This window comes from Colwellia sp. BRX8-5 (genome assembly GCF_014077325.1).
GTDB lineage: Bacteria > Pseudomonadota > Gammaproteobacteria > Enterobacterales > Alteromonadaceae > Colwellia_A.
This window is the reverse complement of record NZ_JACGVR010000034.1, coordinates 1-47080: the sequence shown is the minus strand read 5'-3', so window position 1 is coordinate 47080 and position 47080 is coordinate 1. Positions and strand designations below refer to the sequence as shown.

Genomic DNA, 47080 nt, shown 5'->3' with positions numbered 1-47080 from the left:
AACCTGTTGCTTGGTTATGGGTTTTCCAGACATATCTTTCTCTATTGAATTTGATATATCTAAAGTGTACCAAAACCGGTCAACCTAATTGTCGCGACCCGGCCAAGCTAATTGTCGCCTAATAGTGTATTTAATAATAAGTGTGTTTAGATAGTTACTGCTGATTTTTATTATAAAATTAACTGGCTAATAAAGGACAAAATTAGCTAGTAGCTACCAATATGGAAGTAAGTATTAAATGGATTTAACAATTTACCTCAACATGATGATCAGTGCCGCTTGGTATCTAATACCGATCTTCATATTTGCTATCGTCATAAAGTCTGCATGGTTTAAAGGTGTATTGGGTGAGTGGCAAGTTAACTTGCTCATTAAGTTTTTCTTAGACAAAAATGATTATCACCTTATTAAAAACGTGACACTTCCTACTGAGGATGGCACTACCCAGATTGACCACATCATAGTTTCAAAATATGGCATATTCGTGGTTGAAACTAAGAATATGAAAGGTTGGATTTTTGGTGGTGCTAATCAAAAGCAATGGACTCAACAAATCTTTAAACACAAATCAAAATTTCAGAACCCACTTCATCAAAACTATAAACACATAAAGACGTTAGAAGATCTTCTCTTAGTAGGGAGTAACGCAAAAAATGATTATATATTCTCAGTCATTATCTTTATTGGTGATAGTACCTTTAAAACTAAAATGCCAGAGAATGTAAGGTTTGCTCGTGGTGGTATTGAATATATCAAAAGTAAAACTGATATTATTTTCAATGTTGATGAAGTGACTACCATTATCGAGCAAATTGAAAGTGGACGATTGGAACGAAGTTTTAAAACAAATCGCCAACACATTAAGCACGTTCGAGGTATTGTAGAAGAGAAATCTGATATTAAGTATTGTTCAAAATGTGGTGCTGATATGGTCTTACGTAAAGCCAATAAAGCCAATAAAGGTAATAATGTAGATAATGAGTTTTGGGGATGTAGTTCATTTCCCAAATGTAGGAATGTACTTAAAAATGAGTCGGAGTTAAGTGTAAGTATTGATCTCTAACGTTTACCCATGCTTTCTAATGCACATTTGGGTATAGCAACAGAATCTAGTTTGGTGATTAATTTTTGGTATGTTTTCAACAGAGCAAGCGTGATAACAGCACACGTTTATCAAAAGTTCGTTAATTAATGTTAATCAATGTTTGATATAATTTTAATATAAAGGTAACTTTTATTTTAAAAAAAAGACAGACGGATAATTGCCTTGATAAAAATAGGTCTTTGCCTGTTTAATAAGCTATTAGTCGTTAAATCAACAAGGAGTGTTACTAGATATGAAAAAAATCACAATATTATTTTTATTATTACTTTCTGGATGTTCTGCAAACTATACAACTGAATCATTTGTATACCAAGATGAGCATCCTGAAAAGCAACTCAACATTACAAAAATTCAAGCTGAACTGACTGAATCTAATATATCGGCTGTTGTCTCAGCGGTTAGCTTAACCGCTGAGGATGGTATTACACTTAGAGGCGTTAAGTTAATAAACAAAGATGCTTTAGTTAATATTGTCTTTTTCAGTGCGAATGGCATGAAAATTAGCCTTTCATCGAGAATATTGAATAAATTTTCTATGTTACCTGCGAACGTTATTTGGTTTGACTATCGAGGCATGGGAGTAAGTGATAAAAAAGATATATTGTCTCTTAATAATTTACGAACAGATGCATTAAGAATCTTTGACTTTTCTAAGGGTGAATTTCCAACTAACTTACCTACAGCCATCCATGGATTATCGATGGGGTCTTTAATCGCAAGTTATGTTGCAAATAATAAAGATATAGACGCATTAATTCTAGATGGTGCTATCAATACAGTGCCAGAGTTAGTCGATAATCTAACTCCTGCTTGGTCAAAACCATTTTATTCAATATATTTATCACCTGAATTGACAAAAATAAATAATGTTGATTTTATTAAAGAATATGAGAAACCATTGCTTTTCTTAATTGGTGAAGACGATTCAACTACGCCAGTGCATAACTCGAAAGAGCTTTATGACATATCTCCAAGCTCGGTTAAAGTATTAGCGATCATTCCGGATACAGAGCATGCAGAAACAATGAAAAAAGATAAGGCAATAAAAGTATATCAGGATTTTATTAATAAATTAATTTGCTGTAAAAACGGCTAACAAGGCTTTAAAACCAACAAATAATAGCTGGCTGTTGTTCTTGCCTCACACATTCAGCCAACTATTGTTTGCCGCTTAACAAAGCGTTAGCTGCCTCAGGATATTCATGCTCAATACTAATAGAGTTAAATCGGACAATGACACATCTGCGTTCAAGGGAATGGTAAAGTGGAAACCAATTAAATCAATTTGGTTCTTAACTCATGTTGCCGCAACAGTTTTTGTTGCTCCATTTGTCCTGTCAATATCAGCCTTCTCAGTATTCGTCGTACTCACAATAATAACATTGTGTTTTGGACACTCACTTGGAATGCACCGTTTATTAATCCATCGTTCTTACGAGTGTCCTAAATGGATGGAATATTTGTTCGTATACTTAGGGGTGCTAGTTGGTATGTCAGGTCCTATAGGAATGATTATTCAACACGACCTCCGCGATTGGGCTCAAAGACAACCACAGTGCCACGATTATTTATTGCATGGCTCCAAAATATTAAAAGATGGTTGGTGGCAATTAAATTGCGATCTTGAACTTAATAATCCACCTGAGTTCATCATAGAAAAAGAAGTTTCTCTCAATAGGTTTTATCTATTTGTTGAAAAAACATGGATATTCCAACAATTAATTTTAGCTATCCCTCTGTTTCTCATTGGTGGTATTTCTTGGTTAGTTTGGGGAATATCTGTAAGGATTGTAATATCTGTAGGTGGTCATTGGTTAATAGGTTATTTTGCTCACAATAAAGGTGAACGCACATGGAAAGTAGAAGGCGCAGCAGTTCAAGGTCACAATGTTAGAATTGCAGGTTTTCTTTCTATGGGCGAAGCGTGGCACAACAATCATCATGCTTATCCTGGGTCTGCAATGCTAGGTTTGTACAGTGATGAACCTGACCTTGGATGGTGGGTTTTAAATATATTACACAACTTAGGTATTGTAAAAAACATTAAACTGCCTAAGGAGCTTCCGTTTCGTTCAGAGCTTGTCGCTGAGGCTGAAAATCTAGATAGTCGTGTAGAACGAGTTCCAGAAGATTGTAAAATAGCAAAGTTCATTCGAAACGGCACTTAGTTTGTATTTATGCGCTAACGAGTAATCATTATCTCGTGGTGTTGTTTATTGATAAAGAAAAGCTGGAGCAATGCAGAATGACTCATGTACTTGTGCGTTGTCATCGTACACAAAAGGCACGTTAACTTTTTTGGGTTCATCGTGTAAATAGAACCTTTTGTATTTAATATTAGCTGTTATTTAACCAATTATTCTTGTTATACCATAATATTTTTAACATAATATGAAGCATGGAGTTTTAACAGGTTATAAGAATATTCTAAATTTTATATATCGCTATCAAAATTATATTCGCATCCTTAAATACGTTATTACAAAATATACCGCATGTTTTGCTCTTCTAATTTTTTCACTCACCGCCATTTCAATAAGTGCACAACCTTATGTAAAATTAGATAATCTCAATAAAATCAAACTAAATGAACATAATCTCTGGTACCAAACTCAATCGATAGGGATAAATCCTACTTTTGCGGAGTTAAGTCAATTATATCAAGATGCTAAACAAGTCACTTCGACATTAGGAGGTCGCGGCGCTTATATTACTAAGATTAAGTTAATTAATACAAAAGGGCATGAAGATACTTGGTTTGTTAAGCTTCATACTAATTATCTCGATTTAGGTACCGCTTATTGGCAGCGCGACAGCGGTGAAGTTATAACGTTAGCAAACTTTGGGCAGATTGGTGGTACGAACCCGAAATTAGCTCACTCGCAAGCATTTTCCCTTTCATTAAATCAACAGGAAACGGGCACGCTGTGGATTTATATTGAAGCTAAAATGTTTGCAACACCTGTTACAGTAAAATTTTATAATAAGGCAGCATTTTACAACAAGCAATTTTTTGTCAATAGCATCACCTCTATTTCATTTGCAGTAATGCTTACGTTAGCCTTAATCGCTTTCTTTATATGCCTCAGAACCAAGTATTTGGTTACGTTGGCCTGTACTGGTTATATAGGCATACAAGGCTTAGGTTGGTTTTTAGCCTCAGGAAGTTTTGGTCATTTATTTGCGGTGTCAACATTTAACCCCGTTTACATCGCTATATGGATATTCCCTTTTGCTATTGCTTCAGCCTGTCAATTCACAAAGTTATTATTTAATTGCCAACAAGATCATCCTAAATTAGCTAAAACATTTAACTTACTGTCGATAGTTTGCTTAAGTTTAGGTTTGTTCATGCCTTTTAGTTCTTTTGCGCAGAGCTACTTAATATCACATGTTATCGCAACGCTGTGGATCCCACTCTGTATTGGTACTGGGATATTTATGCTCGCGCAAAAAGATTTTAGGGCTAAGTATTATCTAATTGGCAATCTTTTATATGGACTGACGTTAATGGGTTATGTCTTATCTCACCTTTATAAGATTGACTGGGATATTTCTCTTGAACTGATTGTGCAAATAGCGCTAACCATCGATTGTATTTGTATTCTTCTTTCTTTAGCTGAATGGTTGCAAATACAACAGAAAGAATTTCATCGCACTTATGCTATTTCACGTATTGATCCATTAACTCAAATTGGTAACCGCTTTGCTCAAAATGAAAAATTAGCCAGCTTAAAAGGGCATTACTGTATTACTTTTATTGATCTAGATGGTTTTAAAAAAATCAATGACAAACTCGGCCATGACGAAGGTGATAAAGTGCTGATTGCAACAGCTGATATCATGCAAAAAAAACTTCAAGGCCTTGGTAGCATTTTTCGCTGTGGTGGTGATGAGTTTATTTGGGTTGTTAGTATTAAAAGCTCACAACAGGTTAAGCCACTTTTGCTGAAATTGTCTGATCTACTAATAGAAACGGCAAAAGAGTTACAAGAAAAAGGGTGGAAAGATGCGGGGCTAAGTTTTGGTATTGCAACGAGTTTTGAAACCCTAAATCAATCTGAATGTTTATCACTAGCCGATAAACGTATGTATAAATACAAACAAGATAAGCAATAGCACATTTTAGCAATGTCATTTTTCGGCCTTAAAGTCGCGGATTTGCTAAAATTAATTGCTTTACAATCTTAGGTTTCACGTTTTTTCATAAGTTAACAACAACGGGTAACCCAGTTCACCTTATAAGGTTTAATAATGAAATTTTTAGTTATTATATTCTCGGTATTATTATTAAGCGCTTGCGCTTCAACAATAGATACTTACAACCCAAATAATATCTCTAGTCAAACCCTGTCTAGTGTCTCTGTAGATGACGTAGGTTTATGGGTTGGCGATTATGAACTAGTCACTGATATTACTTCAGCATTTGATACCAATGGCGCCAAAGTTATTTCTGTTAATGTTTGGGATACAGTTCCCGCAGTAGTTTATCTAAAAGAAGGTGAGTATCAATTTGTTATTCGATGTGAATCAAGGGGACTTTATAACTTTCATAATATTGATATCACACTTGAAAAAGGTCAGAAATATAAGGCTTATTGCTTGGGTAAATATGAAGACGCTTTCCTTGGTGATAGATTGACAAAGATTTTTGGTTTTATCAGCGAAGAAGATGATTTGTTGGCAGAAAAAGTAACTAATCAAAAAATTATAGATAGTTTGTAGCTGAGCTTATAAATCGTAAGGCCAGGCAATAAACACTAGATTTTTGTCCATTAATATTTTAGCAAAAAAAATCGACTTCAATAATTACGCTGAGCTCGTAAGTATCAGTCTCATGCTAAGTGTAAATTAAAATAGCTAAGTAAGTTGCTTTATCGATAAGCTTAAGGGCAAAATAAAAGAAAAACGTCACAAGGAGATATAAGTGAAAAATACAAAATTGACCTACAGTGTTTTTTCTTGCCTACTATTATTAATGTCGTGCTCACTTTTTGCAAAAGACACTATCCCGGAGCCTTTAACACCATGGGTGTCTTGGGTAATGAAAGGCCACGAAAATCTATCTTGTCCTTTCATCAATAATACTAACTTTGCTGAAAAGCAGAATCATATTTGTGCTTGGCCAAGTACGCTGGTAATAAATGTAACAGACAGTTCAGCAACGTTTAAACAATCATGGCAGGTATTAACGAAAAGTATCATCCCTTTACCCGGAAATGATAATAACTGGCCACTTGCTGTGAAGGTTAATAACAAAGACTTTCCTGTATTTAGTTATAAAGGTAAGCCATCTATTGAATTAGTCAAAGGCACTTATGTTATAGCAGGCCAATTTGAATGGTCAAAAATACCGCAAAGTATCGCTATCCCTGAACAATACGCATTCGTTAAAATGACAATTAATAACCAACTCATCGCCTTTCCTAAAATAGAAAATAATGAGCTATGGTTACAAAAGTTTGAAACGAGCCAAGAGAAACAAGACTCTCTTGATATAACGGTTGCAAGACGAATTGCAGACGGCGCTTATATAAAGCTTGAAACCTTCATTAGTATCAATGTGTCAGGTCAAATGAGAGAAGTAAAACTCGGCAAGGTACTGCCTGAAGGGTTTGAACTGATTGGCATTGAATCACCTGTTTCCTCATTTTTAGATGGTGACGGTATCTTGCACGCTAAATTGAAACCCGGCAGTTGGGAAATAAAGGTGCTAGCTTATGCACCCGCTACTTTATTAACGTGGCAAAAACCTGAACAATCTCATCATTGGCCAAAAGAAGAAATTTGGGTTTTTGAAGGGCATGAAAACTTGCGACTGGGTAAAGTTGAAGGTGCAAAAATGGTTGATAGTAGTCAAGCAAATATGCCCAATGCTTGGTATGAGCTACCGAGTTATTTAGTTAATAACGACGATTCACTGCGTTATGATATTCAACATAGAGGAAAGCCCTTACATTTAGAAAATCAACTTAACTTGAAACGCACCTTATGGCTTTCATTTGATCATTCAACTTACACCTTTAATGATGATATTAATGGCGCAATGATCAATGATTGGCGTTTAAGTATGAAATCTCCTTATTTATTAGAGTCTGCAGAAGACCAAGATGGCTCAGTATTAATTACCACCAAAGAGCCCAATGAAAGGGGCATCGAAAACCGTTATCCACAGGTAAAAATTGAAGCAAGAGGTATTATCAACTCAGCCAAACAACTACCTGTTAGCGGTTGGAACAACGATTTTGAGCGGGTATCATTGAAGCTAAATCTGCCTCCAGGCAATAAATTGTTTGCCGTATTTGGAGCCGATACCGTGTCAAACAGTTGGTGGTCAAGTTGGTCAATTTGGGCAAGTTTTATTGTTTTATTATCTTCTTTAATGGCGAGTCGATTGATTAATGTCACCGCAGGTATTGCCACTGCGGTAATGCTGCTTTTTATATATCAAGAAATAAACGCGCCTGTGATCGCCATTCTTAATTTACTTTTAGCAATCGTTATTAAAAAGCATCAACCCTTTGAACGCATGAAAGTCCTAGTTAAGGCTTATTGGGGGATCAGTATAACGGTTGCTATTGGCGCGATATTATTATTTTCTGCAACCCAATTACGAACCGTGATACACCCTCAGCTGGAGTCACGCGAATCAAGTGCAGACAGTTATAGAGAACGAGTAGTTGTAAAAAACAAAGAAGCACAGATGAGCAGAAAACGCAGTGATGTTATCTCCTCAGCAGATCTAATGAGTGCACCTGTTGAAAGAATCATAGTGTCAGGTAGTCAAGTGAAAATGGCTGAATTAATGATGGAGCGTTATCAAGCTGATGCGTTAATGCAAGCTGGCTCTGGTATTCCAAGTTGGCAGTGGAATAGCTATCAAATTAATTGGAATAGTCCTGTTGCTAAAGATCAAACGTTCGAGGTGATTGTTTTATCAAAAACCATCTATAGGTTCATTAAGATACTGGGTATATTGTTGACTTTGATTTGGCTGTTTTTAATATTAAAAGAAGTCATTAGCGAGGCATACACTAAAATTAAACCTCAGGCAGTCGCGAGTGTGTTGGTATTATTGTTCTTAATGCCGAGTTATATACCTAATGTTGAAGCCGCCGACTTCCCCAGTCAAAAACTCTTAGATGAGCTTAAGGTAAGGCTGACAGAAGCGCCATCTTGCGTGCCTGATTGTGTTGCTATCAATAGATTACACGTTAGCATTGGTGAGAAAGAATTAACCTTGGTGTTATCTGTTCATGCTAATACAGCTACTGCGTTAGCTTTACCCAAGTCTGAATTTTGGCGACCAGAAAAATTATTACTAGGTGAGACTTCAGTTGAAAATAAAATTGAAAGCTTAGTTAACTATAAAGGTTGGATATATATTCCTATTGCCCAAGGATTATCTACCATCACCTTGCGGGGGCAGGTTGCTCCCGTTGATGAATTCCAACTTGAATTTAAAGATAAGCCTAAGCATGTTAATACATCCTCTTCAGCCGCTTGGCAAATTGTTGGTCGTCAAGCTGACCGGTTAACTGGCAATACCTTGGCCTTTTTAGCTACCGATACCGATAAAAAGGAAAATGAAAATCAGCAAATTTCAACTCGTTATAGTACACAGCCCTTTGTTAAAGTGACCAGAGAACTGACTGTTGACCAATTATGGACGATACGCACTAAGGTTGAACGAATAGCGCCGAATAGCGGTTCAATAAATATTAAGGTTCCTTTAATAGCAGGTGAAAATATTACCAGCGCAGAGGTTATTGTTGAAGATAATCAAGTGGCAGTTACTTTACCCGCTGGAGTTAACTTTTTTACCTGGACTTCTATCGTTGCTCAACAACAAGACCTTCGTTTGCACGCTAAGCCTGAACAGCCATTAATTGAGCTATGGCGAGTGATTGTTAGTCCTGCGTGGCATGCAAATCTTTCTGGATTACCAATAATTCTAGAAGACCAAGACAATAATGATTATTATCGTTACTCTTTCTATCCATATCCCGGAGAAAGCCTAGATCTCACCATTACCCGACCTGTTCCAGTAAAAGGTGACGTGTTAGCCATAGATTCAGTGAATTACACTATTGAGCAAGGCACCCGTACTTCAACCTTAAGTTTATCTTTTGATTATCGAAGTACACGTGGTGGCGAGCATATTATTGAATTGCCACTAAGTTATCAGTTAAAAGAAATTAGAACGGATAACAAACTGATTAACCTTCAATTAGAAGACGATAAACTGGCAATTCCAGTACTGCCTGGTAAACATAATGTCCAGATACTGATGCGTGCCAGTGTTGAAGAAGAATTGTTGTTCTCTGCGCCAAAAATAAACTTAAATGCGCCAATAAGTAATATTACTAGTATTATTAATTTGAGTAGTCAGCGCTGGATACTTTCTGCTAAAGGTCCTCTACTGGGGCCAGCGGTACTTTATTGGGGGGAGTTGTTAGCTTTTATTTTATTAGCTTTACTCGTCTCAAGAGTGAATTTTTCACCCTTAAATACCGTGAGCTGGATAATCTTAGGCTTTGGCTTAAGTTTAAGTAATTGGGGAGTGTTAATGCTAATGGCGCTGTGGTTTGCTGCTATCACTGCTAGTACTTATCGACCAAAAAATATTAATCGACTTTCATATAATGCATCGCAGGTTTTATTATATCTGTTATCAATTGTCGCCATCGTGTCGCTTTTACTTGTGGTTCCGGCCAGCCTGTTGAGTTCGCCTAGTATGGGTATTGAAGGTAATTATTCATACGGTAACCACCTGCAATGGTTTTCAGATAAATCGAGTGGTTTGTTACCCCAAGTATCTGTGGTGAGTATCTCAACCATTTTTTATAAAGGTATTATGTTGGTTTGGGTTATTTGGCTGAGTTTTGCTTTTTTAAGTTGGATAAAATGGGCTTGGAAAGCGCTTGGTCAACAAGGCTATTGGCGAAGTGAACTCAGTAAGCAACTAGACGAAAAATAATAGCTCGTTGCAACAAAACTAGATCTATTTGAAATATTAAATGAAAATTTGATTAGATCTAGTGCTTTCATTGGTAACGGCAATAGGAAGTGTTTATTATGTAACATTTGGCATTTGCCACCCATTATTGATTATTTAACGCGGAACTTACATGAATTTAGAACAAGCTTTATTGGTAATCGCTACTGCACATGGCAACGAACTACCTGTTGAAGCGCTAGAAGCAGTTAAAATGAATTGGTCAGTGTTTTATCCTGATTTAGAGCGACTCATCGATCAATTTATTACCGATGATACTTCGCTTACCGATGAGCAACAGGCGATTTTATTTTTCGGCACCTTATTACTAGCAGAATTAAAATATGTTCCCGCGTTGTCAAAATGTCTGCAGTTATTCTCGCGCAGTGATTCCTTTTTAACTCCCCTTGAAGGGGTTTTTGGAGATGCTCTTACTGAATTAACGCCAACCTTATTTTATAATGTGGCAGATGGTAATACACAAGTATTGTCTGATTACATTGTTGATGGTCATCAAGCGATGTACTGCAAAGCTTCTGCTATTGAAGCGGTGTTTGCTCAATACGAAGTGGGTGTCATTGATAAGACCGAATTAAGTGAACATGTAACTCGCTGGCTAGCAGCCTTTTTGGCTTTACCTAATCCAATCAGTAGTTTTTTAATGAGTGCATTAGCCGATTCTTGTATTGAATATCAACTTGATAATTTCAAACATCAGTTTGTAGAATTATGTGATAAAGACTTATTTGATGAAGACCGCTTTAAAAAATCTGAGGTAAAGGCCTGGCACAGGGGAGATGCACCTAAGCTTATAGAGTCTGGTATTATTCAGGCAGAGTTTAGTGTCGTTGATACGTTAAAGGCATGGATTGATGATGACTCTGAAGATGAGCTAATCGATACACTTCCAAGTGAAGACCATGATATATTTGAGTCGTTAATGGCTGAAGGTGGTTTATTAGCTAATATCCTTTATGACGAAAAAACAATTTTAGAGAACAGCGTACCGGTGAGTTCATTAGCTATGGCTGGACGCAACGATCCATGTCCTTGTGGTAGTGGCAAAAAATATAAAAAGTGTTGCTTACAGTAAAATACAGCGCAATTAAATCCGTACCTACATTAACTCGTCAAACTAGAAAAACCGCTCATTGAAAGATTAGCGGTTTTTTACTTTCTTAAGGGAATTTTTCATTAAAATTAATCGCTATATCAGTTATCTTTTTGATGCTTAATTTTATCAGTAAATGACATCAATCTGTCATCATCAATGTAAAAATCAACATTTTATTAACAAATTTCGTTTGACGCGTCTTTGTTGCTTGCACATTTATTTTTTCTCAATACAATCAACGACAATTAAAGTTTATAGTGAAAATAACATGAAAAAATTAATCCTAGCACTTTGTTGTGCTTTGGTAAGCTTGTCTGCAAGTGCCTTAACTACGCTTGAAGATGTTAAGTCTTTTACCTTAGACAACGGTATGACCATCATCGTATTAGAAGACCATTCTATCCCTAATGCCAACATGTATTTATTCTGGAAAGTAGGCTCTAGAAATGAATATCCTGGCATAACGGGGCTTTCACATTTTTTTGAACACATGATGTTTAATGGTGCAAAAAAATACGGCCCTAAACAGTTTGACCGTGTAATGGAAGCTGCCGGCGGAGCTAATAACGCTTACACTTCGGAAAACATTACCGCTTATACTAATTGGTTCCCGGTTAGTGCAATAGAAACAATTTTCAGTTTAGAAGCCGATCGTATTGAAAACCTCGCTATTGATGAAGCTATGGTAGAAAGTGAACGTGGCGTAGTGACCTCTGAACGGTCAACTCGGTTAGAAAATTCAAATTTCAGTAAACTGCATGAAGAAGTAAAAGGCGTCGCTTTTCGAGCACATCCATACAGTTGGGGGGTTATCGGTCATCAGTCAGACATAGATAATTGGTCGATTGAAGATCTCAAGGCCTACCATAAAACGTATTATGCACCGAACAATGCTGTTGTGGTTATTAGTGGTGATGTCACCTTAGCGCAAGTAAAAAAACTCGCAAATAAACATTTTGCACCGATCAGCGCACAATCAAGCCCAAGAAAAGTACATACCGTTGAGCCTAAGCAACTCGGTGAGCGTCGAACATACGTGCAAAAGGAATCTTCAACCTCTGCCAATGTATTATTTGCTTTTCACGTACCAGAAACTCGCCATGCAGATTATTATCCATTGAAAATGCTTGCCTCTATTTTGGGTGATGGCCAAAGTTCTCGTTTGTCTAGAAGTCTGGTTGATGATAAACAAATAGCAACAAGCGTTTTTACTTATATGCCGGATTCATTTGATCCCAATCTATTCTATGTTTTCGCTACCGCTACCAGTACGGTAAAAGCGAGTGTGCTTGAGCAAGCGATGGTGGCAGAAATTAATAATATTATTGTTAATAGCGTTACTGAGCATGAGCTCACCAAAACCAAAAATATTGCTCAGGTAGATTTTTATCGCACGCTTTCCACAATCAATGGCAAAGCAAATACGTTAGGGACATATGCGTTATTTTTCGATGATTATTCGAAAATGTTTACGGCAATTTCAGACATGAACAAAGTGTCAGTCGAAGACATTAAGCGTGTCGCAAGTACCTATTTAATAAAGTCGAACCGCACGGTTGGCATTTTAGCTGCTGAACAAGACAGCAGCGAAGGAGATTTATAGATGAAACATTCCATTTTATTTATTTGCAGCTTTATCCTGACATTAAGTCATCCAGTATTCGCTGAATTTACTTTACCCGATTATCAAAAGCTGACATTGAAAAATGGCTTAACCGTTTATTTGATGGAACAACATGAAGTCCCTTTAGTCGATATTAGAGTGGTGACTAAAGCTGGCGCAGTTAATGACGGTGACAATTATGGCTTAGCGAACTTTACGGGTACTGCGCTTGGTTTTGGTAGTAATAAATTATCAAAAAAAGAAATTGAAGATTTATTTGATTTTCATGGGGCTAACTTTAGCAACAACGTTGGTATGGAGTCATCTACGTTAAGCTTATCTATTGCCAGTAAAGATATTGATGGATTGTTGCCAGTATTTAGAGATATTTTATTAGCGCCAAGCTTTGAAAATGAAGAATTTATTAAAGAGAAAAAACGTTACCTTGAAAACCTAAAACAAAGTAGGGAGCAACCCGGGCGAATTATCGGCGGTGCATTTAACCAGCTATATTTTCAACAACATTTATTAGGAAACCCTGTTGATGGCAATATTTCAACTATCGAAAAGCTTTCTCTTAAACAAATAAAAACTTTTTACCAGGCATTCTACTCAGCAAATAATAGCGCACTTATAGTTGTTGGCGACTTTAATAGCAAAAGTATGGAAAAAAAGATTAATGATTTATTTTCAGACTGGCAAACTAAAAATATAAGTGCCCCTAATTTAAAGAGCTTTAAAGCTCCTGAAGAATCAAACGTATTGGTTGTTAATAAAAGTGATGCTAACGAAAGTACTTTTATCATAGGTGGTAAAGGGATAGCGTCTAATCATCCTGATATGGTTGCCATAAAAGTGATCAATACTATATTGGGTGGTAGATTTACCTCGTGGTTAAATGACGCATTACGTGTTAATTCGGGTTTAACATATGGCGCGAGAAGTCAATTCAATAGCTACTCAACCGCGGGTACGTTTGTTATATCTACTTTCACTAAAAATGAAACAACCTTTGAAGCCATCGATTTAGCGCTAAAAACCTATGACAGGTTATGGGAGCAGGGTATTGATAAAGATACCTTAGAATCTGCTAAAGCTTATGTTAAAGGGCAATTCCCTCCAAAATATGAAACAAGCCGTCAACTGGCTGGTTTACTAGCTACTATGTGGGTTCAACAGCTTGATAATACTTTTATTAACGATTTTCAAAAAAATGTTGATGCGCTAAATGTCATCAAAGCAAATGAGATTGTTAAAACTGTTTTTCCAAGAGAAAACTTACAGCTAGTCATTATAGGTAAGGCTGACATCATTGTTGAAAAAGCAAAAAAATACGGTAAGGTAAAAGAAGTTGATATCAATACGGTTAGTTTTTAGATGTGTAATAAAAACGCATAACGCTAAAATTTTTAGCATATAAAATTAAGTGCGCAGTACTATACTGCGCACGTTGTAAACAGAGAGAACCCAACGAGAACAGCAACCATCGCTTTATTCAATAAGCCTCAATTATTGATAAAAAAACACTGAAAAATTGATCACACTGGAGTATTATTTTTAATGGAACTACAGATAAATGTTATAGATGCATTCACTGATGAGACGTTTAAAGGCAACCCCGCGGCTGTCATTATAACCTCAGACTGGCTGACTACAGAGCTTATGCAGTCTATTGCTATCGAAAATAACCTTTCAGAAACTGCCTTTGTTAAACAAATTAATAATCAAACGTATGAAATACGGTGGTTTTCACCGATAACCGAAATTGATTTCTGTGGGCATGCCACGCTAGCTGCTTCATTCGTTATTTTTGCTAAAGATAACACAATTAAAGAAATTAACTTTTTCGCAAAGGCCGTGGGCGATCTGTCAGTTACAAAAACCCCCGATGGCCTTATACAGATGTGTTTTCCTAATAAAGAGCCCGCTGTCGTAAATGATATTCCTGAGGCGCTATTAAATGGTTTGTCGATTAATCCCATCGACGTTTTATTAAATGACCAAGCGTATTTTGTTATTTACAAAAATGAAAGTGATGTGCTCGCTGTTATAGCCAATAGTGACGAATTAAAGCAGCTTGCTCCTTATGATGTAGTGGTGACATCGACATCAACAGAGTTTGATTTTGTCTCTCGTTACTTTTGGCCTGCAAATGGTGGTGATGAAGACCCAGTAACGGGCTCTATTCATACTGGATTAATGCCTTATTGGTCTAAAAAGTTAAACAAAACCGACCTTATCGCTTACCAAGCCTCTAAGCGAGGAGGAAAACTGATGTGTCGCATAGAAGGAGATAAAGTTTATATCTCAGGTAAAGCGGTGCAATACTTAACGGGTACAGTTACAGTGTAGCGTTTTAGACAATTAAGGGCGCTTTACGCTATCGCTCAGTGGACATTAAAAATAACTCTCCCTTTAAGGAATCTCATGTTAAAAACACCGATAAATTTATTGAATAAGTTCACTCATTTTTCTGATCAATGGTCACCAAGAGTGGTTGCCCAAATGAATGACTATCAATTTAAATTGGCTAAAATTCAAAATGAATTTACTTGGCACTCGCATCCAGACACCGACGAAGTTTTTCTTGTTATAGAAGGTGCTATGAGTATTGAGTTTAGGGATGGCAAAGTGGACCTTCTTGCGGGTGAAATGTATGTTGTGCCAAAAGGCGTTGAACATAAACCTCATGCAAAAGATGAATGTAAAATAATGCTTATAGAACCTTGTGGTGTCGTTAATACCGGAGATTCACCAGGAGAGCTTACCGCTCAGAATGATCTTTGGGTATAAAGTATATAGCGATACTTTTACTTTGCTAACGGGCATTTTTACCCTATTGGCTTTTGTAGGTGCCGCTCTCTAAACTGTTAGCACAGAACATTGCAACGCTAATAACCTCTAGTGTAATCATCATAGGTTTCACAATGTTACTTATGCGATATAAAACTTATACTATCAAAGCAAAAATGTATTTCCGTTTAATTTTAGCAATGTTGGTGCCGCTAGCTTATACAAGAACAAATATTCCATATAAGTTGTGCTAAACCTAGGTGGATAGATCTTATTCTCTTATTGATACGTATATAGAAAAAAAGGTTGATTTGATAAATATATGTTGATTAATTTAATTGGTTTTAATGTTTCATGGTTTGGCTTGGTTTATTGGGGTAATAATTTTATTCCATTCGCCTTTATGCTTCTACTTGCCCACTTGTTTTTTCAATCTAAGAATTATAAAGAATTGTTGTTAATCTTGTTGGTCAGCGTCATTGGTATTGGTGTGGACTCATTATTACAGCAGCTCAATATTTTCATTTTTATTGAAAAAGCTCATATTCCTTTTTGGCTGATGATGTTGTGGGCTAGTTTTGCCGCCACCATTTGTCATAGCTTACAATTTTTAGCTTCTTCTAAGGTCCTTCAATTAGTGATAGGAGGATTAATATCACCATTAAGCTATATTGCTGGTTATAAATTATCAGCGGTTGATTTTGGTTATTCTATGCTTACAACTTATACCCTTTTAGCGTTGGTATGGGGGACATTGTTTATTTTGTTTTTTTATTTGAAATCAAAAATTATTACCCAAGAGGTAAATCATGCTTAAATTTTATGCTCGATTGATCGTTATCACCATGTTACAACAATTTATTACCGTTCAAGTGTTAGCAACTGATGATATCAAGCCAGACACATTAAATAATATTCTTACAGAGCAGGTTTATATACCTGTTGGTCAAACAACTTTTTCTGTGCTTTTTTGGGACCTGTACAAAAGTAAATTGCTGACAACTTCTGGAAAATATCCTATTGAGTTAACGGATGAAAAATTGTTATACCAGATTAACTATTTGACTGACATTTCAAGTAAAGACTTAATTGAACGTACAGTCGAGCAATGGCAGCATTTAGGTGTACCAAGAGAAAACTTTGAAAGCTATGTACCTATGCTTGAAAAAATATGGCCTGATATTAAAGAGGGCGATAGCTTGTCTTTATATGTCAGTAATAATAAGAGTACTTTTTATTTTAATAACGATCTTATTGGTGAAATTGAACAGCAAGAATTTAGTCAACTTTTTCTCGATATATGGTTATCAAAAAATACCAGTGAACCTAAGCTTAGGCTTGAATTATTAGGAATTAACAAAGATGAATAAATATATAAGAACTCTAGCTTTTATTACCACAAGCTTATTTATTTCTAGCTGTTCGGTAGAGTTAGAGGAATACAAACCAGTAGCTAAGCCATTTGATATAAAATCTTACTTTGATGGTAAGGTTATTGCTTGGGGAATAGTTCAAGATTATACCAATGAAGTTAAAAGACGTTTTTGTGTCGAAATTGAAGGAAGTTGGCAAGAAGATCAGGGTGTACTTGCAGAAAAATTTTACTTTGATGACGGTGAAATAAGCTACCGTAATTGGCAATTGACTAAACTATCTGATGGAAGTTATGTCGGCGGTGCAGAAGATGTTGTCGGTGAGGCTATTGGCAAGCATCAAGGTTTTGCTTTTCAGTTTCAATATACATTATCGTTAAACCTTGATGGTGACATAATGGAAGTTGCTATGGATGATTGGATGTATCAGTTAGATGAAAATAAGGTCTTTAACAAAACTGCTATGTCTAAATTTGGTGTTCAGGTTGCTGAAATAACATTGTTTTTTGATAAGGAAACAACAAACCAAAGCTGTCAGTCTAATTAAGTTATTGTAGTAGGTCAGTTAAAGCGGCTTCAATTTTATTATGTTTAAAAACGAAACCGCTATTTAATAGTTTTTGTGGTACCACATTTTGTCCATACAGCAACAACTCTGCCATTTCACCAAAGATAAGTTTAAGTAGTGGGGCTGGCGTAGTAAAAAGGCTAGGACGATGAAGTGATTTTGATAAAGCTTTTGAAAATACTTCATTGGTTACCGCATTAGGAGATGTCATGTTTACTGGTCCTGACAAGTTGTCATTATCAATTATATGTAATATTGCAGAGACCATATCGTCAATGTGTACCCAAGACATAATTTGATCGCCCTTACTTATCTTCCCGCCAACACCTAATTTGAACGGTAATAACATTTTAGCTAGGGCACCAGAACTCTTATCTAATACTATCCCGGTACGTAATAGAGCAACCCTAGTATTTGCTGAACAAGCAAGTAACGCTTTTTCTTCCCACTTTGCACAGACTTCATGAGTAAATTCTTGATGAAAATCTCTAAAGGTTTCATCAATGGCTTGACTGTTTTGTCGACCATATATCCCAATTGCACTGCCAGAAATAAGCAAACTTGGTGGTTTTTCTGCGATAGAAATTAACTGTGCTATTTCTTCAGTAATATCCCATCTGCTTTGACAAATTCTATTTTTTTGCTCTTGTGACCAACGCTTATCAGCAATAGGCTCGCCGGCTAAATTAATAACAATATCAGTGCTTTCTATGTTGGTAAGTAAGAGTTTATCAATAAACCGGACTTTTTTGTTTATGACTGAACTCGCAGATTTAATATTTCGAGTTAACACCGTAATCGTGTTTTTGTCCGTATTTATAGATTTAATCAATGCTTGGCCAATGAGGCCAGTTCCACCGGTAATAAGATAATTCATAGGTACATCCAATGATTAGAATAACTAAATTAATACGAAGTATTAATCTTATAAGATCATTCAAAATTGTTTTAATATTTTATCAAAATATTGTGAACTTTGTCTTTTTTATGCGTGATTTGAAATGAAATTAACTCAATAAGCTTATAATGGAAGCCAAGTGAAATATTTTAAAGTATTAACAGTAGCCATTATAAATATGTTTTTTCTACAAGCTTGTAATGATGATAAAGCAACAGAGACACAAAAAGAAAAAATAACCATTGTTGATGCTGCTATTAGTAATGGCAGTTTTAGTACATTAGTCGCAGGACTTCAGGCTACAGGAATAGATGCAATATTATCTAACACCAAAATATCTGTTGGTATCGATACCGTAATTCTTGATTAATAGCTCGTATTACATTTTCTAATTAGTTGATATTATGCCCCTGCCTATGGGGCTTTTTTTTGCTTATTATTTACTTTTAAGTGATCGATTATCTGGCCATTAACGTATAACTGAACATGACGATAACAGTTAATCTTTATCGACAGGACATAGTAACTCTGACTAAGACATAGTTTTACCTTTTAATGCATAACCTATTTATATGCATATTTTTATGCCCCAGCTTATGGGGCTTTTTTTTACTTATTATTTACTTTTAAGTGATCGGCTATGTGGCCATTAACGTATAACTAAACATGGCGATAACAGTGAATCTTTATCGACAGGACATAGTGACTCTGACTAAGACATAGTTTTACCCTTTAATGCATAACTTATTTATATGCATATTTTTACGCCCCAGCCTATGGGGCTTTTTTTTGCTTATTCTTTACTTTTAAGTGATCGATTATCTGGCGATTAACGTATAACAAAACATGACGATAACAGTTAATCTTTATCGACACGACATAGTAACTCTGACTAAGACATAGTTTTACCTTTTAATGCATAACCTATTTATATGCATATTTTTATGCCCCAGCCTATGGGGCTTTTTTTTGCTTATTATTTACTTTTAAGTGATCGATTATCTGGCCAATAACGTATAACTAAATATGACGATAACAGTTAATCTTTATCGACATGACATAGTGACTCTGACTAAGACATAGTTTTACTCTTTAATGCATAACCTATTTATATGCATATTTTTACGCCCCAGCCTATGGGGCTTTTTTTTGCCTGTTACTTATCTTTATGTGATCGATTGCTTGTTTTTTAACGTATAACAAACAATAACGATAGTAATGAACAATTAATATCTATCGGCTTTGATTCAAGCATAGTGGCCTGACTAAATGTAGTTTACCTTTGATTCATAGGTTACTTATATAGATGTTTTAGCCCCGGCTTAGATGATTTTTTATATAATTGTGATCATTTTTTGTTCATGCACGTATATATTAATAAGATAATAGAAGTAATAAATATATGAAAATAACTACAATCAATCTACCTGTTTTTCCTTTGCCTATATTCCTTCTACCTGAGGGAGTTACCAAATTAAGAATATTTGAACCGCGCTATTTAAAAATGGTGGGTATTGCTTCTAAAAATGGTGGCTTCATTATATGGTCGAAGAATAGCAACAATGATATTTCAAATTCATTGTGGGGAAGCTGGGTCGAAATTATTAATTTTGATCAAGGAGATGACGGAATATTAGAAATTGATGTTAAATGTAAATCATTAGTAGAAATTAATACGTTAACCTTGGATAGCGATAAATTGTATTTTGGTGATGTAAAGCAAATTCAACATTGGTCACAATCTTCAGTCGATACTTCACTCTCTGAGTTGTCAGAGTCTTTAGCAAACGTATTCACGAACAATCCGGACTTAGATGATTTATATCAGCAAAAAGAAATCACTCGTCCAAGCTGGGTTATTGCAAGATGGCTAGAGTTGCTACCAATAGATTTAGACATAAAAGCTACATTTGTTATTGATCATGATTTTCAAGCCGCAAAAGAATTGGTTCAATCTGTTATAGATAAATAAATATATTAATTAGTGATCTTTATTCATTTGTATCCGTATAAGCATCTAAATATAATAAAAGCGAAAAGCGGTGATAGAAGTGATGCAAACTAACTTGCTAAGCACAGTGACAAGTGTTAAATCTAGTAACATGACAGAAAAAATTAATCATCCTCAGCTTTGTCAGTGGCTTAACGACGTAGCATGCACAAGAGATAAAAAAGCATTCACCGATTTGTTTCAATTTTTTGCACCTAAAATTCAACGAATTGCCCGGGGTAAATTCCCTAATGAAGCTCAAGCTAGCGAAGTGGTTCAAGAGACCATGAGTAATGTTTGGCGCAAAGCCCATTTATTTGATAAAGACAAAGGAGCTGCTACGACTTGGGTTTATACAGTCATGCGAAATGTCACTTTTGACATGTTACGTAAGATTAAGGGCAACAAAGAAGACAACCTCAGTGATGACATTTGGCCATTAGCAGAAAGCCAAGTGAGTGAAGAAGAATCATTTGATGATCATCTTGAAAATAAAGAGCTTTTATCAGTAATTGAAAAATTACCAGAAGCACAACAGCAAGTTGTTAAAGGTTTCTATTTTATGGAAATGTCTCAAGAACAACTAGCGAACCATCTAAATCTACCTCTAGGTACTATAAAATCTCGTTTGCGTTTAGCTTTAGCGAAACTCAAAGTGCAGTTAGGAGAAAATCATGATTAAACATCACCCGAAATTTGAGTTAATACAGTCGTTTGTTAATGGTGATTTACCCGCTTCTTTGTCTGCAGGTATTTCCATTCACGCTAGTATGTGTCCAACTTGCCAACAGAAAATATCACTGTTGACTGACCAAGTAGCAGAATTGAATTTTGATGAGTCAGCTACAAATATCACTCACAGTGGTGGCGATTTAGTTGCTGAAGGTATTCTAGCGATAAATTTTGATGACATGATTAATAGCATCACAGATTCTGATGCGATTGATGTTATGCAACCGGTTGAAAATAAAATTATCAGTTTTAAAGATAAGTCTTATCAATTACCTAGCGTATTGAATAATATGATGTTGGGAAAAACAGCACATATAGGTAAATTAGCAAGAAAACGTGTACAGCTTGATGAAAATGAAATTCATACTAATTTGTTGCACATGGAGCCAAGCGGCTCTGTTCCACAACATACCCACAAAGGTTTTGAGTTAACGTTATTATTAGAAGGTTCTTTTCATGATGAAAAGGGTGAATATGTAAAGGGTGATTTTATTATGCTTGATGGTGAACATCTTCATAATCCAATTTCAAGCAGTGGCTGCCTTTGTTATACTGTAGCTAATGACGCAATGCATTTTACACAGGGCATTAATAAATTGCTGAATCCAATAGGTTCCTTTATCTATTAGGTAAGCAGATGTTCTAACATTTTTAGGGAAAAATATGATTCACTCAGTCGACAAAGAAGATTTACTTATTGGCATTAGTGCTTGTTTGCTTGGCGAGAAAGTTCGCTTTGATGCCAGTAACAAACCTTCGACTTTTTGTATAAAAGAATTTAGTAATCACGTAACGTATAAATCTTTTTGTCCTGAAGTCGCAATAGGTCTACCTATTCCAAGGCCGACAATTCGTTTAATAAAAAAGGACGATGTCATTCATGTATCTCGTCCTGATGGCAGTGGTGATGTTACACAAGCACTTCAGCTTTACGGTGAAAAAGTCGCCAAAGCTACTAAAGATTTAAGTGGGTATATTTTTTGTGCTAAAAGTCCAAGTTGTGGTATGGAAAGGGTTAAAGTTTACAATCCAGGCGGTCACGCGTTACCATCTGACGGCATAGGTGCGTTTGCTAAAGTTATTATGGAAGCTAACCCACTACTGCCTTGTGAAGAAAATGGCCGCTTAAATGATATGGTGCTTCGTGAAAACTTTGTCGCTCGTGTATTTGCTTACAAGCATTGGCAAAATCTCATTGCTACAGGGCTTACTAAACACAAATTAACAACATTTCACAGCAAATATAAGTACACAGTAATGAGTCATGATTTAATTGCTTACAAAGATTTAGGTCGATTGTTAGCGAGAGCGGATATGCCGCTTGCTGATATGGCTGACGAATATATTTTAGGGCTAATGACTGCACTAAAAATAAAAGCGACTCGTAAAAAACACGCAAATACTCTTGCCCATATTCAAGGATATTTTTCACAGCATCTCAAAGCTAATGAACGACAAGAGCTTTGTGATCAGATAGATGCTTATCGTGAAGGACTTGTGCCATTAGTTGTTCCTTTAACGTTAATCAAGCATTACCTATTACAGTACCCTAAAGATTATTTAACAAATCAATCTTATTTAGCACCTTATCCTGATGCACTAAGGTTAAGATATTCATATTAATGCTTTTCAAATTAATTAAGTCATCGGCTTTACAGAATAGAGTATCAGTCAAAGGCAAGATGTTTATTTTATAAAATGTTGTACTATTTATAAAATAAAGCATCAGTCATTGGCTGTTTACCATTAGCAATGATTATAAAATTTGTTAAACGGGCAAAATTACTTTCAGTCAATGATAAAGGAATAAAATTTGTTACTTTGGTTTCGCAATGATCTTAGAAGTCATGATAATCCCGCATTACAGTATTTTTTAAAAAACAATCAAGATAATGCTCCCCTTAAAGCCGTTTTTTTCATCTCTGAACAACAATGGCACCAGCATGATTGGTCTGCTATAAAGATTGATTTTATAAAACGCCATGCCATAGCACTTCGCGAAGAGCTTCTGTCAGTTGGTATTGAGTTAGAATTAGTTGACGCCGCTACTTTTGAAGATCAGGTTTCATACTTACAAGCGCGTTGTGAAAAAGAAAATATCAATGAGATTGTTGCCAACAGTGAAGTCGAATTTAATGAACAAAAACGTGATAAAGCTATTGTTGCACTGGGTATAAAGCTCAGTTTATTTGAAGCTGATGTTATTGTGCCTAAGGGAAAAGTTCTTAATTTATCTAACCAGATGTATAAGGTTTTTACTCCTTTTAAACGTGCCTGGTTGACTTATGTTAAGCAACATAGCTTTGATTATCTAGGTAAAATAGAAACTAGTACCGCTAAAGTATCATCAGCAGATACTCTTTCTGATGCAAGTATATCTTCTGGTTGGCCACTGGTTGGTGACATTGAAAAACATGTACTTCCTACTTTCTTTAATGAAAAAATATCTGATTATCACGATCAAAGAGATATCCCTTCCATTAAGGGCACCTCGGGGTTGTCACCTTATTTAGCTGCTGGTGTCATTAGTCCCAGGTATATATTAAGAACTTTAATTAACGCCTACCCAGACATATTAATCGCTTCAGATAGTCAAGAATTTTCATGGTTAAATGAAATCATATGGCGTGAATTTTATAGAAATTTAATGTTTCATGAACAAAGGCTTTCTAAACACCAGTGCTTTAATGAGAAGTACCAAGGCGTTAATTGGCATTATGATAAAGGTTTGTTTGATGCTTGGTGTCAGGGTAAAACAGGATATCCGCTAGTAGATGCCGCCATGAGACAACTCAATCAAACGGGTTGGATGCATAATCGACTTCGTATGGTTGTCGCAAGTTTCTTGACTAAGCATCTATTAATCGACTGGCGTCTTGGTGAAAAGTATTTTATGAGTCAGCTAATCGATGGTGATTTAGCCTCTAATAATGGTGGCTGGCAATGGGCAGCAAGTACCGGTTGTGATGCACAGCCATACTTTAGAATTTTCAACCCGATAAGACAAAGTGAACGTTTTGATCCAAAAGGCATTTTCATCCGTAAGTATTTACCAGAGTTGGGAAGTGTTCCAGATAAAAATATTCACTTTCCGCATTTGTTTATAGAAAAAAACAAAAAAAATATTTACTGGCCACCAGTTGTTGACCATAAAGAAGCTAGGTTAAAAGCTCTCGCTTTCTATAAGGTATAACTGGCTTACTTATAATTTTAGCTAATCAAACTTTCTATGATTAGCTAATGCCATTACGGTAACAGCAATGCAAAATAATGCCCCACAGGATACATCTACCACTTCGCCGTTTTGGTTAAATAATTTTGTTAACGTTTATCAAACTCTTTCTACCGACAATCTAGATCTTCTGTCAAAGATTTATCATCGTGATGTTATTTTTATTGACCCCATCCATGAGCTTAAAGGCTTTGATAATTTATTTGAATATTTTCAAAATTTATATCAAAATCTATCGACTTGTGATTTTGTTATTACTAATATTATTGCTGAAAAAGATCAAGCTGCTATTTATTGGACGATGTCATATCAACACCCCAAGTTGAATAAAGGTAAACTTATCACTGTAATAGGCCACTCCCATATTAAAGGTTATGAAGATAAAGTCATTTACCACCGAGATTACTTAGATCTTGGCTCAATGCTTTATGAACAATTACCTGTTTTAGGTAAGCTAATAAAATTAATTAAGCAAAAGGCGGCAAAGTAATGGCAATTCGTACTGTTTTAATCACAGGCGCCACTTCAGGTATTGGCCACGCTTTATATGAAAAATATTTAGCGCAAGGTGACAATGTTATTGCTTGTGGACGTGATAAAAGTAAATTAGATAAGCTGTGCAGTAAGGCTTTTAAAACATTGGTATTCGATATGACCAAACCTGCCCAGATAGAGTCTGCTGCTGTTGATATCAAAGAAATCGATATCATGATATTAAATGCAGGCGACTGCCGTTACATCGACGATGCTAAGCATTTCGACGGCAAACTATTTAGTGATATTATTGCAACAAATTTATCATCATTAGGTGCTCTTTTAGAATTTTTCTTGCCGCTCACTAACAAAGGTGGGCAGGTGGTATTTGTTAGTTCTAGTGCAACAATCGTCCCTTTTCCAAGAAGTGAAGCATATGGTGCCTCAAAAGCAGGTATGGATTATTTAGCGAATAGTTTACGACTTGATCTGGTGGCTGAAAATATTGGTGTAACATTGGTACATCCTGGGTTTATCAAGACGCCTTTAACAGAAAAAAACACCTTCGATATGCCGTTTCTATTATCTAGTGAAGAAGCCGCTACACGAATTTTTAAAGGTGTTAACCGCCGAGCTAATTATTTGCACTTTCCAAAAAGGCTTACGTTGACCTTAAAGTTATTCTCTTTTTTACCTGCATCTCTTTGGCAATCAATTATTTTAAGGAAATAAAAAGCATGAAGCACATTGCTATTATTGGCTCTGGTATCTCTGGTTTAACCGCGGCTTATTTACTCTCAAAAAAGCACCAAGTAACTGTCTTTGAAAAAAATGACAAAATCGGTGGTCATACCGCCACAGTAGACGTTGAAATCGCCGATGAAACTTTTGCCATAGATACAGGTTTTATTGTTTTTAACAATAAAACTTACCCTAATTACTTGGCTTTATTGTCAGAGATTGGTATTGGTAAACAAGCTACTGAGATGAGTTTTTCTGTTCACAACTGTCAAACAGGACTGGAATACAATGGCCATAACTTAGATACTTTATTTGCGCAAAGAAGAAATATATTTAATCCAAAGTTCTGGTTTCTTGTTAAAGAAATATTACGCTTCAATAAACTTTGTAAAAGTATTTATCAGCACAATGATTATCAGGAAGGGTTAACATTAGGTAAATTTTTAACTGATAATAATTTCAGCGCATTTTTTGCTGAGCATTATATTTTACCCATGGCTGCTGCTATTTGGTCAAGTTCATTAGCGCAAATGGAAGATGTTGAATTTAAGTTTTTTGTACAATTTTTCCATAACCATGGTTTACTTAATATCGCTGACAGGCCTCAATGGTACGTTATACCAAAAGGCTCTAGAAGTTACTTAACGCCATTATGTGCGCCATTTAAAGATAATATAATACTTAATGCTGATATTTCAGGGATTACGCGTAGCAACGACAAAGTTCACTTGCACTTTAACGAGCGCGCTAGTGAGACCTTTGATGAAGTTGTTATTGCCTGTCATTCAGATGAAGCCCTTGCCTTGTTAAATGATGCAACTGATAATGAAAATAGCATCCTATCTGCTATGCCTTACAGTGCCAATTCTGTGATTTTACATACCGATAAAACACTTTTACCTGATCGCGAGAAAGCGTGGGCAAGTTGGAATTACCAGCTCAGTCAAGATCGCTCTAAGGCAGCAAGTGTTACTTACAATATGAATATTTTGCAAGGCATAGAAAGTCAGCATACCTTTTGTGTGACATTAAACCAGAAAGAAGATATTGATCCGAAAAAAATATTAAGAGAATTTACCTATCACCATCCTATTTTTTCTGCTGATTCAATCACCGCTCAAAAAAGCAGATCACTCATTTGTGGTGTCGATCATACGCACTTTGCCGGAGCTTACTGGCATAATGGCTTTCATGAAGATGGTGTTAGAAGTGCTGTAGAAGTGGCTAATAAATTTGAATGTTATATAGCACCTACTGTTAAAGGCTAAAAATGTCTGAATTATTCAACAAAAGCAATATTTATCAAGGTAATATAATTCACCGTCGCTTTAGTCCTAAGGCGCATAGTTTTGATTACTCTTTGTATATGCTCGCGATAGACGTTGATGATGTAGAAAATAATAGTAACAGTATGGGGATTTTTGGTTTTTCGTGGTTTCATCCTTTACGCTTTGTTGAAAAAGATTATGTAAAGGGTGAACTATCCTCTCTTAAGGACCGTATAAAACAGAAAGTTGTTCTATTAGATGGGCACAATGAGATAGCTAAAATTGTCATGCTGGTACAAGTTAGATGTTTTGGTATATATTTTAGCCCAGCTAATTTTTATTTTTGTTATAACGAAAAAAATGAATGTACTCAAATGTTAGCAGAGGTTAGCAATACCCCTTGGAATGAAAGACATTTTTATCTAGTTAATTTACTCAATAAAAAAACAGCTAATACCAGTAAAAAAGAGTTTCAGGTTTCACCCTTTATGGATATGGCAATGACATATTTTTGGCATGTAAAGCCACCGTCATCTGAACACGATAAGCTACTGGTTAAAATTGAAAACAAAACAATTAATGAAGAGACAGGCGAAGTAAGTAAATTATTCGATGCCAGTCTTGTTATGAAAAAGAAGCCATTTACTAAGAAAAGTTTGTTGGCAATCTGGTGTCAACTTCCTTTAATGACAGTAAAAGTTGTTTGGGGCATCTACTGGCAAGCAGTAAGGTTGTTCGTTAAGCGGATACCCTTTATTGGCTATCAAAAATCAAATTAATATATAGATTGTAAAATAAGATGAAGGAGTACCAAATGGAACAAATTGAAGGTGTTAGAACTTTGCAGACAGCGAATTGGATAGATAAGCGTTGTCGTGACATGGTTCATTCTGTCTTTTCGAAGTTATCATATGGCCAATTAGAAGTTGTGGAAGGAACAGAGCATAACATTTTCCCTGAAGCACCAGGAAGCTCGCCGCTCAAAGGAAAGATCAATATACATGATATAAGTGTTTACCGTGATTTTGTTAAAGGTGGCAGTATCGGTGTATCCGAAGCCTTTATCGAAGGAAAATGGAGCAGTCCTAATCTTACTAATGTCATTAGAATTTTTGCTAAAGCACAACAAGAAACTGATAGCCTTGAGTCAAAAAAGTCATGGTTAAACAAGTTTAAGAACAGTATAACTCATTGGCAGAATAGAAATACTCAATTAGGTTCAAAGAAAAATATTCTTGCTCATTATGACCTTGGTAACGAATTATATACGCGTTTTCTTGACCCAGAAATGATGTATTCGTCTGCAATTTATCCGAGCAAAAATGCCACATTAGACGAAGCTCAACTCCATAAACTTGAAACGATTTGTCAGCGTTTATCTTTATGTGAGAGTGATCATTTACTAGAAATTGGAACAGGTTGGGGCGGTTTAGCTATATATGCAGCACAAAATTATGGCTGTAAAGTAACGACAACAACTATTTCTGACGCACAATTTAGTTATGCCCAGTCGCGTATTGAAAAGTTAGGATTACAAGATAAGATCACTTTACTCAAACAAGACTATCGCGATTTAACAGGGTCATTTGATAAAGTCGTTTCAATTGAGATGATTGAAGCCGTTGGCTATGAATTTTTACCTAGCTTCTTTAAACAATGTAATGATTTATTGAAAAATGGCGGTAAATTACTCATACAGTCTATCACTATCGCCGACCAACGTTTTGATTACTATAGAAGTAACGTAGACTTTATTCAGCGTTATATTTTTCCAGGTGGTTTTTTACCTTCGGTAAATGTACTCTCAGATAATATTACCAAACATAGTAGTCTTGTTGTTGAACAGCTTGATGATATTGGTCTAGATTATGCGCAAACACTAGCACATTGGCGTGAAAAGTTTTTAGTTTCTTGGTCTGATCTTACTCAATTTGGTTATGATGAGACATTTAAACGTCTATGGTTATATTACTTTGCTTACTGTGAAGGCGCATTTTTAGAGCGTTCCACTAGTGCTGTTCATATAGTTGCGCGTAAATAATAAAGTGTTGCAGGCTTGCCTTATTTCTTAATCTTAATTGAATGGATTAAGTAAAGTGCGGACAGCTTAATTAATAAGTAACCTATTAAACAAAATAGGCAATAATGCCTATTTTGTTGTTATAACATGCCCCAACCAGTCAAATATTAACCGTAATTTCAATATTTATCCTCACATCAACAGCTATATCGTAATACAAAGGTGTAACGGTGCCAATATTACTGTAAATTAGCCTATTGCTTTTACTTTATTGAATCCTTATGACACCAATTCGCTTGACCCAATACTCACACGGCGCCGGTTGTGGCTGCAAGATCTCCCCATCGGTACTTGATGTAATGCTTAAATCTTCACTGGTATTGCCTGAACACAAAGAACTATTGGTGGGTAATAGCACTAAAGATGATGCAGCCGTTTTTGATATAGGCAATGGCCAAGGCGTTATTTCAACTACCGATTTCTTTATGCCGATAGTTGATGATCCCACTGATTTTGGTAAAATCGCAGCGTGTAATGCCATCAGTGATATTTATGCTATGGGTGGTAAGCCGATAATGGCAATTGCTATTTTAGGTTGGCCAGTCAATATTTTAGCGCCTGAAATTGCCCAACAAGTACTTGATGGCGCTAGAGCTATTTGTGCTGAAGCTGGGATCCCTTTAGCGGGTGGACATTCTATTGATGCACCTGAGCCTATTTTTGGATTAGCCGTTACCGGTTTAATCAATAATGAGCAAATAAAACGTAATAATACCGCAGGTGTTGGCGATCTATTGTATCTCACTAAACCGTTAGGTATTGGCATTATGACTACCGCTGAAAAGCAAGGTAAATTATTAGCTGAACATGCACACCTAGCGCCACAAGAAATGAAAGCTTTAAACATAATCGGTCAAAAATTTGCAGCTCTAGAAACTGTTACGGCAATGACAGATGTCACCGGTTTCGCACTTTTAGGACATCTTTTAGAAATGTGTCAGGGTAGCAATGTTGCTGCTATTGTCGATTTTAAGCAAATACCTTGTATTGACTTTGTTAATGATTACATTGACCAAGGTTGTATACCGGGTGGCTGTGAACGTAACTTTACCAGTTATGGGGAACATGTTGGCCCGTTAACCCCTAAACAAAAAACACTTTTATGTGATCCGCAAACTAGCGGTGGTTTACTGGTTGCTGTTCAGCCATCAGGTAAGCTAGCCTTTGAAGCTTTATGCCGAGAAAATGGTCTGAATCTTCAACCTATTGGTGAACTAGTGGCTGCAACTTCGCCTACAGTGAGTTTATTGTAATGATTATAAACACCGCTGCCACAGAGCGACTAGACAGCAGCGATTTTCGCACTATTATTCGCAATAAAATTCCTTTGATGGATGTTCGCGCTCCTATTGAATTTGAAAAAGGCGCTTTTAACCAATCTGTTAACTTTCCGCTAATGAATAATGATGAACGAGCGGAGGTAGGGCTCTGCTACAAAAAAAAGGGACAAGCGGCCGCCATTAACCTTGGCAATGAACTTGTTTGTGGACAAAGTAAAGATAATCGCTTGGCACAATGGCAAAGTTTTGTTCAGCAAAACCCGCAAGGCTATTTATATTGTTTTCGTGGCGGTTTACGCTCTCAAACGGTACAGCGTTGGCTAAAAGAATCAGGTATTAATTATCCTTTGCTTATCGGGGGTTACAAAGCACTTCGTCAATTTTTACTCAACGAGCTAGAGCAACTTGCTCTACATCCATTAACTATCTTAGCTGGTAATACCGGCAGTGGTAAAACGCCTTTTCTTGCTCATTGTAGCAATAGTCTTGATTTAGAGGGGGTTGCAGGTCATCGCGGCTCAAGTTTTGGTGGTTTTGTTACCGCACAACCCAACCAGATAGACTTTGAAAATAAATTGGCTGAATTATACATTACCGGTAATTATAGTTTAGATAAACCGTTGATCTTAGAGGATGAAGGGCGATTAATTGGTAGCGTACATTTACCTGAAAGTTTGCGACAAGCAATGACATTAGCGCCAATTGTGGTCATTGAAGAAAGTTTGGACTACCGTCTTGAACATATATTCCAAGAATATATTATAAAGATGACTGCGCAATATCAAACAGCGTATGGCGTAGAGCAAGGTTTTATCGCCTTTAGTGAATATTTAGCACACGGCTTATTTAAAGTACGTAAACGTTTAGGTACAGAAAGATATGCACAACTACAGATACTTCAAACTAAGGCATTCACTGAACAGCAAAAGGGTCTAACGCACTATCATTTAGATTGGTTAAAGCCATTACTTGAAGAATACTATGATCCTATGTATCAATATCAGTTAGGTCTCAAGTCCGAAAGGGTGATCTTTCGAGGTAACAATGCCCAATGTTTAGCCTTTCTAGAGGGTAAGTAACACACCAAACTAGATCAATAATTTCTACAGCCGCAATGAATGATACTAATAACAAATGCTTCGTATTGAGCGTTCTACATTACAGTCATATTGCGGCATATTCCCTCCCTTAAACGAGCAATTCACCTTAAAGTACGATCACTGAAGATATTTGTTAACAGTGGATTGATGTAAGACCCAGCGAAAATTCAAGTACTCTGACGTTAAATTTTTAAAATTTCATTAAAAACAGCCAATTAATCTATCGCTATTTATTAGCCGTGATTAAAAAATAGCGGTTTATTTACACTCGCTCATCAATTTATAACCTAAAATATAGTTCGTATACTAACTATTATTATAAGTTTTAAAGTATATTTATACCCATATATGTAGCTTATTATATTGATTTAAAATGATTTTATAGACTTACCTTCACTCTAGAACGATAACAGTAACTTGATAATTTCATTCAGAACCGTTAGAATTATAATTAATTGAACGTTCAATTAAAAATAATATTCGAGAAGTCAGTGCCTAAAATTGGAATGAAGCCCTTACGTAAACAACAGTTAATTGATGCTACCTTAGATTCCGTCGCACAATTTGGTTTACAAAACACCACAATAATAACGATCAGTCGGATCGCTGGCTTATCGTCAGGTATTATTAGTCATTACTTTGGTGGCAAGCAGCAATTAGTAGAAGCAACCGTTAAACACTTGCTTGAACAATTGAAGTTAGCGCTACTCGAACGTGTTAGAGGTCAACATCTTGAGCCAGCCGATCGACTTATGATGATTATTGAGGCTAATTTCACTCAATTGCAACGTTCTAAACCCGCAACAAAAACTTGGCTTAGTTTCTGGGCGCAATCAATGCATGAACCAGGATTGGCAAGGCTACAAAATATAAACAGCAAGCGCTTGCACAGCAATCTACTTTTTTCTTTTCGTCAATTATTAAATGACGATTTAGCACTCATCGCCACTAAGCAGGCAGCAGCTATGATAGATGGTTTTTGGTTACGTAGTGCATTAAGCCCAAGTCCTGAAGAAGAGTTCAGGCAAGCCGAGCAATTTTGTAAAAAATTTATAGTCGATCTGCTTAAGCAGTATGGAGAAATATCTTGTCATTAGTATGTTATAAAAACTTTATCGATGGTGCCTACATGGCAAATGATAGCGGCGAAACATTTGAAGTAATTAACCCAGCAACAGGGAAAGTTATCTACAAAGTTGAAGTTGCTGACGAAAAAATTAAACAGCAGGCAATTGCAAGCGCGCAACGTGGATTTGCTACTTGGTCTGCAATGAGCGCAATTGAGCGAAGTCGTATTTTACTTAAAGCGGTTGCCTTATTACGTGAACGTAACGATGAGTTGGCTAAAGTAGAAGTACTTGATACAGGTAAGCCATGGCAAGAAGCCTCAGTAGTCGATGTAGCATCAGGTGCAGACTCGATTGAATTCTTTGCTGGGTTAGCGCCAGGTGTTGAAGGTAATCAACAGTCGGTAGATGGCGATTTTTATTACACGCGTCGCGAGCCATTAGGCATTTGCGCAGGTATCGGTGCTTGGAATTACCCACTACAGATAGCTTGTTGGAAAGCAGCACCAGCGCTTGCCTGTGGTAATTCAATGATTTTTAAACCTTCAGAAGAAACACCTTTAGGCGCTTTAAAACTTGCAGAGATATTTACAGAAGCAGGTATTCCTAATGGCGTATTTAATGTTGTTCAAGGGGCCGGTGAGGTAGGTGCGTGGTTGTCTCATCATACAGAAATTGCCAAAGTGTCTTTTACCGGAGAAGTCGGTACCGGTAAAAAAGTGATGGCAGCAGCCGCTACTACACTTAAAGATGTCACCATGGAGCTTGGTGGTAAGTCGCCATTAATTATTTTTGATGATGCTGATGTCGATAATGCGGTTTCTGCAGCGATGTTAGGTAATTTTTATACTCAAGGCGAAGTTTGTACCAATGGTACACGCGTATTCGTTCAAAAATCTATTTATCCCGTTTTTATTGAAAAGTTACTTCAGCGCACTAGCCAAAATATAATTGCCGGTGACCCTATGGTAGAAGAGACTAACTTTGGTGCACTGATTTCTTTAAAGCATTTAAATCTAGTGATGAAATACATCAAGCTTGGCGTTAGTGAAGGGGCAACCTTATTACATGGCGGGAAAACCCTTCAGCCAGACAATGCACCGGGTGGTTATTTTGTCGCTCCTACTATTTTTACCGACTGTACTGATCAAATGACTATTTGCCGCGAAGAAATTTTTGGGCCAGTGATGTCTGTATTAACATTTGATGACGAAGACGAGGTAATAAAACGCGCAAACTCGACTGACTTTGGTTTAGCCGCAGGTGTGTTTACACAAGATATTACTCGTGCTCACCGAGTGACCCATCAAATGGAAGCAGGAATTTGTTGGATAAATAGTTTTGGTGCTTCTCCGGCTCAAATGCCTGTTGGCGGTTATAAGCAATCTGGCGTTGGCCGTGAAAATGGTCTGGTAACACTCGATTATTACACGCAAATAAAAGCGGTGTATGTTGGGTTACAGCCATTAGACAGCCCGTTTTAATAAAGTTAAAGCTTAGTTAGCGTCCTTAAGCCTTGAATAGTTGCCAAAATTAAATGTTGGCAACCAAAGTAATAAAGTTGAGTGTTAAATGAACAGTGATAATTATGATTACATTATAGTCGGTGCCGGCTCTGCTGGTTGTGTATTAGCGAACCGTCTAAGTGAAGACAGCAACAGTAAAGTCTTGTTACTTGAGACTGGCGGCAGTGACAAAAGCATTTTTATTCAAATGCCTACCGCCTTATCTATTCCGATGAATACCAAGAAATATGCATGGCAGTTTGAAACAGAGCCAGAGCCTAATCTTGATGGCCGACGTATGCATTGCCCTCGTGGTAAAGTATTAGGCGGCTCATCTTCAATCAACGGCATGGTGTATGTTCGTGGACACGCGCGTGATTTTGATGAATGGCAGGAAAACGGCGCCCAAAACTGGGATTACGCTCATTGTTTACCGTATTTCAAAAAAGCAGAAACATGGGCATTTGCCGGTGATGAATATCGTGGAAAAAATGGACCACTGGGCGTTAATAATGGCAACCAGATGAAAAACCCATTATATAAGGCCTTTGTTGATGCAGGTGTTGAGGCCGGATATAGTGCAACCAGTGACTATAATGGTACTCAGCAAGAAGGCTTTGGACCAATGCACATGACGGTAAAAAAAGGGGTGCGCAGTTCAACCGCTAACGCCTATTTACGACCAGCAATGGCACGTGCAAATTTAACCGTGATAACTCATGCTTTAGTACATAAAGTATTACTTAATGGCAAAAAAGCAGTTGGCGTACGTTACGAACGCAACGGAAAAACAGTTGACGTTGCTGCTAATAAAGATGTTGTTTTATCAGCAGGTCCTGTTGGCTCGCCCCACATACTGCAACTATCAGGTATTGGTCCTAAAGCTGTCCTTGAGGATGCCGGTATTGAATTGATACATGATTTACCTGGCGTTGGCGAAAACTTGCAAGATCATCTTGAGTTCTACTTCCAATTTAAATGTAAGCAGCCGATCACCTTAAATGGCAAGTTAGATTGGTGGAGTAAATTGCAGATTGGTGTTCGTTGGATCCTAACAAAGAAAGGATTAGGCTCGACTAATCACTTTGAATCTTGTGGATTTATTCGCTCTAAACCAACCGCAGAATGGCCAGATATTCAATATCACTTTTTACCTGCAGCGATGCGTTATGACGGCAAAGAGGCCTTTGCAGGTCATGGTTTTCAGGTGCATGTTGGTCATAATAAACCAAAAAGTAGAGGTTTTATTAAGGCTTTGTCAAGTGATCCTAAAGCACACCCGCAAATACGCTTTAATTACCTTGAGCACGAAGAAGACCGCGAAGGTTTTCGTGCCTGTGTTCGCCTAACCCGAGACATTATCAATCAAAGCGCATTAGATAAATATCGAGGTGAAGAAATACAGCCAGGCATTGGTATCCAAAGTGATGACGAAATTGACACTTTTGTTCGTCAATTTGTTGAAAGTGCTTACCATCCGTCATGTTCATGCAAAATGGGCACAGATGAATTGTCGGTTGTAGATCCCCAAACCCGAGTACATGGTATTGAAGGGTTAAGGGTTGTTGATTCGTCAATATTTCCAACTATTCCTAACGGTAATTTAAATGCACCAACCATAATGGTCGCTGAACGTGCCGCCGACATTATTCGTGGCCGAGAAGTTTTATCGCCATCAAACGCCCCTGTCAGCTTAGTGCAAAATTAATAGCAATTGCGCACTAAAGCCAAATCTAAAAATTAACTAACGTTAATCGTCAGTACGCGGTTAGATCTTAATTTTCGCCATCAAGATATTTTCATGATGGCGACAATTGAAATCTTCAGCTTAAATTTGCCGTGTACTTTTATAAACCTCAAAGAGGAGTACTACTTGTTTATATTAATTAATACCTTACTCAGGAGACAACTATGACTACATGGTTATCAGCTGGGCTGATATTTACCTTCACCGCCATCGCCTTTGTATTATATCGGTGGGGCAATATTCGCTGTGTCGGTGTAACACCGGTTAAAACATTTACCTTTATTGCTATATTGTTTACCTCTGGGCTAGATGTTGGCTTGATCATGTTTCCGTTAACCGAATTTGCCGGATATGCTGATTTAGCAACCAACCCCGAATATGGATTTACTAACCCGTTGGCCATAGAGTTTGGCTACTGGGCATTTCTTATCTGGGGATTTTACTTTCTAACTTGTTTCTATTTTTGTGTGATTGAACCTCGTGTACGTTTTTTTGAAATTCCACTGGTTAAACTGGTAAATAACGTAGTTATTATTGGTACCTGTGCTTTTACCGCCTATTTATTATTAACCAATTTACCTTGGTATATGCCTGAACTTGGCGATGGTGAATCTATTGTTAGTAGCTTCTATTTGATTGTATTTTTAGTCATAGCTGCAGCGGTTTATTCAAGTACTAATATTCGTTACGTAAAAATATTAAGTTTGGCAACTACTTGGTTATTTTTGGCATTGATTGGTCTAATGTGGGGTGGGGCTTTTCTTTCAGAAACCTCAAGTATTGGTGAGTTTGCCAACACTATCGCGATGATTGGCGGTTACTTTGGTAATATCCACGAATTTGCTTTGCCTCTTAATGATTACCATGAATTTTACCTTTATTGGTGGTTTGCTTGGAGCATTATGATTGGCCAGTTTACTTCTCGGTTTGTTGGAGGTCTTCGTACTTATCAAGTATTGGCAGCGATGTTGGTTTTTCCTTCTATTCCAATCGCCATATGGTTCTCAGTACTGTATTACTACAGTGCAAATGGGCTAGAGACCGCTGGTTTCTATAATATCGCGATGGCATTTGTTGGCATAACCTTCGTTATTAACTCACTTGATTCATTGATCCGTCTCTATACTGATAATTTGAACTTGAGTGTTGCAAGGCTGGGCAGAGTGAAATATTTCTTCGGCAACTTAATTGCTCTTAGTTTACTTACCCTGTTATTTAAATTAGATTTCTTGCAAATCCAATGGGTTGGCGCTGTCGTTATTGGACTCTTTTTTACTTGCTTTGGTTATATCCTGTTTAACAAGTTTAAAGCCGTTAGCGAAATTGAGCGTTCACCGAAAGAAAATAAAATTGATTTTACTAAAATCGAATTAGTCGAATAGCACCGACCATTTTGTATTTGAATACTAAATAAAAAGAGAAACTAAATGAATAAAAGTATTATAGCTATAGCCGCAAGTTGCCTATTAACATTATCTTCAACCGCACTAGCTGATGTGTCTGCAACAGTTAACATAGCCTCTGATTATACCTTTAACGGTGTTAGCCAAACAGGCAACGATCCAGCATTACAAGCGAGTTTGGATTATGCAGATGATAGCGGCTTTTATGCTGGAACTTGGGCGTCAAACGTTGACTTTGGTCGCTATGAAGACACTAGCATTGAGTGGGATGCCTATGTTGGTCAATATTTTCAACTTAACGAAAAAATAGGACTAGATGCAGGTATTGCTTACTATACGTACCACGGCGATAACGTGTCAGATACATACAACTATCCTGAAGCTTATGCAAAATTTGGCTACAGTTCATCGATGGGTAATAGTGAAGTAAACTTTTGGTATAGCTGGGATTATTTTGGTCTTGATGTTAATCATTATATTGCTATGGTTGCTCATACGTTTGAAGTTAAACCGGGTCATAATATCAAGGTAAGTTTTGATCGTTCAATGTCAGCGAATAAAGATAAATGGTCGTGGAACGCCAAAGATGCTTACAACCATTATCGCGTTGAATATATGACCAATTGGAACGGCTTTGATGTTGATCTTGCTCTTGAAGATACAAATATGAACATTGATTTGGCTGATACCCGTGTAGTGTTATCTGTATCTCATACCTTCAGCTTATAATTGTATTGGATTAAATAACGTTTATTGTAGGTAGTTCAACGAGCTATCGACTTATTATCTAAGCCTCAGTGGTTATCACTGAGGCTTTTTTTAGTGTTATGGATAAACAGCAACGGTAGTTTTTAGGCTTGGTTATACCCGGTCACCATGACTTTATTAGCTAATTTACCCCTTTAAAAGACGAATACCTGACTAATTAAAAGATTTACTCTTCCTGAAATTGCGCTATCCCTGTATTATCACCCGATAAAATTTACGTTAATTAATGTTTAAAACATTCAGTGATATAAAGAGCGATCATGACTAAACCACATAAGCCCCAAAGCAATGCTATGCTTAAAAGAGCCCACGAAAATATGCCGTTAGGGGTTGCAGACAGCTACCGTTATTGGGGTGAAGAAAACACCGTATTTTTAAGCAGCATGAAAGGCTGTACCATCACCGATTGTGATCAACAAACGTTTGTTGATTTTCGTTTAGCCTATGGCCCAATTATTCTCGGCTATCGTGACGAACGCGTAGACAATGAAGTGATTAACGCGATCACTAGCGTTGGCACCATTTCGGGTTTCTCTACCGGTCTTGATTCTGATGTGGTTGAATTGGTGAAGTCACTTTGCCCTAATATCGATAAAATGCGCTTTGCTAATTCAGGTACCGAAGCGGTTATTGGCGCAGTGCGCACCGCTCGTGGATTTACAAAACGTAATAAAATAGTCGTGGTTGAAGGTGGCTTTCATGGACTGCATGATGAAGTGATGTGGAAATCTGATGTAGATAACTGGGAAATCACTGATGAAAACGCGCCTGAAATTATACCTTTTGGCGCAGGTATCCCACAAAGTACGCGTGAACATCAAGTAAGTGTACCGCTTAACGATTTTAAAGCTATCGATACTGTTTTCGCTGAACATGGTCATGATATTGCGGCTATATTGATTGAACCTATCATGGGTAACTGTGGCTCGATTGCCTCAACGCAAGCCTATATGCAAAAGTTGCGTGACACTTGTGATACCAATGGTTCTTTGCTAATTATGGACGAAGTCAAAACGGGTTTTCGTGTTGCCAAGGGCGGAGCACAAGCCTTATATGGTATCTATGCTGATTTAACCACGTATGCAAAAGCTATGGGCAACGGTTACCCGATTGCTGCTTTTGGTGGTAAAGCTAATGTTATGGATGCTATATCATTTGCAAAAGACGGGGTAACTCACGGCGGCACTTATACCGCTAATATGGTGGCACTGAGCGCAGCTAAAGCGACATTAACCGTGCTTAAAGAAACCGATGCACTTGAAACGATTGCGACAGTAGGTCAAAAAATTCAAGCGTTACTCTCAAGAGTATTTACAAAATTTGATATTGAACATTGTTTTGCAGGACCCGATGCAATGTTTGGCGTACATTTTGGTAGTGAAGTACCACAAAATTATCGTGATTGGAAAAAAACGAACAGTGATCTTTATACGCAATTCGCGCTTAACTTAATCGACAATGGCGTGATGTTAGAGCCGGATTCACGTGAACCTTGGTTTATTTGTGAAGCCCACCAAACTGTCGATCTTAAGTGGTTAGAGCAAGTTGCTGAGCAATCAATGAGCGCCGCGATTAACGCGCAGTAACTAGAAGTTTTTTTTCAATTTGTAGACCTAACTTATTATTTAGGTAGCCTAGTAGTAAAAATTTATCGCTATTGATCCGACGTCAATTAGCGATAAATGGACTAAATTTTCATTGCTTAATGCCATGTTAAGCAGTGAAACCTAAAATGGATGTTAATCCTCAATGTTATGCTTTTTATAAAGTGACTTAATAAGTAACAACTATATCAATAACTTAAAGGTAACGCGTTACTTTTGGTTGTGCGTATTTATATTGGCTTAGCCATGGAGTGGTTAAATATCTAACGATGTTAGTTAAAGCACAAGCACTTTAAAAACATATACGGCTAAGGTACAAAAGCCCTGACTACTAATCAATAGATTCAAAGGATATGAGTAATACTATGAGCATAAAATTCAGCCCACTTTCTAAATATGACGTTAATTATAGAAATGTTATTGAGCTTTATAAAGAGGCTTTTACGACAGTAAGGCGTGTTCCTTCTTGGTTGCTTCGCTTCATATTGAGAAAAGGGAAGGACGGCTTTAGCGTTCTTTATGAAAATAACAACTGGATTGGTTTAATCTATCTTACCGAGTATAAAGATACTGTTTTTGTTCATTTCTTTGCTATAGCAGAGGATCAGCGTTCGTCTGGTTATGGGAGTAAGGTATTAGACGCATTGAAAGAGAAGCATGAAAACAGAGTTGTATTAAATATTGAAGAACTTCAAGTACAACAACAAAACTATCCACAACGAGTTAAACGAAAAGCATTCTATTTAAACAATGGCTTTAGTTCTTCTGGTTACCTAGTTAAAGAGCCAGGGGAGGTACTTGAAATGCTAATACATGGTGGCAGTATCTCCAAAGAAGAGATAGAAGCGATCTATAAAAATCTCTTTGGGGGTATTTTGGGTTCACTTTACCGACCTAAAATAATACCCATTAATGAATAATGTCAACCGTGTATCAAAACAGTCAGTCTCAATGAGGCTAAAATGGCTAGATTAAAAAAGTAACATCGAGAAATACAGCAAGAGAACTGCACTTTTGGTGAGTACCTTTTCTTTGCAGCGGCAATTATAGGTTTACTGTTACTGTTGCGTTTTTCACAGCCACTTATTAAACCTATACATAACAAACCTACTAATAAGTAGCATTCATTAATTGTAGCGCTTGACTCCATCTCATTGCATTTTACTAATGAGCGGGTTATTGCTGTTATTATGCAATTAAGATTTCAGTCTCCAACAATAAGATAGATAAAATGACAAGTAGAAAAATACATAGATTCATAGGTTTAATCCTCATATTACCAATGTTTGGTTGGACAATTACCGGTGTCATATTTTTTATAAAACCCGGCTACAAAGGGGCTTATGAACAATTATCATTAAAAACTTATCCCCTAGAAACACAGTTATTAGTTGATCCACAAGAAAATTGGAGTGAAGTTAAACTCATCAAAACTGTTTTAGGTCATCATTTATTAGTTAAATCGCAAGGAAAAACGGAACATTTAGACCCTATTACGCTTCAAGTTAAAGGGTTGCCAACTAAGTTAGAATATAAACGCCTTATTGATGATGCGCTTTCAGAAAACAAAGAACGTTATGGCGACATTATTTCTATTGATGGAACAAATGCAAAAACTAGCACAGGTGTTGAAATAAATCTTGATTGGGTAAGCTTAAGGTTAAGCCAGAAGGGCGATGATACTAAGTTAATCAACAGACTTTATAAAATTCATTACCTTCAATGGACGCCATTTAAAAATGTAAATTTAGTTTTTGGCGTTTTAGGTTTATTACTATTAGCAACCCTAACCACCTTTGGTATCAGGCTTTACATTAAAAATAGAGAGTAATTGCTTAGTGGAGGTATCGGTATTAACCGATACCATACCCGGTGTTCGCACCAAACCTAGATAGGGATATAAACACTTATTAAATAAAAGGGCGTTAGGCATAGCTTATCTAATGGCAGTTTATCCTGCTGTTTATTTTTACATCAGTAAATAATTATGCTTAATTTCAATCATCATATATATTTAATAGGGGTATAACTAAGAAAGGGCACCTAAGTGACTAATAGTGAACAACAATTAGAGTTTATACGTTTATTATCATTAGATTCAGAAACTAATTTCACCAATACAGAGCATTTTTCTTTCGCGATGAAAAAGCTGTCAATGCTCTTGAACAGTCCATTCTTTATTTTTACCGTAGTTTACAAAGATATTCAAAATAAAAAGTCACATTACAATAGTTACTGTTTGAACACGCAAAATAATGAGCTAAGTGAAGAGCGTGTCGTTGTTAATGTAAATCAAAGCGAATTACCCGACACCATTTGTTTGTTAAATCGTCAATTACAAGAAATAAAACAAAGTAAAAGCCAAGTCACTGTTAGTTTCTTAAACAAAACAGGTTTTAGCGATTCTCAAGACGATAATTGCTTTGTGTTACCCTTTAGTGTGGATGATGAGCTTATAGGTGTAATTAGCTATCAAGCGAATACGCCTAATACCGTGATTAAAACATCTAGCCCGCTCTATCAATTCATTCATTATGTTTTTTCTGCCGACCATACAAATAGGCAAAAAGGTACACAAATCAACACGCTTCAAACCGTATTGAACCTAATGCCACAGCGTGTTTTTTGGAAAAATAGAGAATCTGTTTATTTAGGAAGTAACAAAGCTTTTTCAAATGATGCCCATCTTAATTCGCCTTCTGACATTGTTGGAGTGACTGATTTTGATATCTTCCCTGAACAAGCAGAGCTGTATAGGTCAGATGACGCTCATACAATGACCTCAAGAGAGCATTTAATCGCTTCAGAAGAACCTCAAACCCATGCTAATGGAAAAACCATCTGGTTACGCACCTCTAAACGACCGATTATTAATGAGTTTAATGAAGTTATTGGTATCGTTGGTACTTACGATGACATTTCTGAATTAAAAAATATGCAGGTCGAGTTAAGTAAAGCTCGAGATGAATTAGAAGAAAAAGTTGAAGAGCGTACGAAAGAACTAAGTCAAACTTACAAAAAATTAGCCGTAGCATTTGAATCATTAAAGTCAACACAAGACCAGCTTGTTGAGTCTGAAAAAATGGCGGCCTTAGGTAATTTAGTTGCCGGTGTTGCCCATGAGATTAATACGCCTCTTGGTATTGCTGTAACGGGGGCTAGTAATTTAGAACATAGCGCGCAACTGATTAAAAAAGCTGTGGAAAGTGGAAAAATTAGAAGAACAGCGTTTGTTAATCAATGTAACAGCTTGATTGGTAGTAGCGATATAATTTTACGTAATTTAGAGCGGGCCTCTGAATTGGTAAGGAATTTTCAGAGGATAGCCGTTGACCAATCAAATGATGAAAAGCGTACAATAAATTTCTTTAAATATTTAAATGATATTATTTCGACATTGTCGTCTCTAGTTAGTGAAAAGAATATAAAAATATTTTTATCAGGAGATGAAACCTTACCCCTTTTAACATCACCAGGTACGATTGCACAAATAGTAACTATTTTGATTGATAACGCCTTAACTCATGCATTTAAAGGAATAATTAATGGTCAAATAAAAATCAGTTTTAAAGTACAAAATGAAATGCTAATGCTTACGGTGCAAGATAATGGTTGTGGTATTGAAGTGGGAAAGATAGAAAAGGTGTTTGAACCTTTTTATACAACGCAACGGCAAAAAGGTTCTGGTCTAGGGCTAAGTATCCTCTATAACCTAGTCACTCAAATTTTGAACGGTAAAGTTACCTGTTTTAGTACGGTTGATGAATCTACACAATTTGTTATCGCATTACCCTTAGATTAAGAAACATCTTATATAAACTAAGTGCTGGGGTAATGTATGCTTTGATTTTTCGAGTAGTTTATATGAAAAATCAAAATGACTTATTTGAGTTAAGCTCCATACTAACGGTTAAGCCATCCCAAGCGTAAACATATAAGCAATACGAACATGTAAAAGCTAATGTTTTTTTGTTACCCTTTAAGCCGATGTCATAGAATTTCAAACAATAAATAGTTAAATGTTTGTGTTCTATATTTTTAACCAATAATTATTTGCCTGTTGAACAGGTATTAATCGCACAGGAGTTTTGATGAAGTATTTTGCATATGGTTCAAACATGTCTCTTATAAGACTTCAACAAAGGGTGCCAAGTGCCCAAAAAATTGACACAGTAAGTCTTAAAAATCATCAGTTGCGTTTTAATATGAGTGGCAAAGATGGATCAGGTAAATGCGACTCTTTTTATACGAATAATAGTGATGACATGGTCGTAGGCGCTCTTTTTGAGATAGATGAAAATGAGAAACCCATTTTAGATAGAGCCGAAAGTTTAGGGTCTGGGTATAATGAAAAAACAGTATCTGTAATAAATGAACAGGGAAAAACGTTCGAAGCACTAATTTATTGCGCAATTAAAATAGACCCTTCATTAAAACCATATACATGGTACCTAAATCACGTCATTGTTGGGGCAAAAGAAACAAAGCTATCTACGGATTATCTCGCTATTATCGAATCTGTTGTCTGTATAGAAGATCCAAATAAAGAGAGAGAAACAAAGGAACGGGCAATGTATAGTTCACACACTATTCAAAAAGACTGTGCCTGAGGAATTCAGAGATTTATAAAGGCATAAAATGGCATTTAAGCAAACAATAAGATTATTTGAGTTAGATTGGTTAATAGTCTTAAGTAAGCATTAAAAAGAGGTTAAAGCGTAACACCGTTCAGGACATGGGTTTGTGTAATATATAAAATCAAACTATATGTAAATCTGCAATCCATGTATACCTTGAGGAATTAGGTGAATATTGAAGTGTTTATATTTGATAATCCGTATTGGGTACATACATACCGCCGTTTTTAGCGTTTTTACCTTGTTTTTTTGACTGATATAAATAATTATCGGCACACTTTAAAAGATTATAGAAATTAAAGCCGCTGCTAATATCATGCAATGCAAATCCTGAAGAAACAGTTACTGAGATATTGTTTTTCTCAAAAATAATATCAAGCTTATCTATTGATGCATTTACACGTTCACTTAAATTACCTAACTCTGTTAAGGAAATATTTTCGCATAATAAAACGAACTCATCGCCTCCCCATCTAACGAGAACGTCACTGCTGCGCAATTGATTTGAAAGTGTCGTCGCTATAGCTTTTAAAACTTCATCACCTGCGGCGTGTCCATAGTTATCGTTAATCGGTTTTAAGTTATCACAATCTACCATTACTACACCGACAGACTCTTTGGTAGTGCTATCACGTCGTTCAAATCTAGACTTAAGCCCTGGTAAGTAATCATCTAAGTAATTTCTAACGTAGCAACCTGTTAAATTATCGCGCATTGAATAGCTGATTTTTTCTAGCATCATTTTATTTCTATTTTTCCAAAGTAATAGCATAACGAATGATAAAACACTTATTAGTATTATGATGAAGATAAAGAGTTGGTTATATTTTTCACTTTTTTGTATAGCTATTTGATTTAAAAGTTTTTCGTTTTCAAGAGATGCAAATTTTTTATCTATTGCTATATTTTTATCCATTTCATAGAGCATATCGACAAACGCTTTAGCTTGATTAGAGTTTTGAAATTCAACATAAGCCAAGAGATGAATCAAAGTGTTCTTGTCATCATTTAAACTCTTGTAAATTTTCGCTAGTAAATAGTTGAGTTCAGAAACCTCTGTTTTATGGCCTAATTCTATTGCTATTTTAAGTGACTCCTTTGCATGAGCTAACGCTAGAGTAAAATTTTTCTGGGTAAAATAAAATGAGGCAATACTTTGATTTGTTATTTGGCTAAGACGAACATCTTGATTATTAACCGCTAAAGAAAGTGATTGTAATAGCAATTCTTCAGCTTTGTTAGCTCTTGCCATTCTTGCGTAAGTTAATCCTTCTAGCCGCTCTAAATAACCAATGCTTTCATAAATAGACTTAGCTCTATTAATTAATTTGAGGATATCTTGATTATTGCTATCGGGTTGATTAATTTTAACACCTGATAAATAGAGTATGGTTAAATGTTCGAGCTTATTATCTCCCAGAGAGGCAGCTTTTTCCAAAGACTTATTAAGCCGTAACTCTGCTAAATCATATAATTGCAATTCAGCATAAATCAAACCTAAGTTAAGCAGTGCTCTAACTTCCATTTTTTTGCCATTATGCTCAACAGCGAAGGCATTTAGCTGATTAGTATACTCAATGGCTTTAGCATACTGACCTATCAGTAAGTATGCTCGACTTACTTTGTACAGAGCACTGTTGGTATACTTATTATAAGAAGTGTTATTAAATGCTTGAATAGCATCAGCTAAATATTCTTGCCCCTTAGCCTTATTGCCAGCGTTAATATTAAGGACAGCTAAATTTGCAAAAACAGCGGGTTTGAGAAATGTATAGTCTGAGTTGTTAATTTGTGTGAGCAAGGTGGAAATAAAAGCGTTATGTTGATCGCCTTGAAGGTGTATTAGGTTTTGTAATTTTAAATAGTTATTTATTACCTCATTATCATCGTGTTCACTTTCTGCAGAAGCCAAAAAGGGGAACAAAACAACCATAAATAATATTTTAAATATCCATCGATAAGCCAACATGATACCCGTAAAAAATTTTTTTTTAAGTTTAACATGGTTCTAAAAAAAACGGCATATAAAAAAGAAAGAGGACCAGTAGGCCTTAGATAAGACTCGACAATGATAAACGTTTCAATACTCTTGCAACAAAAAAAACTCTAGTTGTTAATCTTTATAGATTACCCGGTTTGTGATTATCAGAATAGCTGCATGCCAATGTTGAAGTATATTTGCATTACATCAACAAGCATAAGTAGGGGAAAGCAAACCACTTATTATCTTGTTTCTGATAAGAGTTAATATCATTTAATAATGGTATTTAATGAAAATATTTTTTACCGCAAGCGTTAGACAAAGTTATATATGCACATACTTTAAGATATTCTATATATTGTAGACATAAACAAAGGCTCTAAAAATAAGGCTTTTCATTATTTAATGTAGTTAAAGTTCAGCGAAGCACTTCAGCATCAAGTATTAACGCCTGAGTCAAGCCAGCAAAGATTTCTGGCCTTTATCTTGATGTTAGTAAGACAGCAATATTTAATGGCATTATTCGCGACGTAACATTACGGAGAGAATTTGAATAGTCGATGGCAAAAAGATATCTGTTAGATGCCGCCATTAAAAGTTGATAATTATTACAGTTAGAAAAATCGAAGTTACCCCACCTGATCACACACAAAATTTATAGCTTATTTACTATATTTTAAATAACAATTAATTTTACTGTTCTTTTATACAGTTAGTGGTGTTTTCCTTTCTTTTGCCGAAATACCGAAAGATTCGGTGTTGCACCTTTTGAAATGTTTAATAATAATAAAATGTTAATGTTTTTATTATGTTGTAAAGTATGATAATTGTAACTGTAAATAAACAAAGAATGCTAAGTGTGGTCTACTGCTTAGTTTTTCGGTCTAATAAGCTGTTAGCTATACAAGGATACACCGTCGTTATATGGACGCTTTGATCAATAATCTAAATAAACTAGCTCACGATTTACGTCTTGTCCCAAATGCAATCAAAGGTGCTAAATTATGGGCTGCTTCCGA

Annotated in this window: 39 protein-coding genes; 37 read left to right on the top strand and 2 right to left on the bottom strand. The window is 36.2% G+C overall.

Annotated elements, in window-relative coordinates; genetic code table 11:
* Positions 1 to 238: 238 nt before the first annotated feature.
* The 14 genes from H4J62_RS16970 (at position 239) to H4J62_RS16905 (ending at position 17533) form a co-directional block, all read left to right on the top strand.
* Positions 239 to 1063 (top strand): NERD domain-containing protein, encoded by an 825-nt coding sequence (locus H4J62_RS16970; protein ID WP_182217308.1) that lies wholly within the window; start codon positions 239 to 241, stop codon positions 1061 to 1063.
* Between the two features lie 274 nt (positions 1064 to 1337).
* Complete coding sequence (locus tag H4J62_RS16965; RefSeq protein WP_182217307.1) at positions 1338 to 2201, top strand: alpha/beta hydrolase; 864 nt, start codon at positions 1338 to 1340, stop codon at positions 2199 to 2201.
* 106 nt (positions 2202 to 2307) lie between these two features.
* The gene (locus H4J62_RS16960) at positions 2308 to 3273 is read left to right on the top strand and encodes an acyl-CoA desaturase (protein ID WP_182217305.1); all 966 of its coding nucleotides are present in this window, start codon (positions 2308 to 2310) and stop codon (positions 3271 to 3273) included.
* 223 nt (positions 3274 to 3496) lie between these two features.
* Entirely contained in the window at positions 3497 to 5224 is a 1728-nt protein-coding gene (locus H4J62_RS16955) for a diguanylate cyclase (RefSeq protein WP_182217303.1), read from the top strand.
* Positions 5225 to 5359: 135 nt separating this feature from the next.
* On the top strand, positions 5360 to 5830 hold the full coding sequence (locus H4J62_RS16950; RefSeq protein ID WP_182217302.1) for a hypothetical protein: 471 nt from the start codon (positions 5360 to 5362) through the stop codon (positions 5828 to 5830).
* 202 nt (positions 5831 to 6032) lie between these two features.
* Complete coding sequence (locus H4J62_RS16945) at positions 6033 to 10085, top strand: hypothetical protein (RefSeq protein WP_310733549.1); 4053 nt, start codon at positions 6033 to 6035, stop codon at positions 10083 to 10085.
* A gap of 151 nt (positions 10086 to 10236) precedes the next feature.
* Entirely contained in the window at positions 10237 to 11196 is a 960-nt protein-coding gene (locus H4J62_RS16940) for a DUF1186 domain-containing protein (protein WP_182217300.1), read from the top strand.
* 289 nt (positions 11197 to 11485) lie between these two features.
* Positions 11486 to 12820: a pitrilysin family protein gene (locus H4J62_RS16935; RefSeq protein WP_182217298.1), complete on the top strand. Its 1335-nt coding sequence runs from the start codon at positions 11486 to 11488 to the stop codon at positions 12818 to 12820.
* Positions 12821 to 14197, top strand: coding sequence for a pitrilysin family protein (locus H4J62_RS16930; RefSeq protein WP_182217297.1), 1377 nt, complete (start codon positions 12821 to 12823; stop codon positions 14195 to 14197).
* Between the two features lie 183 nt (positions 14198 to 14380).
* Complete coding sequence (locus tag H4J62_RS16925) at positions 14381 to 15172, top strand: PhzF family phenazine biosynthesis protein (protein ID WP_182217295.1); 792 nt, start codon at positions 14381 to 14383, stop codon at positions 15170 to 15172.
* A 75-nt stretch (positions 15173 to 15247) separates the two neighbouring features.
* Positions 15248 to 15613 carry a cupin domain-containing protein gene (locus tag H4J62_RS16920; RefSeq protein ID WP_182217293.1) on the top strand — a complete coding sequence of 122 codons (366 nt, stop codon included), beginning with the start codon at positions 15248 to 15250 and terminating at the stop codon, positions 15611 to 15613.
* 322 nt (positions 15614 to 15935) lie between these two features.
* The gene (locus H4J62_RS16915) at positions 15936 to 16430 is read left to right on the top strand and encodes a DUF2878 domain-containing protein (protein WP_070373616.1); all 495 of its coding nucleotides are present in this window, start codon (positions 15936 to 15938) and stop codon (positions 16428 to 16430) included.
* Entirely contained in the window at positions 16423 to 16983 is a 561-nt protein-coding gene (locus H4J62_RS16910) for a chalcone isomerase family protein (RefSeq protein WP_182217291.1), read from the top strand. Before H4J62_RS16915 ends, H4J62_RS16910 begins: the two co-directional genes overlap by 8 nt.
* Positions 16976 to 17533: a DUF3833 domain-containing protein gene (locus H4J62_RS16905; RefSeq protein ID WP_182217290.1), complete on the top strand. Its 558-nt coding sequence runs from the start codon at positions 16976 to 16978 to the stop codon at positions 17531 to 17533. Before H4J62_RS16910 ends, H4J62_RS16905 begins: the two co-directional genes overlap by 8 nt.
* A gap of 1 nt (position 17534) precedes the next feature.
* Here the strand turns inward: H4J62_RS16905 and H4J62_RS16900 are convergent, their stop codons facing one another.
* The gene (locus tag H4J62_RS16900; RefSeq protein ID WP_182231353.1) at positions 17535 to 18431 is read right to left on the bottom strand and encodes a TIGR01777 family oxidoreductase; all 897 of its coding nucleotides are present in this window, start codon (positions 18429 to 18431) and stop codon (positions 17535 to 17537) included.
* A gap of 160 nt (positions 18432 to 18591) precedes the next feature.
* Between H4J62_RS16900 and H4J62_RS16895 the strand changes: the two genes are divergently transcribed.
* From H4J62_RS16895 to H4J62_RS16785, 23 genes are all read left to right on the top strand, one after another.
* Entirely contained in the window at positions 18592 to 18822 is a 231-nt protein-coding gene (locus H4J62_RS16895; protein ID WP_182231352.1) for a hypothetical protein, read from the top strand.
* Positions 18823 to 19854: 1032 nt separating this feature from the next.
* Positions 19855 to 20424, top strand: coding sequence for an LON peptidase substrate-binding domain-containing protein (locus tag H4J62_RS16890; RefSeq protein ID WP_182217286.1), 570 nt, complete (start codon positions 19855 to 19857; stop codon positions 20422 to 20424).
* 130 nt (positions 20425 to 20554) lie between these two features.
* On the top strand, positions 20555 to 21124 hold the full coding sequence (locus H4J62_RS16885; RefSeq protein ID WP_404842425.1) for a sigma-70 family RNA polymerase sigma factor: 570 nt from the start codon (positions 20555 to 20557) through the stop codon (positions 21122 to 21124).
* Positions 21117 to 21803 carry a ChrR family anti-sigma-E factor gene (locus H4J62_RS16880; protein ID WP_182217285.1) on the top strand — a complete coding sequence of 229 codons (687 nt, stop codon included), beginning with the start codon at positions 21117 to 21119 and terminating at the stop codon, positions 21801 to 21803. Before H4J62_RS16885 ends, H4J62_RS16880 begins: the two co-directional genes overlap by 8 nt.
* Before the next feature lie 34 nt (positions 21804 to 21837).
* Positions 21838 to 22797, top strand: a complete 960-nt coding sequence (locus H4J62_RS16875; RefSeq protein ID WP_182217283.1) for a DUF523 and DUF1722 domain-containing protein — start codon at positions 21838 to 21840, stop codon at positions 22795 to 22797.
* Between the two features lie 190 nt (positions 22798 to 22987).
* The gene (gene phrB, locus H4J62_RS16870) at positions 22988 to 24367 is read left to right on the top strand and encodes a deoxyribodipyrimidine photo-lyase (protein WP_182217281.1); all 1380 of its coding nucleotides are present in this window, start codon (positions 22988 to 22990) and stop codon (positions 24365 to 24367) included.
* Between the two features lie 67 nt (positions 24368 to 24434).
* Positions 24435 to 24896: a nuclear transport factor 2 family protein gene (locus H4J62_RS16865; protein ID WP_182217280.1), complete on the top strand. Its 462-nt coding sequence runs from the start codon at positions 24435 to 24437 to the stop codon at positions 24894 to 24896.
* On the top strand, positions 24896 to 25612 hold the full coding sequence (locus H4J62_RS16860; RefSeq protein ID WP_182217278.1) for an SDR family NAD(P)-dependent oxidoreductase: 717 nt from the start codon (positions 24896 to 24898) through the stop codon (positions 25610 to 25612). Before H4J62_RS16865 ends, H4J62_RS16860 begins: the two co-directional genes overlap by 1 nt.
* Positions 25613 to 25617: 5 nt before the next feature.
* Positions 25618 to 26889: an NAD(P)/FAD-dependent oxidoreductase gene (locus tag H4J62_RS16855; protein ID WP_182217276.1), complete on the top strand. Its 1272-nt coding sequence runs from the start codon at positions 25618 to 25620 to the stop codon at positions 26887 to 26889.
* Between the two features lie 2 nt (positions 26890 to 26891).
* Positions 26892 to 27668 carry a DUF1365 domain-containing protein gene (locus tag H4J62_RS16850; RefSeq protein ID WP_182217275.1) on the top strand — a complete coding sequence of 259 codons (777 nt, stop codon included), beginning with the start codon at positions 26892 to 26894 and terminating at the stop codon, positions 27666 to 27668.
* A 35-nt stretch (positions 27669 to 27703) separates the two neighbouring features.
* Positions 27704 to 28930: a cyclopropane-fatty-acyl-phospholipid synthase family protein gene (locus H4J62_RS16845; RefSeq protein ID WP_182217273.1), complete on the top strand. Its 1227-nt coding sequence runs from the start codon at positions 27704 to 27706 to the stop codon at positions 28928 to 28930.
* A gap of 260 nt (positions 28931 to 29190) precedes the next feature.
* Entirely contained in the window at positions 29191 to 30222 is a 1032-nt protein-coding gene (gene selD, locus H4J62_RS16840; RefSeq protein WP_182217272.1) for a selenide, water dikinase SelD, read from the top strand.
* Positions 30222 to 31328, top strand: a complete 1107-nt coding sequence (gene mnmH / locus H4J62_RS16835) for a tRNA 2-selenouridine(34) synthase MnmH (RefSeq protein WP_182217270.1) — start codon at positions 30222 to 30224, stop codon at positions 31326 to 31328. Before selD ends, mnmH begins: the two co-directional genes overlap by 1 nt.
* Positions 31329 to 31840: 512 nt before the next feature.
* Positions 31841 to 32446 carry a transcriptional regulator BetI gene (gene betI, locus H4J62_RS16830; RefSeq protein WP_182217268.1) on the top strand — a complete coding sequence of 202 codons (606 nt, stop codon included), beginning with the start codon at positions 31841 to 31843 and terminating at the stop codon, positions 32444 to 32446.
* The gene (gene betB, locus H4J62_RS16825; RefSeq protein ID WP_182217266.1) at positions 32437 to 33900 is read left to right on the top strand and encodes a betaine-aldehyde dehydrogenase; all 1464 of its coding nucleotides are present in this window, start codon (positions 32437 to 32439) and stop codon (positions 33898 to 33900) included. Before betI ends, betB begins: the two co-directional genes overlap by 10 nt.
* A gap of 88 nt (positions 33901 to 33988) precedes the next feature.
* Positions 33989 to 35629 (top strand): choline dehydrogenase, encoded by a 1641-nt coding sequence (gene betA, locus H4J62_RS16820; protein WP_182217264.1) that lies wholly within the window; start codon positions 33989 to 33991, stop codon positions 35627 to 35629.
* 203 nt (positions 35630 to 35832) lie between these two features.
* Positions 35833 to 37050 carry a BCCT family transporter gene (locus H4J62_RS16815; RefSeq protein ID WP_182217262.1) on the top strand — a complete coding sequence of 406 codons (1218 nt, stop codon included), beginning with the start codon at positions 35833 to 35835 and terminating at the stop codon, positions 37048 to 37050.
* Positions 37051 to 37095: 45 nt separating this feature from the next.
* Positions 37096 to 37800 (top strand): TorF family putative porin, encoded by a 705-nt coding sequence (locus H4J62_RS16810; protein WP_182217260.1) that lies wholly within the window; start codon positions 37096 to 37098, stop codon positions 37798 to 37800.
* A 299-nt stretch (positions 37801 to 38099) separates the two neighbouring features.
* Positions 38100 to 39425, top strand: a complete 1326-nt coding sequence (locus tag H4J62_RS16805) for an aspartate aminotransferase family protein (RefSeq protein ID WP_182217258.1) — start codon at positions 38100 to 38102, stop codon at positions 39423 to 39425.
* A gap of 383 nt (positions 39426 to 39808) precedes the next feature.
* Entirely contained in the window at positions 39809 to 40363 is a 555-nt protein-coding gene (locus H4J62_RS16800) for a GNAT family N-acetyltransferase (RefSeq protein WP_182217256.1), read from the top strand.
* A 311-nt stretch (positions 40364 to 40674) separates the two neighbouring features.
* Complete coding sequence (locus H4J62_RS16795; protein ID WP_182217254.1) at positions 40675 to 41274, top strand: hypothetical protein; 600 nt, start codon at positions 40675 to 40677, stop codon at positions 41272 to 41274.
* 216 nt (positions 41275 to 41490) lie between these two features.
* Positions 41491 to 43245, top strand: a complete 1755-nt coding sequence (locus H4J62_RS16790; protein WP_182217252.1) for a sensor histidine kinase — start codon at positions 41491 to 41493, stop codon at positions 43243 to 43245.
* 289 nt (positions 43246 to 43534) lie between these two features.
* Positions 43535 to 44053 (top strand): gamma-glutamylcyclotransferase family protein, encoded by a 519-nt coding sequence (locus H4J62_RS16785; RefSeq protein ID WP_182217251.1) that lies wholly within the window; start codon positions 43535 to 43537, stop codon positions 44051 to 44053.
* A 211-nt stretch (positions 44054 to 44264) separates the two neighbouring features.
* Here H4J62_RS16785 and H4J62_RS16780 read toward each other — a convergent pair whose 3' ends face one another.
* Complete coding sequence (locus tag H4J62_RS16780) at positions 44265 to 45605, bottom strand: GGDEF domain-containing protein (RefSeq protein WP_182217249.1); 1341 nt, start codon at positions 45603 to 45605, stop codon at positions 44265 to 44267.
* Positions 45606 to 47080: the final 1475 nt, after the last annotated feature.

What these genes read in the sequence shown, in the direction of transcription:
- H4J62_RS16860 (WP_182217278.1), top strand. Translation starts at nt 24,896, where the DNA reads ATGGCAATTCGTACTGTTTTAATCACAGGCGCCACTTCAGGTATTGGC.
- H4J62_RS16880 (WP_182217285.1), top strand. Translation starts at nt 21,117, where the DNA reads ATGATTAAACATCACCCGAAATTTGAGTTAATACAGTCGTTTGTTAAT.
- H4J62_RS16815 (WP_182217262.1), top strand. Translation starts at nt 35,833, where the DNA reads ATGACTACATGGTTATCAGCTGGGCTGATATTTACCTTCACCGCCATC.
- H4J62_RS16905 (WP_182217290.1), top strand. Translation starts at nt 16,976, where the DNA reads ATGAATAAATATATAAGAACTCTAGCTTTTATTACCACAAGCTTATTT.
- H4J62_RS16900 (WP_182231353.1), bottom strand. Translation starts at nt 18,431, where the DNA reads ATGAATTATCTTATTACCGGTGGAACTGGCCTCATTGGCCAAGCATTG.
- H4J62_RS16865 (WP_182217280.1), top strand. Translation starts at nt 24,435, where the DNA reads ATGCAAAATAATGCCCCACAGGATACATCTACCACTTCGCCGTTTTGG.
- H4J62_RS16800 (WP_182217256.1), top strand. Translation starts at nt 39,809, where the DNA reads ATGAGCATAAAATTCAGCCCACTTTCTAAATATGACGTTAATTATAGA.
- H4J62_RS16920 (WP_182217293.1), top strand. Translation starts at nt 15,248, where the DNA reads ATGTTAAAAACACCGATAAATTTATTGAATAAGTTCACTCATTTTTCT.
- H4J62_RS16795 (WP_182217254.1), top strand. Translation starts at nt 40,675, where the DNA reads ATGACAAGTAGAAAAATACATAGATTCATAGGTTTAATCCTCATATTA.
- H4J62_RS16915 (WP_070373616.1), top strand. Translation starts at nt 15,936, where the DNA reads ATGTTGATTAATTTAATTGGTTTTAATGTTTCATGGTTTGGCTTGGTT.
- H4J62_RS16930 (WP_182217297.1), top strand. Translation starts at nt 12,821, where the DNA reads ATGAAACATTCCATTTTATTTATTTGCAGCTTTATCCTGACATTAAGT.
- H4J62_RS16960 (WP_182217305.1), top strand. Translation starts at nt 2,308, where the DNA reads ATGCTCAATACTAATAGAGTTAAATCGGACAATGACACATCTGCGTTC.
- H4J62_RS16935 (WP_182217298.1), top strand. Translation starts at nt 11,486, where the DNA reads ATGAAAAAATTAATCCTAGCACTTTGTTGTGCTTTGGTAAGCTTGTCT.
- H4J62_RS16950 (WP_182217302.1), top strand. Translation starts at nt 5,360, where the DNA reads ATGAAATTTTTAGTTATTATATTCTCGGTATTATTATTAAGCGCTTGC.
- H4J62_RS16955 (WP_182217303.1), top strand. Translation starts at nt 3,497, where the DNA reads ATGAAGCATGGAGTTTTAACAGGTTATAAGAATATTCTAAATTTTATA.
- H4J62_RS16855 (WP_182217276.1), top strand. Translation starts at nt 25,618, where the DNA reads ATGAAGCACATTGCTATTATTGGCTCTGGTATCTCTGGTTTAACCGCG.
- H4J62_RS16810 (WP_182217260.1), top strand. Translation starts at nt 37,096, where the DNA reads ATGAATAAAAGTATTATAGCTATAGCCGCAAGTTGCCTATTAACATTA.
- selD (WP_182217272.1), top strand. Translation starts at nt 29,191, where the DNA reads ATGACACCAATTCGCTTGACCCAATACTCACACGGCGCCGGTTGTGGC.
- H4J62_RS16890 (WP_182217286.1), top strand. Translation starts at nt 19,855, where the DNA reads ATGAAAATAACTACAATCAATCTACCTGTTTTTCCTTTGCCTATATTC.
- betA (WP_182217264.1), top strand. Translation starts at nt 33,989, where the DNA reads ATGAACAGTGATAATTATGATTACATTATAGTCGGTGCCGGCTCTGCT.
- H4J62_RS16940 (WP_182217300.1), top strand. Translation starts at nt 10,237, where the DNA reads ATGAATTTAGAACAAGCTTTATTGGTAATCGCTACTGCACATGGCAAC.
- H4J62_RS16910 (WP_182217291.1), top strand. Translation starts at nt 16,423, where the DNA reads ATGCTTAAATTTTATGCTCGATTGATCGTTATCACCATGTTACAACAA.
- mnmH (WP_182217270.1), top strand. Translation starts at nt 30,222, where the DNA reads ATGATTATAAACACCGCTGCCACAGAGCGACTAGACAGCAGCGATTTT.
- H4J62_RS16885 (WP_404842425.1), top strand. Translation starts at nt 20,555, where the DNA reads ATGACAGAAAAAATTAATCATCCTCAGCTTTGTCAGTGGCTTAACGAC.
- H4J62_RS16970 (WP_182217308.1), top strand. Translation starts at nt 239, where the DNA reads ATGGATTTAACAATTTACCTCAACATGATGATCAGTGCCGCTTGGTAT.
- H4J62_RS16875 (WP_182217283.1), top strand. Translation starts at nt 21,838, where the DNA reads ATGATTCACTCAGTCGACAAAGAAGATTTACTTATTGGCATTAGTGCT.
- H4J62_RS16965 (WP_182217307.1), top strand. Translation starts at nt 1,338, where the DNA reads ATGAAAAAAATCACAATATTATTTTTATTATTACTTTCTGGATGTTCT.
- H4J62_RS16845 (WP_182217273.1), top strand. Translation starts at nt 27,704, where the DNA reads ATGGAACAAATTGAAGGTGTTAGAACTTTGCAGACAGCGAATTGGATA.
- H4J62_RS16780 (WP_182217249.1), bottom strand. Translation starts at nt 45,605, where the DNA reads ATGGAAGTTAGAGCACTGCTTAACTTAGGTTTGATTTATGCTGAATTG.
- H4J62_RS16850 (WP_182217275.1), top strand. Translation starts at nt 26,892, where the DNA reads ATGTCTGAATTATTCAACAAAAGCAATATTTATCAAGGTAATATAATT.
- H4J62_RS16785 (WP_182217251.1), top strand. Translation starts at nt 43,535, where the DNA reads ATGAAGTATTTTGCATATGGTTCAAACATGTCTCTTATAAGACTTCAA.
- H4J62_RS16805 (WP_182217258.1), top strand. Translation starts at nt 38,100, where the DNA reads ATGACTAAACCACATAAGCCCCAAAGCAATGCTATGCTTAAAAGAGCC.
- H4J62_RS16925 (WP_182217295.1), top strand. Translation starts at nt 14,381, where the DNA reads ATGGAACTACAGATAAATGTTATAGATGCATTCACTGATGAGACGTTT.